This is a genomic window from Bacillus sp. JNUCC-21 (assembly GCF_041222765.1).
Classification (GTDB): domain Bacteria; phylum Bacillota; class Bacilli; order Bacillales; family Bacillaceae; genus Bacillus; species Bacillus velezensis.
Map to the genome: position 1 here is coordinate 403,187 of NZ_CP166019.1, position 56,760 is coordinate 459,946.

Genomic DNA, 56,760 nt, shown 5'->3' on the forward strand with positions numbered 1-56,760 from the left:
GCTTAGAGCTGGTCAAACAATTGGCGGAAACAACAGAAAAAACGTGCGGAACCTGCGCTGATGTCCGGGTCGCTAAATCAACGCTGTCCCATCACTTCAAAGTGCTGCGGGAAGCGGGGGTCGCCCAAGTGCGCATAGACGGGAAGCACCGTTATTATTCCCTGCGCAAAGATGATTTACAAGCGGCGTTTCCCGGCCTGCTGGAGGCGATTTTGCAGACAGAACCGGACCGCTGGTAAATAAGTCCCCGATTCCGGGGGTTTTTTTATGCGCCGAAAACCGCCCGGTAAAGCCTGTGGACGCCTTCTTGAATATCGCTCTCCTTCAGGCGGGCGAACCCCAGAATGAGCTGCGGTTTGTTTGAATCGCCTCCCGCTTTCAGACGGAACCGGCTCATCGCAAACAGATCGAGCTGTTCTGCATCCGCCCGTGCCAATATCTCTTTTTCTGAACGGGCGCAGTCAAACTCAGTGACAAAATGAAGTCCCGCATTGGCGCCCTTTACACTGATTCTTTCTCCGAATGTTTCTTCCAAAGCCGAAATGAGGCGTTCCCGCATGTTCTTATAATGCTGCTTCATCTTTTTAATATGTTTCTGATATTCACCGGATTCGATAAATTCTTTCAGCGCGAGCTGGGCAAGCGTGCTGCACGTATGCAGGTCATACGTTCTCTCTTTGAACGTCCGCAAAAGCCCGGGCGGCAGAACCATATAGCTGATGCGCAGACCTGGGAAAAGGGATTTTGAAAAGGTCCCCATGTAGATGACATTTTGAAACCGGTCAAGGCTTTGAAGCGCCGGTATCGTATCGGCGTCATATTTAAATTCACTGTCATAATCATCTTCAATGATGAAGCGGCCGTTCTGTTCGGCGGCCCAGTTTAAAAGCTGAATCCGCCGGGAAGCCGGCATGATCACGCCTGAGGGGAATTGATGGGAAGGCGTGGTGATCAATACAGAGGGCCGGCGTTTTTCGATTTCGTTCATGGACATGCCTTTTTCATCAAGGCTGATCGTCGCCGTCTTTTTCCCGAGGTTTTGCAGCAGCCGGTACATCCTCATATATCCCGGGTTCTCCATGGCGTAGAGCGCGTCTTTTGGCAGCAGTTCCGTCAGCAGCTGCACCAGCAATTGCGTGCCCGCTCCGAGCACGATTTGTTCCGGGCGGCATGTAACGCCCCTTGTCAGGGAAATAAGCCGCGAAATTGTTTCACGGACTTCATATAAACCTTGCGGATGGACGAGTTCTCCGAGTGTATGAAATGAACGGGCGGCTGCTTTCTGCTCACAGCGGAACCAGCTTTTCAGGGGGAAATGCGCCGTATCCACGCTCATATGAGAAAACGAAATCCAGCCGCTTTTATCCGTCTCCCGCTCTTTCAAATTATCAGGCAATGAGAGCGAAGGCGTTTCTTCATGATAAACCGTATCAATTTCCTCCACGAAAAAACCTTTTCTTTCGACTGCATATAAATAACCTTCTGAAAGCAGCTGCTGATAAGCTGAATTCACTGAATTCACGCTGACCTTGAGTGTCTCGGCAAGCTCCCGTTTAGACGGCACCTTTGTATGAGGCATCAGGCTGCGCTTTAAAACGGCCGCTTTTATGTGCTGATAGATCTGCTGATAGATATAATCCGCCGTTTCCGAGTGATCAATGGAAATCGTCAGCATCCAGACCCTGCCCCTTTCTGATACCATGGATAAATTGATTTTGGTACTTTTCATCATACCAAAAAGAAGTCAGAATGATAAGAAAACAATGCAGGGGGATGGAATCTATGAGTCGAACAGCATCATCGGAAGTGACAACTGCCCAGTGGCAGCAAAAACGGGATCAATTCGTTTCCAAGGGGGTCGGCAACGGAAACCGCAGCATGGCGGTAAAAGGGGAAGGGGCGCTTTTGTACGATTTGGACGGCAGACGATTCATTGATTTTGCCGGAGCGATCGGAACGCTGAATGTCGGCCATTCCCATCCGAAAGTGGTGGAGGCCGTGAAGAAACAGGCGGAGGATCTGATTCACCCGGGATTTAACGTCATGATGTATCCGTCTTATATTGAGCTGGCCGAAAAACTTTGCGCCCTTGCGCCGGGAGATCATGCGAAAAAAGCGATTTTTCTCAATTCGGGGGCGGAAGCGGTGGAAAACGCCGTGAAAATCGCCAGAAAATACACGAAGCGCCAGGCTGTCGTGTCATTTACAAGAGGGTTCCACGGCCGCACGAACATGACGATGAGCATGACGAGCAAGGTGAAGCCTTATAAATTCGGTTTCGGCCCGTTTGCCTCAGAGGTGTATCAGGCGCCGTTTCCTTACTATTATCAAAAGCCGGCCGGCATGAGCGACGAGCAGTATGACGACTTTATCATCAGCGCTTTTGAGGATTTCTTTATCGCCGCAGTTGCACCGGAAACCGTCGCCTGTGTCGTCATGGAGCCGGTTCAGGGAGAAGGAGGCTTCATCATTCCGTCAAAACGTTTCGTCCAGCACGTCGCCGCTTTTTGTCAAAAACACGGCATTGTTTTTGTAGCGGATGAGATTCAGACCGGTTTTGCCAGAACGGGAACGTATTTTGCGATTGAGCATTTCGGAGCCGTTCCGGATTTGATCACCGTATCCAAATCACTTGCGGCCGGATTGCCGCTGAGCGGCGTCATCGGCCGGGCGGAAATGCTTGATGCCGCCGCGCCGGGGGAACTCGGGGGCACATATGCGGGAAGCCCGCTCGGCTGTGCGGCTGCGCTTGCGGTCTTGGATATTATTGAAGAAGAAGGGCTGAATCAGCGTTCCGAGGAGATCGGCCGGATCATCGAGCATCAAGCGCTCGAGTGGAAAAAAGAGCATGCCTGTATCGGAGAAGTGCGCAGACTCGGCGCGATGGCGGCCATCGAAATTGTCAAAGATCCGGACACGCGGGAACCGGACAAAGCAAAAGCCGCGGCGATCGCCAAAACGGCGAACGAGAACGGACTGCTGCTGCTGACGGCCGGCATTAACGGCAACATTATCAGATTCCTGACGCCGCTTGTCGTGACGGATGAGCAGCTCAAAGAAGGCCTTTCCATTATCGAAGCAGCTCTGTGAGTTCAATTATTGGAATGCCGGCGGATGTGTCTGCTATCATGAAAGTGTGAGATACATCAACCAGCATTCAATGGCTTTACTATAGCAGAGAAAGGAATGTTCAATATGCCAGAACAATTAACAGTGTACAACCCGGCAACGGGAGAGGCGATCGAAAGCATCCCCCAGCAGACGGCCGAAGATGTTGAAAAAGCGATTGAACGTTCACATCAAGCGTTTCAATCATGGTCCAAAACATCAGCGGGAGAACGTGCCTCACTTTTGAGAAAATGGTATGAGCTGATTGTTGAAAATAAAGAAGAACTTGCGGAATTAATTACGAAAGAAAACGGCAAACCGTACGAAGAAGCGGTCGGAGAAGTTTTATACGGCGCCGGCTATATTGAATGGTTCGCCGAAGAAGCAAAACGGATTTACGGCAGAACAGTACCTGCGCCGACAACGGGCAAACGGATTGTCGTCACCCGTCAGGCGGTCGGCCCGGTAGCCGCGATCACGCCGTGGAATTTCCCGAATGCGATGATTACAAGAAAAGCCGCGCCCGCTTTGGCGGCAGGCTGTACGTTCATCATCAAACCGGCGGAGGATACGCCGCTTTCCGCTTACGCCCTTGCGCGTCTCGCATATGAAGCGGGAATTCCGAAGGACGTGCTGCAAGTGGTGATCGGTGACGGAGCCGAAATCGGAAACGTCTTCACCAGCAGCCCGAAAATCCGCAAAATTACCTTTACCGGCTCAACGCCTGTCGGCAAAATCCTGATGAAAAACAGCGCCGACACCGTAAAACATATGTCAATGGAGCTTGGCGGACATGCGCCGCTGATCGTGGATGAAGACGCTGATCTTGATCTGGCGGTAGCCCAAACAATGGCCTCTAAATTCAGAAATGCCGGCCAAACCTGCGTCTGTGCGAACCGGCTGATCGTACACGAATCCGTAAAAGACGAGTTTGCGAAAAAACTGAGTGAAGAAGCTGCGAAACTCAAAGTCGGAAACGGTCTTGAAAAAGGCGTAAACGTCGGCCCTGTCATCAACAAAAAAGGCTTCGATAAAATCGTCGGCCAAATTAATGACGCCGTGGAAAAAGGCGCAAAAGTGCTGACGGGCGGAACGTATGACCAAAACGATGAAAAAGGCTGCTATTTCGTGACACCGACCGTGCTGTCAAATGTAGATACATCCATGAACATCATGCATGAAGAAACATTCGGCCCGGTTGCGCCGATCGTTACGTTCTCAGATATTGATGAAGCGATCAAGCTTGCGAACGATACGCCGTTCGGGCTTGCGGCTTATTTCTTCACAGAAAACTACCGCCGCGGCATCTATATTTCTGAACAGCTTGAATACGGCATCATCGGCTGGAATGACGGCGGTCCGTCCGCGGTTCAAGCGCCGTTCGGAGGAATGAAAGAAAGCGGCATCGGCCGTGAAGGCGGTACGGAAGGCATTGAGCCGTACCTGGAAACCAAATACATGTCTATCGGACTTTAATCAGCCGAAAAGAAAGCCCCGCTTCTAAGCGGGGCTGTTAATATTGAGCAGTCTGCCGGTGAATATCGCCGGCAGGCTTTTTTGATCTAGCGGGAATAATCGGTTCGATTCCAGACAAAATAACAGCAAATACGATTGAAAGAAGGTCGCCATCATGGATATATTACTGGCTCTTCTCCCGGCTTTATTTTGGGGGAGCATCGTGTTATTTAACGTCAAATTAGGCGGCGGGCCTTACAGCCAGACGCTGGGAACGACAATCGGGGCGCTCATCGTTTCGTTTGTGCTGTATCTGTTTGTCCACCCGGTGCTGTCTGGGCGCATTTTTATTGTCGGCATCATCTCGGGGCTGTTTTGGTCGCTCGGCCAAAGCAATCAGCTTAAAAGCATACAGCTGATGGGCGTTTCAAAAACGATGCCGATATCAACGGGAATGCAGCTCGTCTCGACTTCTTTGTTCGGTGTGATCGTATTCAAAGAATGGTCAACCCCGATCGCGATTACGCTGGGTATTCTCGCCCTTATTTTTATCATCATCGGGATTGTGCTCACATCTTTAGAAGATAAAAAGGGGCGGGCGGACGGAGAACCGGGAAACTTAAAAAAAGGCATTGTCATCCTGCTGATCTCCACGCTCGGTTATTTGGTCTATGTCGTTGTGGCCCGGCTGTTCGGCGTATCCGGATGGTCAGCGCTCCTGCCGCAGGCGATCGGGATGGTCATCGGCGGACTGCTCCTGACGTACAAGCATAAACCGTTTAATAAGTACGCCCTCAAGAACATTCTGCCGGGAATCATCTGGGCGCTCGGGAATATGTTTCTGTTCATCTCACAGCCGCGCGTCGGGGTTGCGACAAGTTTTTCCCTCTCTCAAATGGGGATCGTCATCAGCACGCTCGGCGGAATCTTCATTCTCCGTGAGAGCAAAACGAAGCGTCAGCTGGTCGCCATTGCCATCGGGATTATCCTGATCATTGTGGCCGCGGTATTCTTAGGCGTTGCGAAATCAAATTCATAACAAATGCAGGAGGTTTGAACATGTACACGGATTTAAAAGGAAAAGTCGTTGCCATTACGGGAGCTTCATCAGGATTAGGAAAAGCGATGGCGATCCGCTTCGGACAGGAGCAGGCGAAAGTCGTGGTTAACTACTATAGTAATGAAAAAGACGCCCAAATCGTTAAAGAAGAGATTCAAAAAGCGGGAGGCGAAGCGGTCATCGTTCAAGGAGACGTCACAAAAGAAGAAGATGTCAAAAACATCGTGCAGACCGCGGTGAAGGAATTCGGGACATTGGATGTCATGATCAATAACGCCGGCATGGAAAATCCGGTTCAGTCACATGAAATGCCGCTTAAAGACTGGAACAAAGTCATCAATACCAATCTGACCGGCGCTTTCTTAGGAAGCCGCGAAGCCATTAAATATTACGTAGAGAATGATATTCAAGGAAACGTCATTAACATGTCAAGCGTACATGAAATGATTCCATGGCCTCTGTTTGTTCACTACGCGGCGAGTAAAGGCGGCATCAAATTGATGACGGAAACGCTGGCGCTTGAGTACGCGCCGAAGCGCATCCGTGTCAACAACATCGGGCCGGGAGCCATCAATACGCCGATCAACGCGGAAAAATTTGCGGATCCCGTTCAGAAAAAAGATGTGGAAAGCATGATTCCGATGGGATATATCGGTGAGCCGGAAGAAATCGCGGCTGTCGCCGTCTGGCTTGCTTCAAAGGAATCAAGCTACGTAACCGGCATTACGCTGTTTGCTGACGGGGGAATGACCAAATATCCGTCATTCCAGGCAGGCCGCGGATAAGAAAAAAAGCGATCGCAGGCTCTTTAGAGCCGGATCGCTTTTTGCTTACGCGCGTTTTTTCTTTACAAGCGCCGTGATGGAAAGGATAATCGCCGCAGCTGACAGAACGATGGCTGCAATATCAAGCGCTGATACGCCGGATTTGCTTTCTTCGTTTGACTGTTCAGCTCCGTGCGCATCCGTCACGCTGGCCGATTTCGTGATTTTCGTAATCGAGTGAGGCGTGTCGGCTTTCTCATCACCCGTCCATTCTACAATGCTGCCGTCTTTGTAATATTGGTAAGCGTCCCAAGCGGCATCTCCGCTCTTTTCAGGATTTTTCGCAACGAACGTGAACTGCTGGAATTGGCCGGGCTGGATGCCGCCGTCCTTTGCTTCCCAAGTGACGGAGACCGCTTTGTCATCATGTTTGGATACGGATGTTTTCCAGCCCGGAATCGGCTGATATTGCTGAAATTCAACGCCGGCGGGCATTTTCAGCACGACTTTCGTTGTCGGCTCATTCTTTTCCACAGGCACTTTCATCGTGTACGTTTCCCAAGAACCGGCCGCGGATTCCGCGGGTTTGACTGAGACGTGGGCGCTTGCTGCCGCCGTAAAACCGACGAGTGACAGGGTCACGGCGGATATGAATAATAAAGCCTTTTTTTTCAACATGAGATACACTCCTTAGTTTGTCGTTGAGAATATTTGGTTGATTTCATTAAAATCGTTTGTCAGCCCGTGGACTTTGATCTTCCAGTTTCCCTTTTCGGTGATGGACAGGTTGGCGGCTTCAAATGTGCCTTCCTTCGTCTTCTTCAAATCAAAGGTGCTTTCATGCTGTTTGCCGCTGAAGCCCGTCTGGTAAACAGTGACCGTAAATTGCTGAATGTCTTTTACCAAGCTGCCGTTGTGATCGGTGACAATGACTTGAAATTCATTTTTGCCCGGCTGGTTCGGCGTAATGTGCAAGGACAGGGTTTCCCCGTTTCCGATCGTTTCTGAGCCGTTAAAAGGCAATGGCGCAGGCGGCGGCGGGCTGGGCAGGCTTGTGAAGACGGCGGTTGTAAATAACACCGCGATGCCTAGTGCCCATTCGGCCTTTATCGTTGCGCTGATGCTCCTTTTTCTGCTGAACTTCGTCATCCATACGTGAACGGCGCCGAGCACAAGCATGATGACAAACAGTCCGATTTTCAAAAGGAGCGTCTTACCGTAAGCGGTGTGAAAGAGTGAATCAAACGTGCGGATAATGAAAAATCCGTTCAGCACACCTGAAAATAACAGCACACCGACAGAGGCGAACGCCCAAGGAGAAAACCGTCTGACCGCCTCCCAAGCGATGGTTTTATCGGGTTTTCTCCACTCTGATGAAAGAAGCAGCACAAGCGCGGCGATACCGCCTATCCATACAGACGCGGCCGATAAATGGAGAAAGTCCATCGCGATGCCGACCGCTTTTTCGTCGATAACCGCCGCATGCCCGGCGAATGCTTTTGCCAAAAGCGAAGCGAAGAAGAACAACAGCGGCGCCGTCCAGTACGCAAATGACCGGAATGCTTTCTTCTTCAACAGCGGGATCATGGACAGGGCGAGCAGGATAAATAAGCTGATCTGGATCATCCAGACGTACCCGCCTGCCGTTTTCAGAAGCGTTTCTTTTACATAGTCCGGCTGGAACGCGGCGCTCCAAGCGCCGCCCGCGTTTTCTTTCGTCTGGATCGGGAGCTGGCAGATAAGCGCGAGCCCCGTTACACATAAAGAAATCACGAGCAGCTTTACAGTTCGTTTTGCTTTTGATGAATCTTTATTATTTCTGTACCAAAACAGATGGAAAAAAGCCGTGCCGATAAACAGGGAGAGAGCGGTGTACAAAATACCGCGGTCGATGGCCGCTTCGGGATGAAGCGCCGCTTGCGATGATGTCTGCTCCTGAAGTTCTCCGCCGGCTTGTCCGACACTGAAAGGGATGACGCCGGATACCGGATGTCCGTCGGCCGATACCGCGTTCCATTCCGCTCTGTAAATATCATGCGGCAGGTTTTTTTTCAATGCCGCGGTCATGATGCGGGTATCATTTTTTTGAATCACCGTTTTGCCCGCGTCGACCCGTTCGCCGGATGAATTATAGACCTTAATGGAGTGGAAGCCTTCTTCAATCTGTTCATTAAACTCAATTTCAATCTGCTTCGGCGCTTGTTTTAATTCGCTGTTCTCACCCGGATTTGAGTTTGTGATGTAGGCGTGGGCGAAGCTTGTTTTCGGAATCAAAACAAGGAACAGCAAAAAGATGAGCCAGCGTTTGTTCTGTCTCATGGATGATGACACCGCCTTCCGGTTGGTTGTTGTTATGTCTTGCTGCAGGTGCATCCCTTCTGCCTGTCGTGTAAGATGATGTCCGCCGCCTCGTCAAAGGTGCAAATGATCCCGCCGAATCCTTTTTGAAACCGTTCTGCGTAATCAAGCGTTGAGAAGGGAATCGCCTGAGGCCGGCAGCAGTGAAGGTCAATATCGGCATGGACTAAAAAGTATGCGGAAGCGGCCGTCAGCGTCGTCTGGAGAAGAAAATCTTTACAAATGACGTGGGACACTTCTTCCTTTTTATCCTCATACCGCAAAATCGCGCAATGAATGCAGCACATCTGCTCAACGGCTTGTGAAACGGTAATAAGCTGAACAGAATACGAATGCTGAATCGGCCGCAGGCAATAGCCGCATTGATTGGCGCTTCGTTCTGAAGCGGGAGGGAGGGTAATGCCGCCGGGTGTCCGGATAATCCGGTTTGCATCCGCCAGCTGATTGACGTCTCTGTACACGGTCATCTCGGAGACGCCGAATCTCTCGCTTATGTCAGAGATTTTCAGCGCGCCCTCTTCTTTCAGCCATTCAAGCAAGGTTTGCTGTCTGTGAATCGGAAGCAATTCTTCATCCTCCTTTTTATGCGAATGAGTGATGAACCTCCCTCTAAGAGTAGATGTTTTCACAAATGCACACAAGAGCCTGATGATAAAATATGTGAAAAAATGTTGAACAATCACAAATGTAAAAGACGTAGTCAGACTCTGTTATAATAGAAGAGTTGAATGGAGGAATAAACATGAAAGAAACGACCTGCCCGAACTGCGGCAAGCCGATTACAGGCGACATGGTCAGATCATCCATGATCCCGTGCCAGTTTCAGTGCGGGCATTGCCATGTGAAATTGCGTGAATATAAAGTATCAGCTCCGATTATGGCTGCGGCCATTGCGATCACGGTGCTTTTGATTTATCTTGTGCAGATGGCCAGAACCGCCGTCATGCCGATGTTTCCGGCAGCGCGGTATGTGCCGGCCGCCATTTTCGCGCTCGTATGTGCGTATCCGGTGTTTATTGTCAGTGAGCGGCTCATTGCCAAACTCGTCGTCACAAAAGGACACATTATATACAGAAAGCGGTAAGACACCTTTGATGAGGTGTCTTTTTTTGTTAAGGAGTTGTCACAGTCTCTGTGCCAAACTCCTCTTTACTTTTCATTGAATGGAGATTGTAAGCGTTTTATGATGAAGACACAGGGGAGAGAGAGAAACCCCGTGTCTTATTTATTTTCATCTGAAGGCAAGCAAACAGGGAGGGAATGAACATGCAGCAAGAACAGCAAGCTGGCATGAAAGTGAAGATACAGCGGTTCGGCAGTTATTTAAGCGGTATGATCATGCCGAATATCGGCGCATTTATCGCATGGGGAATTATCACCGCGCTGTTTATTCCTGCGGGATGGTTTCCGAATCCGCAGCTGAATACATTGGTAAGCCCGATGATTACGTATCTACTGCCGCTTTTAATCGCATATACGGGCGGAAAAATGATTTACGATCACCGCGGGGGAGTCGTCGGAGCGACGGCGGCCATCGGAGTCATTGTCGGAGCGGACATTCCGATGTTCTTAGGGGCAATGATTATGGGGCCTTTGGGCGGTTATCTCATTAAACAATTAGACCGTGTGTTTAAAGATAAAGTCAGACAGGGTTTTGAAATGCTGATCAACAACTTCACGGCGGGAATTATCGGAGCTGTGCTGACGATTATCGCGTTTTATGCGATCGGCCCGGTCGTCCTGTCTCTTAACAAATTGCTGGCGGCGGGTGTGGAAGTCATTGTCCACGCGAATTTGCTGCCGATTGCAAGCGTTTTCGTAGAGCCGGCGAAAGTCCTGTTCCTGAATAACGCGATCAACCACGGCATTTTAAGTCCGATCGGAATCGAGCAGGCCGCCAAAGCGGGTAAATCCATTCTGTTTTTAGTGGAAGCGAACCCCGGGCCGGGACTCGGTATTTTACTGGCATATATGTTCTTTGGGAAAGGCTCTTCAAGATCGACGGCTCCGGGAGCGGCGATCATTCATTTCTTCGGGGGGATTCATGAAATCTATTTCCCTTACATTTTAATGAAACCGATGCTGATTCTCGCGGCGATCGCTGGGGGAGCGAGCGGACTGCTTACATTCTCGATCTTTAACGCAGGTCTTGTCGCGGCATCATCTCCGGGAAGCATCATCGCCATTTTAGCGCTGACGCCGAAAGGAAGCTACCTCGGCGTGCTGGCGGGCGTCATCGTTGCCGCGGCCGTATCGTTTATCGTCTCGGCGCTTATTCTGAAATCGTCTAAAGCGGGCGAAGAAGATTTGACAGCCGCGGCGGAAAAAATGCAGGAAATAAAAGGCAGGAAAAGTGAAGCGGCGGCCGCGTTGGCAGACAAAGAGGAAGAGCCGGAAAACAGCGCCGCTGATATTTCCGCTGACCAAGTCAGCCGCATTATCTTCGCGTGTGACGCGGGTATGGGATCGAGCGCAATGGGCGCCTCCATTTTAAGAAACAAAGTGAAAAAAGCAGACCTGGATATTGATGTGACAAATACGTCGATCAATAATCTGCCGAATGACGCGGATATCGTCATTACGCATAAGGACCTGACTGACCGCGCGAAAGCGAAGCTGCCGCAGGCGGTGCACATTTCGGTTGATAATTTCTTGAACAGCCCGAAATACGATGAACTGATTGAAAAGCTTAAAAACTAATCAAACAGAAAGAGGGATTTTCATCATGGAAGTATTGGCTAAAGCGAACATCAAACTGAACCAGACAGTGAACTCAAAGGAGGATGCCATCCGCCTCGCGGGACAGACATTGATTGATAACGGCTACGTGAAGAACGGCTATGTGGAAAAAATGTTCGAACGTGAAGAAACATCATCCACGTTTATGGGGAATTTCATCGCGATCCCGCACGGCACGGAAGATGCGAAGGATGAGGTGCTTCATTCAGGCATTTCCGTCATCCAGATTCCGGACGGTGTGGAATACGGTGAAGGCAATACGGCAAAGGTCGTTTTCGGTATCGCCGGAAAAAACAATGAACACTTAGACATCCTGTCAAACATCGCCATCATCTGCTCAGAGGAAGAAAACATCGAACGGCTGATCAGTGCAAAGACGGAAGAAGAACTGGCCGCTATTTTCAGCGAGGTGAACTGACATGATTGCCCTTCATTTCGGAGCGGGAAACATCGGGCGGGGCTTTATCGGCGCCCTGCTCCATCATTCCGGCTATGAGGTAGTTTTCGCTGATGTGAATGAAACGATGGTCAGCCTTCTCAATGAAAAGAAGGAATATACCGTGGAGCTTGCCGACGGCGGCCGGCAGACAGAAATCATCGGCCCCGTTTCAGCCATCAACAGCGCGGTGCAAGAACAAGAGCTGTACAGGCTGATCAATGAAGCGGCGATCATTACGACGGCGGTGGGCCCGAACGTTCTCAGACTCATCGCCCCGTCCATCGCGGAAGGGCTGAAGCGCAGAACGTCCTCTGAGCCTCTCAATATCATTGCCTGTGAAAATATGATCGGCGGCAGCAGTTTTCTGAAAAAAGCAGTTTTCGGACATTTGACGGAAGCGGAGCGGGAACTCGTGAACCGGACGGTCGGCTTCCCGGATTCTGCGGTGGATCGGATCGTGCCGATTCAGCACCATGAAGATCCGCTGAAAGTATCTGTAGAACCGTTTTTTGAATGGGTCATAGACAGAACCGGCTTTGCCGGCGGCCAGCCGGTACTGGAAGGCGCGTTGTTTACGGATGATCTTACACCTTTCATCGAGAGAAAGCTGTTTACCGTCAATACCGGTCATGCCGTTACGGCGTACGTCGGCTATCAGCGCGGATTAAAAACCGTCAAAGAGGCCATCGGCCATCCGGAAATCCGGCGTGTCGTGTACGATGCACTTTCAGAAACGGGCGAGTACTTAGTGAAAGCGTACGGCTTTAAGCAAGCCGAACACGAGCAGTACATGAAGAAAATCATCGGCCGCTTTGAAAATGAATACATCACGGATGATGTGACGAGGGTTGCCAGATCACCGCTCAGAAAACTCGGAGCGAATGACAGATTAGTAGGGCCGGCCAAAAAAATAAAAGAACCGAACGCGCTGGCAGAAGGCATCGCCGCCGCCCTGCGCTTTGACTATCAGGATGATCCGGAAGCGGTTGAGCTGCAAAAGCTTATCGCGGAAAAAGGCACGAGCGGCGTTCTTCAAGACATTTGCGGTATTCAGCCGCATGAACCGCTGCACGGCATCGTGCTCAAAAAGCTCAATCAATAAAAATGAACCCGCGTCGGGGGACGCGGGTTTTTTCTTGCGTTATAATGAGAGGGAAGGGAGGCTGCGTGATGAATCAGAAGCTATTGCCCCATCGTTTTCCGTTTCTTTTGATTGACGGCACGACGAACAGTGAAGCCGGAAAATGGGCGGCTGCTTACAAAAACATCAGTGAAAATGACTGGTTTATAACTGAATCCCAAAGAGAGATGCCATTTTCGCTCGTCGTTGAAGCAATGGCCCAAACGGCGGCTTGCGCGGGAATTACCGGCGGTGACGGCCTCGGTCTCTTATCCGCGGTGAAGAAAGCGGAAAGGTTAGGTGCCGCTTTGCCGGGAGACCGTCTGGATCTTTTTTTTGAGGTCACGAGAATCAGACGCGGTTTTGTGTTCGGCCGGGCGAAAGCGTCCGTTGCCGGGAAGCCTGTGGCGGAAGCTGAGCTCAGCATATTTATCCAGCCATCGTAAAAAAAGCCGCCTCCATCGGCGGCTTTCGGACAAGCGTGTTATTTTGTATCATAATCTCTTTCACTTTGTGAATTGTCCCTTTGGTCATGTTTGTGTTTTTCGTCATTGGCGTTTTCCTTCAGCTCTTCCAGCGGAATCGGATCGGTTAAATCATGATGTTCAGGATTTTCATTCGGTTTGTTCTTTTGTTTTCTTTCTTTCATCCTCCATCACCTCAATATTTCTTTTCCTCAACGTTCTCCCCGCCAAACGCAGGAAGCGGTTCTTTGTTCCTGCGGGTCATATGTATTAAAATAGAGACGACTACATTATAAAAAGTGAGGTACATATATGCCGATACAAAGAGAAGACGCAGATATTAAACTGATCGCGATTGATATGGACGGAACCCTGCTCAATGACGAGCAGCTCATCCCGGAGGAAAACCGGCGGGCGATCAAGGAAGCGGAGGCGAAAGGAATTCACGTCGTCATCAGCACAGGACGCACGCTGATGACCTGCCGCGAACTGGCTGAGTCTCTCGAGCTGTCATCCTTTTTAATCACGGCAAACGGCAGCGAAATCTGGGATTCCAACTTTGAGCTGGTTGAGCGCAAGCTTCTTCATACCGATCATATTCAAAAATTATGGGATCTGAGGAATAAGCACAACACGAATTTCTGGGCCTCTACCGTCGATAGAGTGTGGAGAGGGGAATTCCCGGAAACGATTACGGATCATCAGTGGCTCAAGTTCGGATTCGAAATCGAGGATGACGAAGTGCGGAATGAGGTGCTGAAAGAGCTCAAGGAATACAAGGAGCTCGAGATCACAAACTCCAGTCCGATCAACATCGAAGTCAATGCCCTCGGTATCAACAAAGCGGCTGCGCTGGCGAAGGTATCGGAAAAACTCGGCTTCACGATGGAAAATGTGATGGCCATGGGTGACAGTCTGAATGACATTGCCATGATTGAAAAAGCGGGTGTCGGCGTCGCCATGGGGAATGCGCAGGACATTGTGAAAGAAACAGCTGACTGGGTGACTGATGTCAACACGGAAAACGGGGTCGCCAAAGCGATCCGCCACTGGGTGTTATAATAGAAAAAAGAGAGAGTCTCAGTATGAGACTCTCTTTTTTTTGTTTTGTCAGATTTGTGACTAGGTCCATGGTAGGTTTTCTGACAAAAGGATGTTCAAACCTGTCAGAAATAAATATAATGAAGAGAAATCCAACTATTCGGAATAGTCATTCCGAATAGCGGAATGATAATCATATAAAACGTTTACAATACAGGAGGGATCTTATGTTTCAGATTGACATCAATTGTGATTTAGGAGAGAGTTTCGGTGCTTATAAAATCGGACTGGATGAAGAGATTTTGGATTATGTGACATCTGCAAACATCGCCTGCGGCTTTCATGCGGGTGATCCCAGCGTGATGCGCAAAACGGTTGCGCTTGCGGCGGAAAAAGGCGTGAAAATCGGCGCTCATCCCGGGCTGTTCGATCTGCAGGGATTCGGGCGGCGGCAGATCGCGATTACGCCCGAGGAAGCGTATGATCTGACGCTGTATCAAATCGGCGCGCTGTCAGGGTTTTTAAAAGCAGAAGGTGTCGAGATGCAGCATGTGAAGCCGCACGGCGCTTTATATAATATGGCCGCCGTCAATCCCGGCCTGTCAGAAGCCATCGCTCAGGCGGTCTGTCATTTTGATCCCGGGCTTATTCTTTTCGGGCTTTCCGGAAGCGAGCTGATTAAAGCGGGAGATCGAATCGGACTGAGGACGGCAAGCGAAGTGTTTGCGGACCGCACCTATCAGGAAGATGGCACGCTGACGCCGCGTTCAGAGCCGGATGCGCTGATTCAGGATGACAAAAAAGCGGTCGGTCAAGTGATTCAAATGGTGAAAGACAGCACGGTGACATCACGTAAGGGACAAGCTGTAAGCCTGAAAGCGGACACGGTCTGCATTCACGGAGACGGAGCCCACGCCCTCACATTCGCAAAAACAATCAAAAAAGAATTAAAAGCGGCAGACATTCAAATCAGCGCGCTTTCAAAAGACTGAGCAGCAGAGGGAGGAAGACAGCATGGAGCAAAAGAAAAAAACAGCCGGAAAGGCTTCCGGCAAATGGTCGCTTCTTTTAGGCGCGACATTTTTGATGGCGACATCATCAATCGGGCCCGGCTTTCTGACGCAAACGGCCACGTTTACCAATACATTGGCGGCAAGCTTCGGCTTTATCATTTTAATTTCTATTATTTTGGACATTTTCGCGCAAACCAATGTATGGCGGATTATCGCGGTTTCCGGAAAGCGCGGCCAAGAGATTGCCAATATGGTGCTTCCGGGCGCCGGTTATGCCATTGCTTTTCTGGTCGTGCTCGGCGGACTTGCGTTTAATATCGGAAACATCGGCGGCGCGGGTCTCGGTCTTCAAGTATTATTCGGGATCAAACCGGAGATCGGCGCTTTAATCAGCGCAGCGGTCGCGGTGCTGATTTTTGTCATAAAGGAAGCCGGAAAAGTCATGGACCGTTTTATGCAGATCGCCGGAATCGTCATGATCATATTGACTGTGTATGTTGCCGTAACGACGGCTCCGCCGGTCGGACACGCCGTTGTGAAAACTTTTATGCCTGATCATATCAGTGTGCTGGCGATCGTGACGCTTGTCGGCGGCACGGTCGGCGGATACATTACATTTGCCGGCGGCCACCGTTTGCTTGATTCAGGCATCCAAGGGAAGGAAGTCCTCCCTCAGGTTACGAAAAGCTCCATCACAGGCGTTCTGATTACATCGATTATGCGGATTGCCCTGTTTCTCGCCGTGCTCGGCGTCGTCTCAAAGGGCCTGAGCATTGATCCTGATAATCCGGCGGCTTCTGTATTCCGGCTTGCGGCGGGAAATGTAGGCTATAAAATTTTCGGCGTCATCATGTGGTCTGCCGCTATCACGTCTGTCATCGGCGCCGCCTATACATCGGTATCATTTTTCAAATCATTTTCAACAAAAATCGAAAAGCACTCACATGGCGTCATTATCGGTTTTATCATCGTATCCACTCTTATTTTTGTTACGATCGGCCAGCCTGCCAAAATTCTGGTCGCGGTCGGTTCGCTTAACGGCTTAATTCTGCCGCTTGCATTAGCGATGATACTGTTGGGCGCTTATAAGAAAAAAATCGTCGGCGATTACAAGCATCCGATCTGGCTCACGATTGCAGGGGCGATCGTAGTGGTTGTCATGGCGGTTATGGGCATCTATACATTATTCACGCAGATGCCGCAGCTATGGAGCTGATGATATGAAAAACCATATGAGTGACATGAGTCCCGAAGAAGTCAGACAGCTGATCAGGAAGGGGCAGATGACCGGGCCGACGGCGGGGATGGCCGCTTCTTACGCACAAGCCAATCTCGTCGTTTTGCAAAAGGATCTGGCCTTTGATTTTCTCTTATTCTGCCAGCGCAATCAAAAGCCTTGTCCGGTGCTGGATGTGACGGATGCGGGTTCACCCGTTCCGGCAATAGCTGCGCCGGGAGCTGATATCCGGACGGACTTTCCGAAATACAGGATTTATCGGCATGGCGTGCTTACTGAAGAGGTAACGGATATTACGCCGTATTGGAAGGATGATTATGTCGGGTTTTTAATCGGCTGCAGTTTTTCATTCGAGCAAGCCCTTATTAATCAGCACATTCCAATCAGGCACATCGATGAGGATGTGAATGTCCCCATGTATAAAACAGACATTGACTGTGTTCCCGCCGGCCCGTTTTCTGGAAAGATGGTCGTCAGCATGAGACCGATTCCGGAAAGGCTTGCAGTCCGCGCGGCGCAGGTCACGTCACGTTTTCCCGCCGTGCACGGCGCCCCCGTCCGCATCGGAAATCCGCAAAGCATCGGTATCAGCGATTTGCATCAGCCGGATTTCGGAGATGCCGTAACGGTGCGGGAAGGTGAAGTTCCCGTATTCTGGGCTTGCGGCGTTACGCCCCAGGCGGTGATCATGGAAGCAAAGCCTGACATCGTAATAACACATTCACCGGGGCACATGCTGATCACCGATATACGAAATGAATCGCTTGCTGTCCTGTAAGTGAGAAAGAATACAACGAGGTGATGACAATGATGCAGTATAGCGGAAATACAGCGCTTGATATACAGCCGTACGGTGATTCCGCCGTTATCATCCGCTTTGGCGGGGACATCAGCGAAGAGGTCAACAGCCGGGTGCATGCGGCGGCAGCCTGTATGGAAGAACGGCCGTTTCCGGGCTTCGTTGAATGTATTCCGGCATTCACAAGCTTAACGATCTTTTATGATGTGTATGCCGTCTCAAACATAAAAAAAGGCGTCTCTCCTTTTGCCCTGGTCAAGAAAGAAGTGACAGAACGTCTCAGCCATATAATGACCGGCCGCAAAGAAGAGCGCCGGGTGATGGAAATCCCCGTTTGCTACGGCGGTGATTTCGGTCCCGATTTAGAAGAGGTCGCTGAGATGAACGATCTGACCCCGGAAGACGTCATCCGCATTCATACTGAAGGCGAATATCTCGTTTATATGCTCGGATTTGCGCCGGGATTTCCGTTTTTAGGAGGAATGTCTGAGCGGATCAGAGCGCCGAGAAAGGCGTCGCCAAGGCCGTCCATCCCGGCCGGTTCAGTAGGAATCGCGGGAATGCAGACCGGTGTGTATCCGATATCCACTCCCGGCGGCTGGCAGCTGATCGGCAGCACCCCGCTCCGTCTTTTCAGGCCGGAAGAACATCCGCCGAGTCTTTTGAGAGCGGGCGATACGGTGAAATTCGTCCGGATCACGGCAGAGGAGTACAGCCGCATCAAGGAGGGAGCCGAATGAGTATGAAAGTGGTAAAGCCCGGTCTCTTGACGACGGTTCAGGACACGGGGCGGACGGGATATCAGAAATACGGTGTGCTGGGAAGCGGCGCAATGGATACGATCTCACTGCGCATCGCCAATCTTCTTGCCGGAAATCAAGAAAAAGAGGCGGGACTGGAAATTACGCTCATGGGGCCCGGGCCTTCCTTTGAATTTTCAGAACCTGCGGTTATTGCCGTCACGGGAGCTGATTTCGCCCTTCATATTAATGGGGAGCCCGCCCCTCTGTGGAAACCGGTTTTGATAAAGGAAAACAGCGTCGTCTCATTCGGGCCGTGCAAGATGGGGAGCCGCGCTTATCTCGCCGTCGCGGGGGAATTTGACGTGCCCGCCGTCATGGAAAGCAAAAGCACGTATGTCAGAGCGGGGATCGGCGGTTTTTGCGGAAGAGCGCTGCAAAAAGATGATGAGCTGCCGCTCGGCCGTATGACGCCATGTTCGGAATCAATCGCGTACCGTCTGAGCGATTCTTTCGGACAGCATGGTTTCTCAGCGCCTGATTGGTCTGTCAGCAGCAGAGGATTTCTGCCGCTGAAAAAAAATCCGGTCATACGAGTGCTTGAAGGCGCTCAATTTCACGCTTTTACAGAAGAAGCAAAATTGCGTTTTCATCAAGAGTCATATACGGTCACGCCTCAATCCGACCGAATGGGCTACCGGCTGAAGGGCGCTCCGCTTGAATTGCGGGAGCCGCTGGAGATGGTATCTGAGGCCGTGACGTTCGGAACAGTGCAGGTGCCGCCGGACGGCAATCCGATTATTCTGCTGGCTGACAGACAGACGACGGGGGGCTATCCGCGGATGGCGCATATCATATCCGCTGATCTTCCTCTCGTCGCCCAAACGATGCCGGGGGAACATATCACGTTCCGGGCCGTTTCTCTGGAGGAAGCGGAAATGCTGCTTTTAGAGAAGGAACAGCAACTGAAGGAGCTGAAAGCAAGGCTCAAAATGGAATGGCTGATCTGACAAAGGGGCTAAAGATCATGGAAAACAAAAACAAAACCGTCATCAAATCAATGGAACTGCTTCATTTATTTATGACTGAACCGAGCCTGAGCTTAAATGAGCTGGTTTCTCTATCGGAAATGCCGAAGACCTCGGTTCACCGGATGGCAAGCTCGCTGGAGGAAACGGGATTTCTCACCCGGGCAGCGGACGGCCGTTATCAGCTTGGTCTGATCTTTCTACAGTTCGGCCAGCTCGTCTCTGAACGTCTGGACATCAGGAAAATAGCCAAACCGATTATGGAAGAGCTGTGCGGCGAAGTGGATGAGGCCGTTCAGCTGATCATGAGGGACGGAGATGAAGCCATTTACGTCGAAAAAATTGAAGGCACTCAAACCGTCCGCCTGTATACGGCAATCGGCCGCCGGTCGCCGCTGTACGCGGGAGCGTGCGCCAGAAGCATTCTATCGTTTCTGCCAAAAGAGGAGATTGACACATACATTCAGAAGACAAAGCTTGCCGCAATCGCCTCAGGCACGATGACGGATCGGGCTGAACTGCTTCAATCCATTGAAAGATCCTTACAATCAGGTTATACGATCAGCTATTCGGAATTAGAAGATTACACGGCGGCGATCGGGGCGCCGATTTTCAATCACGAAGGTAAGGTGGCTGCCGGAATCAGCATCGCCGGCTTCGAAGCCCGTTTTTCAGAGGATAGGCTGCCGTATTTAACCGAAAAGGTCAAAACCGCCGCACAGCATATTTCTGAGAAATTGGGTTATTGACCGAGCCAATTTTTCTTCACTCGCGTACATTACAATATCGATAGTAACGAGTGGAGGAAAGTAAATGGGACTTGTTTATACGGCGCTGGGGGATTCTTTGACGACGGGGAGGGGATCCGGGCCGTTTTCCGCCGGTTTTGTCCAGCGGTTCGGGCGTATGATGGCAGAAGATTTACAGACAAGAACCGACGTATCCATCTTTGCCAAATCAGGCCTTGAGACGGGAGAAATTCTCGGGCTTATGTCCTTGCCGTACATTCAGAGGCGGATTCAGGCTGCTGATATGATTACGATTACAGGCTGCGGCAACGATTTGATCGATTCGGTTCAGACATATCAGCAAACATCGGACGCTTCGGTGTTCACCGGCGTGTCCAGTCACTGCCATGAGAACTTTGAAAAGATGATTGCCAAGATCGCTGCCTTAAAAGGGCCGCACCCGTCTCCTTATGAGATCCGCGTCTTCAATTTATACAATCCTTTCCCGGGCATCTCCATTGCAGAAAAATGGATATCCTCTTATAATGCGCACCTCAGCACACTCGCATCGGCGCCGCACGTCAAAATTGCCGACGTCCACAGCGCTTTCAAAGGAAAAATGAATGAATATCTCTCTCATGACCGCGTACACCCCAACAGCAAGGGGTATGAAGTCATGGCATGCGTCCTGCGGGGGCTCGGATACGGAAGCCTTGCCCGCTCATAACCGCGCGCTCCTTTTCATCGGGAGCGCGCTTTTCGTGCTCCTTAAAACAAACTTAAAATTGTCCGACTTTCGTTCTATCCGCGCAAAAAATACGCTAGAATAATGGGGGATAAAGACAGAAATAGAATTGTGTTCAAAAAATGATAACAGAAAGGATGGATTGCTTTGCTGCGCGCCTTAAAACTGTCACTCGCGATGCTGATTATTATACTTGCGGCCGCCGCATTTACGTATGCGGAACATACCTCTGTCATACAGCCGGTTATGCTCGTGTTTCTCGGTGCGGTCATGTTCATTCAGGGGCTGGAGGAAAAACGGAAAGAAAACGACGGCTCCGGGAAATTCAATATCTATACCGCCGTTTTTGTATGGTCAATCTCCTTAATCGGTTTTACGCTTCACGCGATCTGAGTCTGATAGATCCTGAAAATGCTCCACAACGGGAAATGGTGAATAAAAACGGTGCAGTAAGGCTTTCCATTCCTGATATTCCGGCGATCCGCGAAAGCCTTTTGTATGATCTTCTAATGTCTCCCATTCCACAAGCAGCAAATATTTATGCGTCTTTTCCATACATTTGGACAAGGAATGGGACAGATAACCTTTCATGCCCGCGATAATCGGCTCCGCCCGGCGGAATGCCTCTTCGAATTCCCCCTCAAGACCTTCTTTTACATACAGCATGGCTGCTTCTCTGATCATCTGAAATTCCCCCTTTTTTTAATAGATACATTGTATAAGAATATGGCCCGTGACGGCAGGAAAAACAAAAAAATTTTAAACAATATGAGAAAAAAATCCTTGCCAGCCTGATTTGGTTTAGGAGAAAATAACAGTTGGAAGGCAGGGGAATAGACAGTGAAAAAAGGGTTATACCTATTACTTTTACTCGCAGGAATCATAGGTTTGATCGGCTGCTCGAAAACGGAATCGGCCGAAGACAGAATGAAAGATTTCGTAAAAGACTGGAACGGCGGTCATTACGATAAGATGTACCAAAGCCTCACCCAGGATGAAAAGAAAAAACGATCCAAAAAGGATTTTATAAAGCGATATGAAACCGTTTATGAACAAGCAGGGGTCAAAAATCTGAAAGTCACTGCCGAAAAACAGGACGAAGACGACAAGAAAAAAGATGACCTCCAGCACATCGATTATAAAGTCAGCATGGATACAAAAGCAGGGAAGGTCGCTTTTGAAAACACGGCCGTCCTGAAAAAAGAAAAAACAGACGATGGAGAATCATGGAACATCGACTGGAATCCTTCTTTTATTTTCAAACAGCTTTCCGATGACAAAACCGTGCAGATCGCAAATGAAGAACCGAAGCGCGGACAAATTTACGACAAAGACGGAAAAGGTCTCGCCGTGAATACCGAGGTGCCGGAAATCGGCATTATCCCTGGAAAACTCGGCAAGGATAAAGACAGCGTGATCAAAAAACTGTCTGAAAAACTGGACCTTTCTGAAGACGATATCAAAAGCAAACTGAACCAGGGCTGGGTAAAAGACGACTCCTATGTCCCGCTTCAAAAAATCAGACCGGATGATGAAAGCAAGGTCAAAAGCCTGCTCGCATTAGACGGCGTGACGAAAACGAAAGTCAGCTCCCGCTACTATCCGTACGGCGAAAAAGCGGCCCATCTGACCGGTTATATTAAAACCATCACAGCGGAGCAGCTGAAAAAAGCGAAAGACGGCCAATACAGCGATACATCCAAAATCGGCATCGCCGGCCTTGAGAATGTATATGAAGACAAGCTGCGCGGCACGACCGGCTGGAAAATTTACGTCCCGCAAACAGGTGAGGTCATTGCTGAAAAGAAAGCCGAAAGCGGGCAGGATATTCATGTAACGATTGATATGAAAACGCAGACGAAGCTGTATGATTCTATGAAAGATGACAGCGGAGCGGCAGTCGCCCTCGAACCGCAAACGGGAGAGACCCTCGCGCTCGTCAGCGCACCGTCTTATGACCCGAACGGCTTTATTTTCGGCTGGGGCGGAAAAGAATGGAAAAAGCTGAATGAAGATAAGAACAATCCGTTTTCAGCGAAATTCAACAAACTTTATGCGCCGGGATCAACGATTAAACCGATTGCCGCGGCAGTCGGCCTGACAAACGGCACATTGAAAGCGTCAGAAAAGAAAAAAATCACTGGAAAAGAGTGGCAGAAAGATTCAAGCTGGGGCGGTTACCATGTCACACGCGTATCAGAGCGCCTGAATGAAGTGGATCTCGAAAATGCGCTGATCACATCGGACAACATCTACTTTGCGCAAAATGCCATAGATGCCGGAGCGGACGCGTTTACAAAAGGATTAAAAACATTTGGGTTTGATGAAGAGATTCCGTACCAATTTCCGATTGAAAAGTCTTCAATCGCTAACGGCAAGCTTGATTCCGAGATCCTTCTCGGAGATACGGGCTACGGCCAGGGGCAGATGCTGATGTCTCCGCTGCACTTAGCTGCTGACTATACCGCATTTGTAACAGACGGAAATCTCGTCAAACCGACATTGATCAAAGACACAGAAAAAACACCGCAAATCTGGCATAAGCAAGTGGTGTCGAAAGCCAATGCCGAAGAAATCACAAAAGGGCTGAGAGGCGTCGTTGAAGATCCGCGCGGCTCTGCATATCAGCCGGCCGTAAGCGGCATTACCGTAGCCGGAAAAACCGGTACAGCCGAGCTGAAAACGTCTAAAGAAGATAAAGACGGCAAAGAAAACGGCTGGTTTGTCGGTTACGATTATAAAAAGAAAGACCTCTTGATCGCGATGATGATTCAAGACGTCAAAAAACGCGGCGGAAGCCATTACGTCGTTGAAAAAGCGAAAAAGCAGTTTCAGAATCATTAAATGACGATTTTTGCGGGCTGAAAGGAAAATCGGCCGCCGAAGCAGAATGAAACAGCATGGGCAATTCCTGAAAACAGAGATACAAGAGGCTCTAAGAAAAAGGGGGATTTCACATGCAGCGCATTCAATTGGCTGAAGACCTGGAATTTTCAAGAGTGATACACGGGCTTTGGCGTCTGAACGAATGGAATGTTTCAGACGGAGAGCTGCTGAATCTGATTGAATGGTGCATCAGCCAAGGCATCACCACCTTCGACCATGCCGATATATACGGCGGTTATACGTGTGAAAAGCTCTTCGGCGGCGCTTTGTCCCTTTCGCCTTCAATAAGGGAGCGAATCGAAATCGTCACAAAATGCGGGATTGTCATTGAATCACCGGAACGGCCCGGAAACAAGTCGCATCATTATAATACGTCGAAGTCTCACATTTTAGCGTCGGCGGAGCAGTCGCTTTTGAATCTGAATACGGATTATCTGGACGTGCTGCTCATTCACAGACCGGACCCGCTTATGGACCCGGAGGCGGTGGCTGAAGCGTTTCATGCGCTGAAAAGCTCGGGAAAGGTCAGATATTTCGGGGTGTCGAACTTTAAAGCGCACCAGTACAGAATGCTCGAATCCTATTTGGATGATCCGCTCATCACAAACCAAATTGAAATCTCGGCGTACGAGCTGGAAAATATTCATGACGGCACGCTGGATTTCTGTCAGGAAAAACGCATTCCGCCGATGGCGTGGTCACCGCTTGCGGGCGGGAGCGTCTTTACCGGACAATCAGATAAGGACGTCCGTATCCGTGCCGCGCTTCGTTCCGTTCAGGAAGAAATCGGCGCCGCTTCCATTGACGAAGTCATGTACGCATGGCTGTTCACCCACCCGGCAGACATCATGCCGATTGTCGGCAGCGGAAAAGAGAACCGCATTTCCGCCGCGGTGCGTGCATCCGCGTACAAACTCAGCCATGATCAGTGGTTCCGGATTTATACCAGTGTCCAAGGCTGCGATATTCCATAAACAGAACAAACGCCCGGAAGCTATCTTCCGGGCGTTTGTTTATGTGGTGTGCAATGTCTAAAAACAAGTAAGGTCACTTTGAAGTATAGCCGTGCGGATCAAGAGTAACAAGCGTCATGGCATATTATCTGACACATTTTTCTTTTTCAATACTGTCACACGGCCCAGTGCCAAATTGCCATTTGAAAATGGTTGAATAATCATTGAAAGCGTTTTATATTATAACTTACACCACTTTCCCCGGCAGCACTCCCCATATGCCATACTTCTCACAACTAGAAAATCTGGAGGCGCGTTTCATGTATATGACAGCGAGAGAACAAAAATTAATGAAACATCTATTACTGCAGAACCGGTACGAGACAGTGCATGAACTGGCGGAAGCTTTACAAGTCAGCACAAGAACCGTTCACCGCGAGTTAAAAACAATCAAACCGATAATGGAATCATTCGGTCTGGCACTTGATAAACAGCCCGGCAAAGGACTGAAAGCGGTAGGAAACCCGGAGGACAAACAAAAACTCCTGTCAGACCTGTCCTATGAACAGCATGAATACAGCGCTGAGGAGCGGAAACTTTTAATTCTATGTTCACTATTAGAGTCTCAAGAGCCGATCAAGCTCTACAGTCTGGCGAACGAACTGCAAGTGACAAACGCGACGATCAGCTATGACCTGGATGAGCTGGAGACTTGGATTGCGCCCTTCGGCTTGACGCTGATCCGAAAAAGGGGCTTCGGCATTCAGCTGACGGGGCCGGAAAATGCGAAACGGAAAATCGTCGGCAATCTCATCGTCAACCGCCTTGATATTCAAAGCTTTTTGGAAGCGGTTGAATTGAATATTAAAGGAAAACCGGACGATGCTGAAAAAATGTTCGGCGTCGTAAATAAAGCGGAACTTTTGAAAATGGACCGGCTCTTAATTCAGCTCAAGGAAAAAATCGCGATCGCCTTATCTGACAGCTCATACATGGCGCTTGCGGTTCATTTAACCTTTGCGATGGACCGGATCAGGCTCGGAGAAACCATCACGATGGAGGCTTCGGAACTAAAAGCGCTGCAGCAGACGAAGGAGTACGGCTCTGCGCTGGAAATGGCAAAAGAGCTTGAAAAAGCGTTCGGCGTTTCAATTCCGGAAGCTGAGATCGGATATATCACCATTCATTTGCGGAGCGCCAACCGCAAATACAAAACGGAATTCAAACCGGAAGACATAGAGGTTGAAACGGCCTTGCAAACGAAGCAGCTGATCGGCTTCATTTCTGAAAAAATTAAAATTGATCTGACGGAAAACGGTTCTTTATACGACGGTTTAATCGCCCATCTGGAGCCTGCGATCAACCGGGTAAAAGAAAATATCGACATGTACAACCCGATGACCGAGCAAATTAAACGCGACTACTTTCTGCTGTACATGGCCGTAGAAGAAGGAATGGAAAAATTCTTTCCGGGGCTTCTTTTCTCTGATAATGAGATCGCTTTCATCGTTCTTCACTTCGGCTCCGCTTTGGAAATCAAACGGGAAGAGGCGAAGATCAAAGCGCTGATCGTCTGTTCAAGCGGCATCGGGTCGTCCAAAATGCTCGCATCCAGGCTGAAAAAAGAGCTTTCGGAAATCCGTTCCTTTGATATGTCTTCCCTCATCGAACTGAAGGATCGAGACATCACCGCGTATGACATGATCGTATCCACCGTTCCGATCCCGTATGAAAATATTGATTACGTCATGGTCAGTCCGCTTTTAAACGAAGAAGACGCTGATCAGGTCAAGCAGTACATCAAAAGAAAAATTCCGCTGATTCTTGACAAAAAAAGAAACGGCAAAAGAGAAGAGAAGCAGCCGGAGACGCCTGATATGCTGGAAGCGGCCGGCCGTATGGCGCATTACGCGGCGGTTATCCAAAGCGTGCTGCGGAACTTTTCGATCAAATCCATTGATTCAAACACGGCGTATGAGCTGTTTTTGAACCGTATGTTTGACATGCTGGAGCAAGAAGGATTGGTTCATAATGCCCAAAAAACCGCACAGCGCCTTGCTGAGCGTGAACGACAGGGCGGACTCGGCATTCCGGGAACGGCGATGGCCCTGTACCATCTCAAAAATGAAGAAATTGTCACGCCTTTTTTCAAAATTTATGATTTGACGGCTCCATGCAGTGTCAAAGGCATGGACGGAAATTCCCTGACCGTCGACCGCGCTTTGGTGATGATGGCGCCGGCTGATATGGCCGCTGAAGGGTCGGAAATACTAAGTGCGGTCAGCTCGGCCATCATCGAGTCCGAAGGCAGTATAAAAGCCTTCCAGACGGAGGATGAGGCCGATTTATACAAACGTTTAAACAAGCTGTTTTATCATTTCATTCAGGAGAAAGGACAGCGGTAAACAGGAAGCGCACACCTCATGTGGGGTGTGTTTTTTTGCGCATGTATGAGGGTAAGGGGAAGGGAAGAAACTAAAAACACGGGACTATTGTATCATTCACTGATGGAATAGTTCTAAAACAAAATAGTTTTACAAGTTATATTTTTTGGTTTAAAATGGGTTGCGTGAGAAAGAAAATCTGACAGAGTTTTTTGTGATTTATCATTATGGGAGATGAAAATATGGAGACATTACAGCATCTGATTCTGCATGACATTTCAAATAGCGAAGAGATCGAAGCTGTAAAAAGCGGTGCGCATACCCTGACCTACGCGGAATATCGAAAACGAATCAACCAGCTTGCACAAGCGCTTCTTGATAAAGGAATAAAAAAAGGCGACAGAGTGGCGATGCTTTGCAAAAACGGCCACGCGGCATCCATTGTCATGTTTGCGGCACTCGAAATCGGCGCGGTGGTTGTGCCGGTCAGCTGGCAATTAACACCTTACGAAATGAAAGGCATTTTAGCAGCCTGTGAACCGAAAGCTGTTTTTTACAGCACTGAATTTAAAGAGATTATGGAAGAAGTGCTTCCTGCGCTGGTATCTTCTCTTAAACTGAAGGTCGAGACCGGAACAGCTGCGGAGACAACGCCTCAGTTTGACGCTTTATTGACAGGCTCCGGTGATACACCGGATGTCGAAACGGTGTCTGAAAACGATACGGCATTGCTGATGTTTACCTCAGGTACAACCGGCAATCCGAAACGCTGCATGATCACTCACGGCGGCATATACAACTACGTAAACGCGACATTGGCATACACGGGGAGAATGCAGCATGTCCGCTTCTTAGCATGCCATCCGAATTACCATACGAGCGCGATTATCTGCCAGATGGTCGGCACGATGAGCGGAACGACATTCATTATGACAGACAATCAGGACCCTGTGGAAAACCTGAAGCTCATCGAAAAAGAAAAAATTCAAACCATCATGGCGCTGCCAGTCTATTTCACATACCTGCTGAAAGCATGGGAAACGCACCAGACTGACATGTCTTCTATCGTTTATATGATGACGGGAGGCACAAAGGTGCCAAGCAGCCTGATCCAGCAGTATCTCGACATCGGCATTCCGCTCATGCACGGATACGGAAGCACGGAAGCGTGGGGCATCAGCTCTTGGAATCCGCAAATGGGAATGGATAAAGCCGCTTCCGCGGGTAAACCGATGGAAGAAGTGGATGTCCGCGTTGTAGATCCGGAAACAGGTGAAGTCCTTCCGCAAGGCTCAATCGGAGAAGTCGTTGTGACAAGTCCGTTTTTATTCAAAGGCTACGAAGGTAACGAAGAAGCGACACGAAAAGTGCTGAAAGACGGTTGGTTCCATACCGGCGATTCCGGATATGTGGATGAAGACGGATTTATCTTTATCACCGGACGTTATAAAGATGTCATCATCTACGGCGGCGACAATATTTATCCCGACCAGATTGAAGAGGTCATTCAGCAAGTGCCGGGCATTCTCGAAACGGCGGTTGTCGGTATCCCTGATCCGCTTTACGGTGAAAAGCCGAAAGCGTTCATCGTGACAAACGGCAGAGAAGACCTGACAGAAGAAGAAGTGACCCGATTCCTTCAAGAACGTCTTGCCGCCTTTAAAATTCCGGAAATTGAGTTCGTCAGCGAACTTCCGAAAAACAACCTTGGAAAAGTGAGAAAAGACGTGCTCCGCAAACAAGCGGTACGTTCATAATTGAAAACAAAAACCCGGCTGCCAGCCGGGTTTTTTTCTTGCGTTCCATGTGAAACATTTTTCTCCGAAAACGTTTTGAACTGTCTCAATCATGTTTATCCGGAGGACTGCCGAGGTAGACAAGAAATATGAGATCGAACAAGAAGGAGGAACTTGACATGGAAAACTATCCGAAGGAATTCCCGGCGGAATCACAAAACCGCCAGCCGGGCATTGAAAGCGAAATGAATCCGGCGCCTGTTTATGAATACAAAGAATATAAAGGCGCTGATAAATTAAAAGGGAAAACCGCACTTATCACAGGGGGCGACAGCGGTATCGGACGCGCCGTAGCGGTTGCTTACGCGAAGGAAGGCGCAAATGTCGCGATCGTCTATTTTGATGAACACGGTGATGCGGAAGATACAAAAAAACGAGTGGAAGAAGAAGGCGTAAAATGTCTGTTAATCCCCGGCGATGTCGGTGAGGAAGACTTTTGCAATGAAGCGGTTGAAAAAACGGTTGAAGAATTCGGGCGTCTTGATATTCTCGTGAATAACGCCGCGGAACAGCATCCGAAAGAAAGCATTAAAGACATCACAAGCGAGCAGCTTCACAGAACCTTTAAAACAAACTTTTACTCACAATTTTATTTGACTAAAAAAGCGATTGATTACATGAAGCCGGGCAGCGCGATCATCAATACGACATCCATTAATCCTTACACAGGCAATCCGCAGCTGATTGACTACACGGCTACAAAAGGCGCGATTAACGGTTTTACGAGATCCATGGCGCAAGCGCTCGTCAACGACGGTATCCGTGTCAACGCCGTGGCACCGGGGCCGATCTGGACACCGCTCATTCCGGCGACATTCTCAGAAGAAACAGTCGCTTCCTTCGGTCAGACTACTCCGATGGGGCGGGCAGGCCAGCCTGTTGAGCATGTCGGCTGCTATGTGCTCTTGGCCTCAGATGAATCATCTTATATGACCGGGCAGACGCTGCATGTCAACGGCGGCAAATTTGTAACCACATAAGGGGGCTGAAGCATGACGATATCGAAACATGATGTGAATGCATACTATCAAAAAGCGGGAATCGTTCTGACTGGTAATGAAGTCGAAGACATTCAAATCATGGATTACGGCTTAGGCAAGCTTGAGGAAACCGGGCTTCAGCTGTTTATTTACGTGAATACCGACCGCTACTGTTCGAAAGAATTGGTGCTCTTCCCGCGCCAGACGTGTCCGGAACACCGCCATCCGCCGGTCGGCGGCGAGAAGGGAAAACAAGAGACATTCCGCTGCCGCTGGGGGAAGGTGTATCTCTATGTGGAAGGCGAAAAGACAGAGAACCCAAGCGTCCTCCCGCCGGAAGATGACAAGGAATACTACACCGTCTGGCATGAGATTGTGCTTGAGCCGGGCGGACAATACACCATTCCGCCGGATACGAAGCATTGGTTTCAAGCGGGAGAAGAAGGGGCGGTCGTCACGGAAATGTCATCGACAAGCACGGATGATCACGACATTTTCACCGACCCGCGCATTTAAGGATGAGGCTGCACGCCTCATCTTTTTTGTATGGAAAAAAATGAATTTACCTGTATAATGGCTAATAAAGGAAAGAAGGTGTGATCGTGTTTTCCTGTCAAATCCGGGAACATCTGACGATCAGATTGCTTGCCAAAGAAGATACGGACGAATTGTATTCTGTTATGAAGCGAAATCAAAACCATCTCAGCGAATGGCTCAGCTGGGCGGAAGACCTGGCTGATATCGATACGTACCGCGATGTGATCATCCCCGAATGGCGCTATAAATACGCGGAAGAAAATGGGTTTGACGCCGGAATTTTTGTGAAGGGCCGGTTTTGCGGCATGATCAGCATCCATAATGTCGATACAGCCAATCAAAAAGCAGAGATCGGCTACTGGCTGGATCGAGAGCATGAAGGATTCGGCATTATCACCGCAAGCTGCCGGGCGGTCATCACCCATGCATTTCAGGATCTCGGCCTGAACCGCATTATGATCAGCGCGGCTGAAAAAAACATGAAAAGCAGGGCAGTGGCGGAGCGGCTCGGATTTCAGAAAGAAGGACTGACGAGAGAAGGCATTTTCGTACAGGGCGCCTATCATGACACGGTGAACTACAGCATGCTGAAGCGGGAATGGAGCGAAGATCGGCAGAAGAGCACATTTCTTGGTTTAAATGTCTCCCCAATGTGGAAAAGTAAAAGCGGAGACGTTAAAAAGGAGTGATTCTTCATGAATCAAAATGAAATCAAAGAAAAAGTGCTTGAAGTACTGGATCATCATAAAGTCGGTTCGCTTGCGACGGTAGAGCAAGGCAAACCGCATTCACGCTACATGACATTTTTCCATGACGGCTTAACGATTTACACGCCGACGAGCAAAGACACTCATAAAGCGGAAGAAATTGAAAACAATCCGAATGTTCATATTCTGTTAGGGTATGACTGTGAAGGATTCGGAGACGCTTATGTGGAAGTGGCCGGAACCGCCAAACTGAACAACTCAGCCGATTTAAAAGAAAAGCTGTGGGATCCGAAACTGGAACGCTGGTTTGACGGAAAAGACGATCCGAACCTGGTGGTTCTTGAAATTGAACCGAAGCAGATCAAGCTCATGAACGCGGGTGAAAAAACGCCGGCCGAGCTGGAACTTTAATAAATCATTTGATCATTCAGGGGCAATCTGTTATACTTAATTGCTAAGTGACAACATGCAAATAAAAAAGAAAGTAAACTTCTTTTTTCTGTTTTGATATAGAAGCTTCAGGCTTCAACGGACAGCTTGAAAAAAAGCTGAGCTTATTCTTTTCCTTCTGACATTCGCCCCTAACGAAGAGATGGAAAAAAGACTTTTTGTTTTACAATTCACACCGGCGCGGCTTCGGAGCCGCAGTGACGATTGAGAGGTAGGGCTTTCGTTGTCTTGTGTTCAAGAACTTCCATGGTGTTTACTTTCGAAGAATGATTCTGTCGGAACTGTTAATACGAATCACCCGCGGGCTAAGGCGGGCAACCATATATTATTTATTTGCGTAAGAAAAGAATAAGACAAAACCGCTCCGGACATCCGGGCGGTTTTTTTATGTAAACGGCCGAAACCTCGCCGCAGTCTGCAGAGTCTAATCAGTAGAAAAGATTTGGAGGAATCATACATTGCACGTTATTACTTCACAAGTACTGTTTATCTTCTGTTTTCTGCTGCTGATACATTCGATTGAAACGCTTGCCTATGCAACACGGCTTTCCGGCGCGAGAGTCGGATTTATCGCGTCCGCGCTGTCATTATTTAATGTCATGGTCATCGTGTCGCGCATGTCAAACATGGTTCAGCAGCCGTTTACCGGACATCTGATTGATGCCGCCGGATCAAACGCCCTGTCTCTTGTGGGCGCCCAGTTTCGATTTTTAATATTCGGCTCCACGGTCGGAACGATGCTCGGCATCTGTCTTTTGCCGACATTCGTCGCGTTATTCTCCAGGGCGATTATACACTTGGCGGACGGAGGAGGCTCCGTCATGCAGGTATTTAAAAAAGGATTTTCACTGAACGGGCTGAAGCATGCGCGTTCTTATATCAGACTGCCGTCAGTCTCCTATTTAAAAGGGCTTCAATTCCGAATGATTCCGAAACGCTTGTTTGTCATTAATATGGTCATTACGTCTATTTACACGATCGGTGTTCTGTCCGCTCTGTACGCCGGCCTTCTGGCGCCTGAGCACAGCACGACCGCCGTGATGGCATCAGGCTTAATCAACGGAGTTGCGACTATGCTGCTGGCTGTGTTTGTTGACCCGAAAGTCTCCGTACTGGCAGACGATGTGGCGAAGGGCAAGCGCAGCTACGTCTCCTTAAAATGGACATCATTGACGATGGTCACATCAAGGGTCGCTGGTACGCTTCTCGCCCAGCTCGTATTCATCCCCGGCGCTTATTATATCGCCTGGGTGACGAAATGGATGTAACGCATGAAAAAAGCTCCTCTGCAGAAGAGGAGCTTTTTTATTGATAATTTCTCAGGCCGCGATCATAAATAAAATTACCGAACGGAATAAAGGCCGCGATAAAACCGGCGGCTGACCATTTCACATGCCATTTGACAGTAAACGCCGCATACGCCAGCACCGCCAGATAAATGATAAACAAACCGCCGTGAATGGAACCGGCAATGGTGACGGCGAGCGGATGATGAGCCCAATACTTCAGCGGCATCGCGATAAACAGCAGCACCAAAAGCGACATTCCTTCAATAAACCCCATCGTGCGAAGTCTGCCGATAGGCGTGTGTAACATACAGCTCCCTCCTGTCGGACATCTTTTTTCCTCTATACTATAAGCAAAGGGCAGTCCTAATATGACCATTTCGCGTCTGTTCCTGAAAAAACCTTCATGATTTCAGCCTGTTGTTCTTGTCATTTTTCGGATTTCTCTTGATAATATAGCCAAAAGGGTAAGGAAGGACTACAGTCATGAAACTAGATAATGTGGATCTGAGCATCATCAAAGAGCTCCAAAGGGACAGCCGCCTGTCCATGCGGGAACTGGGCAGAAAAATCAAATTGTCAGCTCCGTCCGTCACAGAGCGTGTCAGACAGCTTGAATCCTTCGGCGTCATTATGCGCTATACATTGGACATTGATCAAAAAAAGATCGGGCTTCCTGTTTCCTGCATTGTCGAAGCGACAGTGAAAAACGGAAAATACGATCAATTTAAAACCTACATTCAATCCATTCCCAACATTGAATTTTGTTTTCGGGTCGCCGGGGCGGCGTGTTATATGCTGAAGATGAACGCGGACAGCCTGGAAACGATCGAACACTTCATCAACCGCACCTCTCCGTATGCCCAAACCGTGACCCACGTCATTTTCTCAGAAATTGACACAAAAAACGTCCTCGATTAGAGAGAGCGTGAGGAAGTCTGTTATAATAACAGGATGATTGTGAAAGAAAGAGAAGTGAAAAGCATGTCAAAAACAGTTGTATTAGCTGAAAAACCTTCAGTCGGCCGGGACTTGGCCCGCGTTCTGAAGTGTCATAAAAAAGGAAACGGATATCTTGAAGGCGACCGCTACATCGTCACATGGGCGCTCGGGCATCTGGTAACGCTCGCTGACCCTGAAGGATACGGCAAAGAATTTCAATCATGGCGGCTTGAGGATCTGCCGATTATTCCGGAGCCTTTGAAGCTCGTCGTCATTAAAAAAACAGGAAAACAGTTCAATGCGGTCAAAGCTCAGCTTGTCCGGAAAGACGTCACCCAGATCGTAATCGCTACAGACGCAGGACGGGAAGGGGAGCTTGTGGCCCGCTGGATTATCGAAAAGGCAAACGTCCGCAAACCGATTAAGCGGCTGTGGATTTCCTCTGTGACGGATAAGGCGATTAAAGAAGGATTCCAGAAGCTCCGCAGCGGCAAAGAGTACGAAAACCTGTATCATTCCGCCGTTGCCAGAGCGGAAGCGGATTGGATCGTCGGCATCAACGCGACCCGCGCGCTGACGACGAAATTTAACGCACAGCTGTCATGCGGACGCGTCCAGACTCCGACATTGGCGATGATCGCCAAGCGTGAAGCGGACATTCAGGCGTTCAAACCCGTTCCTTATTATGGTCTCCGCGCGGCGGCTGATCAGATGACGCTGACATGGCAGGATAAAAAAACAAAGCAGACAAGAACATTCGATCAGACGGTGACCGGCCGTTTGGCAAAAGATCTCCAAGGAAAGCCGGCGGTCATTTCAGAATTGAAAAAAACGGCGAAGAAAAGCTTCGCTCCCGGTCTTTACGACTTGACGGAATTGCAGCGGGACGCTCATAAGCGCTTCGGTTTTTCCGCAAAAGAGACGCTGTCCGTGCTTCAAAAGCTGTATGAACAGCATAAGCTTGTCACTTACCCGCGGACGGATTCCAGATTCCTTTCCGCAGACATCGTTCCGACTTTAAAAGACCGTTTAAACGGCATGGAAGTTAAGCCGTACGCACAGTACGTCAATCAAATACTGAAGCGGGGCGTCAAAGCGCATAAAGGATTCGTCAATGATGCGAAAGTATCGGATCACCATGCCATCATTCCGACAGAGGAGCCGCTGATCCTTTCAAGCCTCAGCGACAAAGAACGAAAGCTTTACGATCTGATTGCCAAACGTTTTCTCGCCGTGTTAATGCCGGCGTTCGAATACGAAGAAACAAAGGTCACAGCCGATATCGGCGGCGAAACATTTACCGCAAAAGGGAAAACGGTTCAATCGCCTGGCTGGAAAGCCGTGTATGATATGTACGAGGATGACGACGATCATGAGGAAGACAAAGACCAGACGCTCCCGGATCTTCAGCAGGGTCAGCGCCTCACTGTCTCATCACTGAAAGAAACGAGCGGACAGACGAAACCGCCGGCGCGCTTTAATGAAGGCACGCTGTTATCCGCGATGGAGAACCCAAGCGCCTTTATGCAGGGAGAAGAGAAGAACCTTGTGAAAACATTGGGTGAAACCGGCGGACTCGGAACAGTCGCCACCCGCGCTGATATCATTGAAAAACTGTTCAACAGTTTCTTGATCGAGAAAAAAGAAAAAGATATTTTCATTACGTCAAAAGGGAAGCAGCTCTTACAGCTCGTCCCGGAAGATTTAAAATCACCGGCCTTAACCGCTGAGTGGGAGCAAAAGCTCTCCGCCATCGCAGCGGGCAAACTGAAATCCGCCGTGTTCATTAAAGACATGAAAACATATGCGGGCAAAACGGTGAAGGAAATCAAAAACAGCAGCCAGACTTTCAGACATGACAACATTTCAGGCACCGCCTGCCCTGATTGCGGCAAAATGATGCTTAAAGTCAACGGCAAACGCGGCACGATGCTCGTATGTCAGGATCGTGAGTGCGGCAGCCGGAAAACGCTGGCAAGAAAAACAAACGCCCGCTGTCCGAACTGTCATAAGAAAATGGAGCTTCGCGGCCAGGGCGAAGGCCAAACCTTCGCATGTGTATGCGGCCACCGGGAGAAACTGTCCGTCTTTGAAAAGCGCAAGGCGAAAGATAAATCCGGACGCGCATCCAAGCGGGACATCAACTCTTATATGAAAAGCCAAAACAAAGAGGAGCCGATGAACAACGCGCTGGCAGAACAGCTGAAAAAACTCGGCCTGGATAAATAGATCAGAGAAAGGCAGCATTTGTAAAGAAATGCTGCCTTTTGTTGTGTTTTTAACTGTAATGGGAATACGATCCAAACGAAGAGGGAAAAGGTGAGCAGACGGCGCTCCCATTTAAAATTTCCCAATGTGAAAAAATGCTAGTATTCTTTTATCGTTTCCTATATAGTAAAAATACTTTGTGAAAAAATAAGATATGGGTCTAAAAAAGGGTTTATAAAATAGGAGGATAGACTGTGAAGCAATTCGTTTTTCGTCTGATGATCCTTTTGATTTCGATCGTTCTGACGGCGGGGTGCGCGGAGGCCGGCACTGAAAAACAGGCGGCGGCCGAACCGTCCGGACCGCTTCAGCCCGCAGAGCATTTTATTTATCATAAATTGATGAACGGGCGGGGGATGATCCGGACGAACATATCCGGTGAGCCGGAATATTTATCAGAGTCTCTCGGACTATGGATGGCATTTTTGCTGAACAGGAAAGATGAACGGCAGTTTCAAGCGCAATATCAGCTTCTCACCGATTCGTTTCTGACGAAAAACGAGCTCGTGTCGTGGAAGATTGACGGGAATAAAGCGAGCGGCACCAATGCCTTAATTGACGATTTTAGAATCATGAACTGTCTGAATGAGGCCGGAACCCTATGGGGAAACAGTGAATACGGGAAAACAGCGGTGCAGATCGGGAAGGCGCTGGAAAAATACAATACGAATGACGGGTATTTTACGGATTATTATGATGCCGTTTCAAATGCCGCATCAAAGACCGTGACGTTGTCCTATGTCGACCCCGGCGCCTTACAGATGCTCAGAGAACAGGGGATTATCGATGAGAAAACGGAAAACCGGAACCTTGATGTTCTCAATCTTGCGCCCCTGAAAAATGGTTTTCTGCCGAAGTCGTTCAATACCGAAACAAAGGAATACAAATATGACAGCGAAGTGAATGTCATCGACCAGCTGTATGCCGCCGTGAATCTGAAGCGGGGCGATGGCAAAGCCGCTGTGCTGTCGAAATGGATGATAAAGGAATTTAAGTCGCGCGGACAGCTGTACGGACGATACAGCGCAGACACGAAGGAGCCGGCGGTTCAATACGAATCACCGTCCGTTTACGCCCTGGCCGTTCTTTTTTTAGCAGAACAAAAAGCTGATCCGGCTGTCATCAAGCCGCTTTATGAAAGAATGACTTCATTTGAAACACTGGACACGCTGAAACCTGATTACGGCGGCTATATGAGCGGGGGCGATACACATTCTTTCGATAATCTGCTGCCGCTTCTGGCTGAAAGGAAATTGTTTAATGAAAATATCATTCAATGAATCACAAAAACTGTGCAGCTACACAGCAGTTATGCTGGTGCTGCTGTCTTTTTTTATTTACTATGCGTCTCAGCAATCCGCAGGGCTTCTGATAACCTGCATCACATTGCTTGTCACGGGAGCCGGCATATGGTTCGGGGCAATCTATGCGCTCGTCATCACCTTACTCGTCTTATTTGTTCTCGGCAGCCTGCTCCTGTGGTTTCAGACCGGGAGCTTTATGGCGTCTGCCGGTGCCGAAAGTCTGCAGGTGCTGGTCATTTGGGGGATTGCGCTGCTGCTCTTTTCTTACATAGCGGGAAGGATTCATGAGTTAGCGAAGGGGCTTGAGCGCTCAGTGAAACAGCTGCGTGAAGAGATTACGAGCTTTGTCGCCGTCGACAGGGTGACCGGCTTTGACAACCATCTGCGGATGAAGCTGGAGCTTTCTGAGGAGATCAAGCGGGCGGAACGCTACGGCAATTCCTTCGTCTTTTTGCTGCTGCACATGCATTATTTCAAGGAATTCAAATCCCTCTACGGAGAAAAAGAGACCGACCGCCTGCTGGCATTTATCAGCCGCCAAATCCGGTCAAGCGTTCGGGAAACAGACAAAAAATTCAGGCCGTCCGCCGAACGGTTCGGCATCGTGCTGACCCATACGCCAGAAGAACACATGCCGGCCGTTCTGGCGAAGCTGAAAAAGGAATTGGATACGTACCGGCTGCAAAACGGTAAATACGTCTCCATCACCTTCCGTGTATGTTACTTGGCGTACCGAAAGGATTTACAAACGGCTGAGCAATTTTTAAATGAACTGGAAAACGAGATGATGATGAATGAACTCTAAATGGATACGTCTCTTACTCTCGGCGCTCTTCATGATTTCGTCGGTTTATGTTCCCCATACGGCGGAAGCAAAAGACAAAAAGGACGGCATTCTCATTATTTATACAAGCACGGACGGCAAAGAAACCGCTGAGGTCAAAATGCTTGATCTGACCGCGGGCCATTTCTCATCCGCCGTCACCGTGAAAAGCGACGGAGACATCACAGCCGCGGACCTCAAAAAGAATCGGCGCGTCATCTATTACGGCGTCACGAAAAAAAAGCTCAGCACATCATTCGTGTCTCTGATCAGCAGCATGCCGCAGCAGCTTATCAGCATCGGCTATAACGCCGGACAGTTCCGCCAATTTGCGGGTTTGTCCCTGACAGAGAAAGAAACGGTATACCGCATTTACGGCAAAGAAGAAAAAACAGACATGCCGCTTGAAAAAGGGATGTCCGTGCTCGGCGTATCGGGAGTAAAAGGAAAGTCCCTTTATACATACCGGTCCGGTGACGGCAGCACCCGCCCTTTTATGTGGAAAACGGCGCGCTCTGACTATTATTTCGGTGTGACGAGCCTGTTAAATGATTCGTTTCTGACGGCGAAAGCGCTGCGCAGCGCATTCGGAGAATCAGCGGGCGGCACCCTCCTTTATTTACGGCTTGAAGACATCAGTCCGATGTCAGATGAAACATTGCTTTACGAAGCGGGCGCTTACCTGCATAAAAGACACATTCCGTTTATTCTGGCGGTCATTCCGGTCTATCTCAATCCGGAAAACGGAGAAAAAGTATACTTGGCGGACAAGCCGAAAATGGTCAGCGTCCTGAAAAAACTTCAGCAAATGGGCGGCAGCATCATTATTCACGGCTACACGCACGCATACCGATACAGCGAAACGGGAGAAGGCTTTGAATTTTGGGATGCCAAAGCGGATCAGCCGATTACGTCAGAAAATGCGGATGATACTCCGGTCAAGCTTGAAAAGGAACAGGATTTTCCGAATGAAAAAGCGTACCGGGCGTATGTGAAGCCTTTCCGTGAAAAAGAAAACATCTACACGAGAACGAAGCTGGAGCAGGCGATTGACGATCTGACAGAGCTCGGCCTTTACCCGCTGTCATTCGAAGCGCCGCACTATACGATGTCTGAAGAAGGCTACAAAATCGCATCTTCTTATTTCTCCAGCATTTTCGGACAAGTGCAGCTCAGCGGCACGACGTGGAAAACCTCGGGCGCCCCTCCGTTCGTCTCAAAGCCGGCTATGCTGGACGGGATGACGCTGTACCCTGAAACAATCGGTTATGCCGATAACTCAAAGGAAAATCCGCTCGGAGATATGGAGAATCATATTTCGCAGATGATTGATTTCGGCGGCGGAGTGGCGGGCGGTTTCTACCATCCGTATCTCGGCATGAAGTACCTCCCCGAGCTCGTCAATCAGATGGAGCGGATTCCCGGCGGCGAGTGGCTCGATCTGAAGAAAACGAAGCAAACGGTAACGTCGGACAGCGTCAGAATCAAAACGGACGGAGACGGAACCATTCATGTGGAAAACAAGATTCATCCGATAACGGCCTTTTTCAATCACCATCAGCAGACGCCTCTGGAAAAAGCGCTTTGGATTCTCTCCGGCGTGGTGTTATTGTTTATCATCATGTTCGCCTGCTACGTTCTTTATTTGCGCGCCACATTAAAAAAACGAATCTTTAAGGAGAGAAGAAGCCTTGAGTAACATTCTGTTTTTTATCTCATTAAGTTTAATATGGGTGATGCTTCTCTATCACATGTTTCTGATGCAGGGCGGATTCAGGCATTTTATGACCTACGAACGGAACATTCCGAAATGGCGCGCAAAGATGGGGGAGCTCCCGAAGGTCAGCGTGCTCATTCCCGCGCATAATGAGGAGGTCGTCATCAGGCAGACGCTGAAGGCGATGGTGAACCTGTATTATCCGAAAGACAGGCTTGAGATCATCGTCGTTAATGATAATTCCTCCGACCGGACGGGAGACATCGTCAATGAATTTTCCCGTCAGTATGACTTCATTAAAATGGTCATTACAAAGCCCCCGAACGCCGGAAAAGGAAAATCTTCGGCGCTGAACTCAGGGTTCGCGGAATCGAACGGAGACGTGATCTGCGTGTATGATGCGGACAACACGCCGGAAAAAATGGCGGTGTACTACCTGGTTCTTGGTCTGATGAATGATGAGAAAGCGGGAGCGGTTGTCGGGAAATTCCGTGTCATCAACGCGGCCAAAACGATCCTGACGAAGTTTATCAATATTGAAACCATCTGCTTTCAGTGGATGGCGCAGGGCGGCAGATGGAAATGGTTCAAAATCGCCACCATCCCGGGGACGAACTTCGCGATCAGGCGGAGCATTATCGAACAGCTCGGCGGCTGGGATGATAAGGCGCTGGCGGAGGATACCGAGCTGACCATCCGCGTCTATAATCTCGGCTACCATATCCGCTTTTTCCCGGCGGCTGTGACATGGGAGCAGGAGCCTGAGACATGGAAGGTGTGGTGGCGTCAGCGGACAAGATGGGCGCGCGGCAACCAATACGTTGTTCTCAAGTTTTTATCCCAATTTTTCAAGCTGAAACGGAAGCGGATCATCTTCGATCTGTTTTATTTCTTTTTTACGTATTTTTTGTTTTTCTTCGGTGTGATCATGTCAAACACGATTTTTATCATCAATCTTTTTTACGACCTGCATCTGGCTGTCGGGTTTTTGGCGATGATTTTGTGGATACTGGCCTTTTTCCTGTTTATGACTGAGGTCATGATTACTTTAAGCATTGAAAAAACAGAAATGAACAAACAAAACTTCTTTATCGTATTTCTGATGTACTTTACATACTCCCAGGCTTGGATCGTGCTCGTCATCTGGTCATTATTCACAGAGATCAAGCACCGCTTGTTCAAGCAGGAAGTCAAGTGGTACAAAACGGAGCGATACAATCAAAATAAAAGCGGGTGACCTTTTTGAAAAAAGCGATCATATTGATAACTGGCCTTTTGCTATTGATGTATAACGGGCAGGCGGCCGCGGCCCGGGAACTGAAAACGGACGGTTCCGCCCTCGGAACAAGCGCCGGCGCAAAAGAGCAGCAGGCGCTGACTGGCGATCTGATGACACTGTACGGGGCGAAAGACAGCGCAGAGCTGACCTATCAGATTCCTGCGGGAGCTTCGAATGCCGATCAGTCGCTTCTGATTGATTACGAGGCGTCAAACTTATTAATTGCCCCGTCTTCTTTAACCATCGCCATTGATGATGAACCCGTCAAATCCATAAAGCTTGACGGCAGTTCCAAGCGGAAAACGGTGAAGCTCAACCTCAGCAAAAGCCAATCCGCCCAAGGCTATCACAATGTATCATTACGATTTTACGGCGTATTAAAAGAGGGCGTCTGCGTCAGGCAGGATACGTCAGGCAACTGGATAAAAATTTACCCGGACAGCCGCCTTGTGCTTTCAGAAGCAAGCAAGTCAAAGGGAGCGGATCTCGGCCATTTCCCGTATCCGTTTGCCCAATCAGGCAATACGGGTGAAGAAACCGATATTATCCTTCCTGACAAACCGACCTCGGCGGAAGCTGAAGCCGCAGTCAAAACAGAAGCATTTCTGAAAACGGCAGACAGCAGGCTTAAGGTATCCTATGTAAAAGAATCCGACGCCGGCAAAATCAGCAATCCGTCAATTGTCATCGGCGCTGATCAGCATTGGAACGGGAAAATAAAAGAGCTTTTCGAACGCGGGAACATCAAAGCGGAGGACAACAAACTTCTTCTCGCTGAACGGGTTCTGACATCAGGGGACAAACGGCAGCCCGTCCTGTTTGTCACGGCGCAATCAGACAAAACGCTGGCGGATAAAATCCGCGTCATTACAGACAGCGCTTATTCAAGCCAGCTGGGCGGAGATACTTTGACAATCGGCCGCCTTCAGCCTGCTGCGGAAAAGACAGGCAATAAACTGACACTAGAGGACTTCGGCGCGGGAAATGTAACGGTCGGATCAAACAAAACGGCGTCAGAGCACTTCTTTTACCCTGCGGCGGCCGCTGTTGATAAAGACGGTAAGGTCAAGCTTTCACTTACATTAAAAACGTCGGAATCGATCCGGACGAAGGCGGATTCAGCAAATGACGCCGAGAGAGCGGAGCTGAACGTCATGGTCAACGGACAGCCGAATGCGGTGCGTCTTGATGATCTCGGTAATAAAGATAAAGACGGCTTTTACCACGTCTCCATCCCGATTGATCCGAAGCTTTTGCGAAGCAGCAGGTACATTGATCTGCAATTTGTCACATCAGGTTTGAAACATAACAATCCGTGTATCGACCGTGACGAAAACAAATGGGTCTATATTGATAAAAGCAGCACGCTGACGTATCCGGTAAGCGATGCGGCGCAGAAAGCTGATTTCGGGCAATGGCCGCTCCCGTTTGCGGGCGGCGGGAAAGAGAAAACAGTGATCGTCATCCCGGATGGCGTAAACATACAGACACTGAAAGAACTTTCTCTGGTGGCGGATTCATTCGGAAACGGCTTTACCGTAAAGACGGCATCAGACATGAAGGAAGCGGATGCCAAAGGCCGGAATGTTGTGTTTATCGGAGGCCTGCCGCAAATCCCGCTTTTAAAGTCAAACGCCTCTAAGCTTCTCGTGCCGTCAGACCGCAACGGCGCGTACGATGTTTCTTCGTTTCAGATGCTGAATGAGACAACGAAACAAGTCGCGTTTACCCAGGAATCACCTTGGGACTCCGGCCGGAGCATCGCTGTTTTTGCTCCGTTATCAGGAAGCGGCGCGTCTGTCACAAAAGAGCTGATCAGCTTTTTAGACAGCACAAGCGATGCCGCAACCGTCATTAACGAAACAGCCGGCCGGCAGCTGTTTTCGAATCATCAGCAAATCAAGTCCGATGACAGCAGTCCGGCGGCTGATACGAAGAGCCGGTCCGCAGCACTGAACGTTACGTATATTGCTGTTTTCGCGGCGCTTATGATCATTGCAGCCGGTCTGATCTGGCTGATGGCAAGAAGGAAAAAAAGAAAAACGGATCATGAAAAAAGTGAAGAGTAATGAAGGTAAAAGAGGCCGTTAACAGGCCTCTTTTTTTTGTATTTTTATTTCCATTTTTGGCGGTGATTTTTTTATTTTTGAAACAGCATAAAAGCCCCTTTACAATTGAACGGGACGGGAGTATGATCTCTTTTATAATCTATATCGCTTAATCTGTAATCAGAGCGGGGGAACCAATTTGCGGCGCGTGATGCCGCTTGGGGTGAATCCTTTTTCAGGTAGGGCCAACTCTCATCAGCCCGAATCCGACAGCTAACCTCGTAAGCGTTCATGAGAGGAGATGAATGAAACCTGTGCACGATTATGGCGCAGGGGCATCCGTTTGCCTCTGTGTCTTTTTGCTGTGCTGAAATAAGGCATGCAATCAGCATTCGGAGACATCATAGCAGTAAGGGTTTGTAAATCAAACGGAAAATGAAAAAAAGGGGAAGACAACAAATGTACCATTCAATCAAAAGATTTTTGATTGGGAAACCGCTGAAATCACAGGCGGCCGGAGAGCAAAAACTCACGAAACTCAAGGCGCTCGCCATGCTTTCTTCAGACGCGCTGTCATCAGTTGCTTACGGAACGGAACAGATTCTGATCATTTTGGCTGCGGTAAGCGCGGCCGCGTTTTGGTATTCCATTCCGATCGCAGCGGGTGTTCTCATTTTGCTGCTTGCTTTGATTCTGTCCTACAGACAGATTATTTACGCTTATCCGCAAGGCGGAGGCGCTTATATGGTTTCTAAAGAAAATCTTGGTGAGAAGCCCGGCCTGATTGCGGGCGGCTCATTGCTTGTTGATTATATTCTGACGGTGGCGGTAAGCATTTCTGCCGGAACTGACGCCATTACATCGGCATTTCCGGCTTTGCACCCGCATCATTTGCTCATTGCTGTTTTGCTTGTGATTCTGATTATGATTTTAAATTTGAGAGGGCTGTCAGAATCGGCGTCCATTTTGGCGTATCCCGTCTATCTGTTTGTGGCAGCGCTTGTCCTTTTGATCGTCGTCGGGCTGTTTAAGCTCATGACGGGCCAGGTTCATCCGGCCGAGCATACACCAATCGGCACGCCCGTGGCGGGCATCACGCTGTTTTTGCTGCTGAAGGCCTTTTCATCCGGCTGTTCGGCACTGACCGGTGTTGAAGCCATTTCAAACGCGATCCCGGCCTTTAAAAATCCTCCGGCAAAAAACGCGGCCCGCACTTTGGCCATGATGGGGATTCTGCTGGCGATCTTATTTACGGGGATTACGGTGCTGGCGTACGGCTACGGCACGGGTCCGAAGCCTAACGAGACCGTTATTTCACAAATCGCCGCGGAAACCTTCGGACGGCATACGGTGTATTATTTCATTCAAGGCGTTACATCATTGATTCTCGTGCTTGCGGCGAATACGGGCTTTTCCGCATTTCCGCAGCTGGCGTTTAATTTAGCGCGCGATCAGTATATGCCGAGAATGTTTACGGTACGAGGCGACCGGTTAGGCTTTTCAAACGGCATCATCTTTCTCGGTATCGCGTCCATCCTGCTCATTCTTTTATTCGGCGGCCGCACGGAACATTTAATTCCGCTTTATGCCGTCGGCGTGTTCATTCCGTTTACGCTGTCGCAGACGGGAATGTGCATCAAGTGGATCAGGCAGAAGCCGAAGGGCTGGGCGGTAAAAATGCTGATCAACTCATGCGGCGCCGCCATTTCATTTATGGTGCTGTGTATTTTATTCGCGACGAAGTTCAATCTTGTCTGGCCGGTGCTGTTATTCATGCCTGCTGTCGTCATGCTGTTTTTCGTCATTAAAAATCACTACACCGCGGTCGGCGAACAGCTGCGGGTCGTTGATCAGCAGCCTGAGGAAATCAAGGGAACCGTCGTCATCGTGCCTGTCGCCGGTGTCACCACCGTCGTCCAAAAATCGATTCAGTATGCGAAATCATTATCGGATCAGGTCATTGCGGTTCATGTTTCCTTTGACAGAGAACACGAAAAAAAGATGGAAAAGCGCTGGGAAGAACTTCATAACGGCGTCCGCCTCGTCACCCTGCATTCCTCATACCGCAGTCTGGTTCACCCGTTTGATAAATTTTTGGAAACGGTCGAACAGAAAGCGAAAAAAGAACAGTTCTCCGTGATGGTGCTGTTTCCGCAATTTATTACGAAAAAACGCTGGCAGACCATCCTTCACAACCAATCAGCCTTCTTGCTCCGCGTCCGGCTGTTTTGGAAGAAGGACATCATCGTCGCCACCCTGCCGTATCATTTTAAAAAGTAACGGAAAGACCGCAGGCTGAAATGCCGCGGTCTTTTTTGTAAAGGAGGACGACATGGCACAAGGCGCTTTTGTCATCATACAAAATGACGGGCGGGACATATTGCTCGTAAAACGAAAAGACGTTCCACTATGGGATTTGCCCGGGGGCGGGATTGAAGAAGGTGAAACACCTGAAGCCGCAGCCGTCAGAGAGGCCTTTGAAGAAACCGGGTATAACGTGACCATCCTGCAAAAATCCGGTGAGTATGAAAGGCCGGCATTTGAAGATACACAGCACGTTTTCATCGGAGCCATTACCGGAGGAACACCGCTGATGAACGGATCGGAAACCGCCGATTTACGCTGGTTTTCCCCAAACCGGCTGCCGCTGTTCATGGTGCCGAACAGAAAACGGCAAATAAAAGACGGACTCAATGGGGCGGCAAATCGTAAGGCAGTCCTTAAAGACCGAAATCTGTTATCCATCCTTGATCTGCTGAGAAAAAAGCTGAGAGTATAGCCCGTGTTTCAACCCGTATGAAAAAGGGGATGAATACAGGTAAAAGGAGGATGCAGTATGCCAAGTAAAACAGCAGGACACGTAATGACGGAGCTGCTTGAACAATGGGGAGTCGGTCATATATACGGCATTCCCGGAGACAGCATTAATGAATTTATCGAAGAACTGAGACATGAACGAAATAACCTGACATTCATCCAAACCCGGCACGAGGAAGTCGCCGCCCTGGCTGCCGCCGCTGAGGCAAAACTGACCGGACAGATCGGTGTCTGCCTTTCAATCGCAGGACCGGGGGCCGTTCATCTGCTGAACGGTTTATACGACGCCAAAGCGGACGGCGTTCCGGTGCTGGCGATTGCGGGACAGGTGGCTTCCGATGAAATCGGCCGTGACAGCTTTCAGGAAATCAAATTAGAGCAAATGTTTGAGGACGTGGCGGTATTCAACCAGCAAGTACATACGGCAGAAGCGCTGCCCGATCTTCTGAATCAGGCGATCCGCACGGCTTACAGCAAAAAAGGCGTTGCCGTTTTAACCGTTTCTGATGATTTATTCGCGCAAAAAATCAAACGGGAGCCGGTTTACACATCGCCGATATACCTCAAAGCCGATATAGAGCCGAAAAAAGAACATCTCGTGACATGCGCGCAATATATTAACAACGCAAAAAAACCGGTCATTCTCGCCGGCCAAGGGTTAAAATCGGCAAAAGAGGAGCTGCTCGCATTCGCCGATAAAGCGGCCGCCCCGATTGTCATTACCCTTCCGGCAAAAGGCGTCGTGCCTGACAGCCATCCCCACTTTCTCGGGAATCTCGGGCAAATCGGCACAAAGCCCGCCTACGAAGCCATGGAGGAATGCGATCTGCTGATCATGCTCGGCACATCGTTCCCATACAGGGATTATCTCCCGGATGATACGCCTGCCATTCAGCTTGATTCGGATCCGGCGAAAATCGGCAAGCGCTATCCCGTCAATGCGGGAATCGTCAGTGATGCGGCTCTGGGGCTGAAAGAGCTGACGGAATACATTGAATATAAAGAAGACAGAAGATTTTTAGACGCCTGCACCGAGCACATGAAGCATTGGTGGAAGGAAATCGAGAAGGATGAAACCGAAGCGACTCATCCGCTCAAGCCGCAGCAGGTCATTGCCCGGCTTCAGGATGCCGCCGCAGAGGACGCCGTCCTGTCAGTGGATGTCGGAACGGTTACGGTGTGGATGGCCCGCCATTTTAAAATGAAGAAGCAGGACTTTATCGTCTCAAGCTGGCTCGCCACAATGGGATGCGGGCTTCCCGGAGCGATTGCCGCAAGCCTTGCCGAACCTGAGCGGCAGTCCATCGCCATTTGCGGAGACGGCGGATTTTCAATGGTGATGCAGGATCTGCCGACGGCTGTTAAATATAAACTGCCGATTACGGTTGTCATATTAAACAACGAAAATTTAGGCATGATTGAATATGAACAGCGGGTCAAAGGCAACATTGACTACGTCACCCAGCTGCAAAATATGGATTACGCCGCTTTTGCAGAAAGCTGCGGAGCAAAAGGCATCAAAGTGACGAAACACGAGGAATTGGCTCCCGCTTTTCATGAAGCGCTCAACTCAAATGATCCGGTCGTCATCGACGCCGTCATCGGCGACGAGCCGCCGCTTCCGGGAAAAATCACTTATGGCCAAGCAAAGGGCTTCAGCAAATACATGCTGAAAAACTTCTTTGAAAACCAAAAAATCGAAATGCCGTCACTCAAGAAAAGCTTAAAACGGCTGTTTTAAAAAGCCGGCGGTTATAAAAAAATAAACAGGCAGCATGCCTGTTTATTTTTTTGTTGAGCGACTTGGCTTGCATATAGCCGTCCTAAACGGAAACGGAGATTGTGAAAAGCCGCGGCTGGCGAGCGATGGCTGATCAAAAAACTTATGAAGGACCAGTGCAATTCATCTCAAGAACAGCCAGAGAGCGGTCACAACAGCGATCATAAAGTAATCTCCCTCATTCAGTGTAGTTCCATTTTTGACAAACACACGTGCCGTCCGGTTTGTCTTTGTCCCTTTCGGGGTTTTAAGCGCAATGTTCTTCCCTATATTGTAATAAACAATTTTAAACAAATAATATGCCAGCGAACAGAATAAAAAGAGCAACATGAACTTGCCAATAAACAATATCATGTTTCATTACTCCCTTTTGCAGTTTTTTCGTTTGAATATATGACGGAAAAGTCAGGATGTTATATAAAAGGAGAAGTATTTTACAGAGGCTGGTGTTAAAGATTAATGAACGGTTCGCCGCAACATCCCCAGATCCGGAATCATTTCAAAACGAAAGAGAAGCCCGAGGATTATTAAAAAACAGTCGCTAATTTGTCCGCTTTTTTTTGAACATTTGATCTAAGATGAACATAAAGAGGGTGAATAAGAAGGACACCGTAATCATATCTATCAGAAATACATTAGGAGTATCTTTTATTAATAGCAGCCATACCACCTGCAAAACTAAAGAAATAGAAAAATAGGATATATATGTCATGATCCTCATATTTGTTACCCCCTTAGCCTAATTTCTCTTTTGTGATCTTATCCAAATTAGTGAAAAGGATATCCAATCCCGAAAATAAGAAAGTGATGAACAATGAAAGAAGCACTTCTCCACCTTGAAATATAGATATGTTCTCAATGATATGATTGGAAACGTATTGGATTGAGAAGTAAACAGCAGCCCATGCAAAAATGAATTCAAGTATATAGGCTGACCAAGCAGGCAAAGTAAAAACATGAGTCATTCCTTTAACAATTGCCGTAAGGATTAGCATATAAACTAAAGCTAAGATACTGACGACGACAGAAAATATGTATAAGTCTGAAAGTGAACCATAGATGAAATATTCTCCGAAAAAATGATTTACAGTTATAGCTGCAAAATAAATAACTAGGCTGGGTACAGTTATAGCGAAGAACAGGGAGAATCCAATAAGTACGATGAATGCTGCATGAGCTAAGCGGTTTGGCGGTGTATCCACGATCTCTTTCTTTAATAGAATCATAAAAATAAGAGATGAAATCACAAGGCAGCATAAGAAAGTGAGCAAAACAGTAAAAAAGACAGTCATTTTGACATCTCCAATGAAAAAGTGCTATTAGAGTGAATCTAACAGCACTTTGCATTACTTCATACGTATTTTCCTGATGATCATTTATGAATGATTTTAAAATGCTTTCATTGCTAAAGTTGTTAAATGAGCGAGGTTTTTAGCCTGGCTGTCAGAAAGTCCGGACTTTTTAAGTGAAAGATAAAGATTCTTTTCCACGTCAGTCCAGCTTAAGGCGACATACTCGTTCAGCATTTTCTTTAAAACCGGTTCGATGTGTTCATTGAAAACGGATTCGAGTTCATTTCTTATTTTCTTTCCTGCTAATTTTTCAACAAGATTGAATAATTTTGTTTTATTTTTCAGCACTTCTCTGATTACATCTTTGACTGGTTTTGACACAGATGCATCGCTTTGTGCTTTAAGTCCGTAGGAAAATTGCGTATCAGTCTGATAAAAAAATGATTTGGTCGTTCCAGTGGCATTGGCAGTATTATTATGATTTTCTTTAGCTAAGGATGCGGGGACAAAAGCAGTAGTTACAAGGGCTAAAGATGCGGCAAACAGAATGCCTTTAGCTGCGTGTCTAATGGGAAATCCTCCTTTAGAAATGTAGTGTAGAGAGAAATGATAGACTATGTATTTAGGCGGGACCGATATGATCCGCTTTGAACATTTTCCCCTCTCAGATACCATTCTATCAATAGGTATTTTTGGGGTAAATAGGATTTTAATACAGTATTTTTCTTATAATTCAAAATCTTCTTTAGCAGGATTCATTTTGGCTGCAGTTTCGATGAGATGGGACATGGGCTGAAGCCTATATAACACATGTACAGGCTGATTGAGGCGGAATCACATTATCGGAGCGGTTTTATAATTTAGGGTTAATGAATAAAAATAAACAGGCGGCATGCCTGTTTATTTTCGTTTGCGTGAAAGAGCGAAGAAAAACGGGAAGGCGGAGCCGGCCAATAACGTACCGAATAAAAACATGCCCCCGATGAACACATGATAGTTCACCCCGCCGATCCAAAGCCCCGTGATTAAGGAAACGATGCTTAATGCGATCATGAAAAAGCCGGGAATCAGACGTTTCTTACCCGTTGTCCGATAAGCGATAAGAGAACAGAAGATGCCGATGACAATCGGCACAATCCACAGATAAAAAAGGATAAATACTGACATAAGCAAAACTCCGATTTTTCTTCTATCATACCAAAAACGCCCGGAAAAAGATACGAACGGCACCCGGCGTCAAAAGAAAAACCGGCCGCAATGGCCGGTTTTTTCTAACGGAATGAATCGTAGATCACAAACAGATTAAGCGCGATCACCAAAACCGCAATCAGCCAGGCGAGAGCCGTCACCCATTTTCGGTTCGTCAGGGCGCCCATCAGGCGTTTGTTGCTTGTAAACATAATCAGCGGCACGAGCGCAAAGGAGATGCCGAATGAAAGAACGACTTGGCTCCATACGAGCGCTTCTGTGGCGTTGACCCCCGAGATAATGATGATCATCGGCGGAATGATGGTAATGAAACGCCGCAAATAAAGCGGGATACGGTAACGGATGAAGCCCTGCATGATAATATCGCCTGACAATGTGCCGACAGAAGAGCTTGAAAGTCCTGCGGCCAGCAGCCCGATCCCGAAGAGAATGGCTGAAGCCGGTCCGATATAGTGGCCGAATTGCTGATAAGCCACGTCTAAATCTTCTACATACAGCCCGTTCTTGAAGAAAAGCGCGGCAGCGACGATGAGCATGCTTGCGTTAATCGCCCCGGCGATCACCATCGCGATGAGAATGTCAATCGTCTCGAATCTAAAAATCTTTTTCCGCTCACTATCCGTTTTTCCGACGACACGGCGCTGTGTCAGTGCGGAATGTAAGTAAATGGCATGCGGCATCACGGTTGCGCCGAGTATCCCGGTTGCCAGAAGCACACTGTCCATTCCGTCAATTTTCGGGATAAACAGCCCTTCGAGAACGGAAGCGGCGTCAGGTTTGGCAAAGAAGGTTTGCAGAGCGAAGGCGATCACCACGACGAACAGAAGTCCGGCGATGCCCGCTTCCAGCGCCCGGTAACCCCGGCGCTGCAGCTCTAAAATCGCGAATGATCCGATCGCCGCAATAATGGCCGCTTCAACCATCGGTATGCCGAACAGCAGGTTGAGCCCGAGCGCCGCCCCGATAAATTCTGCCAGATCAGTTGCCATAATCACCAGTTCACCCTGTATCCACAGCCCGGCTGATACCCATTTCGGATACCGGTCTCTGGCGATTTCCGGAAGGTTTTTACCCGTGGCAATGCCGAGCTTCGCGGAAAGAACTTGAATTAAAAAAGCCATCAAGTTTGAAAAGAGGATGACCCACAGCAGCATATACCCAAATTTCGAACCAGCTGAGATATTCGTAGCGAAGTTTCCCGGATCAATGTAGGCAATCGCCGCGATAAAGGCTGGGCCTAAGAAAGGCAGAAGCCGCTTGAATCCCTTGCTTTTGCCGTCAAGTGCATCCTGCACGGCTTTTGCTTGCAGTGATTGTGCTGAGATGTCTTTGCTCATTATGTCTCACCTAAATTCCGATAGATTTTTAGCTAAATAACAAAAAGTTTCCTAGATGCAAATTATTTTATCTACATCATAAATCCGCTATTATGAGATGTCAAGTTCTTTATGTTCAATAAACCGGCACATTGATGCCCTGTTTTATCTATGATATGTATCCCGCCGAAGAAAGGTCCGAAAATGAAAACGGCATCGTTCCGGGAAAGAAGCGATGCCGTTCGCAAAGCGTGTTTCCGCCTCCGATCATGCACGGATGCGTGGAGCGTTCTTTTAAAAAGGTGAAAAGAGGACACTTGCCTATATAACTTCACAACTTTCTGTCCGCCCAACTGATTTGAGAAAAAGACGCTGTATTTCCTCCGTTTTCCCGGGTAAATAGAATAATAATGTTTCTTTCCATTGGAAGATAAAACCTTTCTGTACCATTCAAATGACCTCCGGAAAAACTCCGGCCGCTCTGAATAAACGTTTGAATCAACGATATATCAGTGATTCCAGTCCAATAAACCGCTGTTATCTATCAAAAAAAGAATCGGCATGGTCACTTGCGAAGAAAAGAAGTTGGAGCATTAGACTTATTTCAGTCTCCCGGGCAAAAAAGTATAATAACGTCAGGAAAGCTTTCCGGCCATATGATAAAAGAGGGGGAATTTTCTTGGTACGTCGTTTGTCGATCATTTCTTTAGCCATGATTTTTGCTGTTTCTTTATTCGCTTTTGGCGGCTCTGCATCAGCAGCAGCTTTCAAACCTAAAGCTGAACCGGACGTTTCCATTTTAGCCAGCGGGGGCACAGTCGGTATTTACGGTGCTAATATGCGCTCATGCTCTAAGGTCAGCTGTTCAACAATCACAACATTCTCAAGCGGTAAAAAAATTACAGGTTCTTGGGTAACCGGAGAATATGTTCAAGGCCACTACACCAATTCCAATAAATGGCTGAAAGTCACGTATGCAGGAGCGACAGGCTACGTTTCAGTCACCACACTATCTTATTATTACGGTTTATAATCAGAAAAACCTCGTTCTCTTGAGAGCGGGGTTTTTCCTTTATTCCGATTCAATTTCCGCGTTTCGTTTCATCATCGTGTTTCATCAGCTGATCGATTTCTTCCTTAGAAGCGTTTTTTTTCCACTCTTTCGCCTGACTTGTCGCAATGGGAATGGCCCGTCCTTCTTCATAACCCTCATCTACCATCGCATTCGCGATTTCGATCGCTTTTTTCTTCACAGGTTCCTCGAGATTCTTCAATGATTGCGGATAATCCTTCATAGACCAAGGCATGTCTATCACTCCTTTATGAAAAGTGTTTCCCGCCTGAAGAAAAAGAAAACCGCCTCATCAAAAAGAATGACAGCTAGTTTTACGAGAGACCAGCAATTTCTGAATAAAATATAAAGGATAAAGAAGCAAGTACAGATTGAATGCCCACCACATAAGATCAAAATCACCGATAAATACCCAAAAGGCTATCGCTTGCAGGCCTGAACAAAAGGTCAGCACAAGTGATATTAATGCGAAAGAGCGCCATAACGCATGTTTCCGTTTATAAAGAAACAAGCTGTACAGCCCGGTTATCGAAATGAAAATATCTAAGGGAAAGAATGACCAGTTCCAGGCCATGATCATGGCGTTATCATAATCTTTAAACACCATGTTTTTTGGAATCCACTCAAAAAAAGTAACAATCCAATAAATGATAAATCCAATATCTGTAATGAGGAAGAGAACCTTTAACCCTTTCATCATCTGTTTCTGTCCGTATGAACGCTGATGCCGTTTGATGACGTTTCACTTTCAGAAATAAAGTTTAAGGAAACGACACCGATGATGATCAGAAGAACAGAGACGGCTTTTATAACAGAGAACTGTTCATGAAAGAAAAAAATTCCGATCATGGAAATCAGCACGATCCCCATTCCCGACCAGACCGCATACGCGATGGAGACACTTATATATTTCAAAGTCAAAGTAAGAAAACAAAGGCTGCCGATATAAAACAATAATAATAAAATACTTGGGACAAGTTTTGTAAATCCATTTGATAATTTCATGCTGACCGTACCCAATACTTCAAAAATGATCGCTAAACTTAAATAAATCCATTGCATTCAACATTCTCCTTCAATCGTATTATTCAAAATTATACAATATACAGAATTTGAAGAAAATTAAACAATGGAATGTTTTCCGGATAAAAAATCCGTCCGGGTGTTAAAAGAAAACGCCATAAAGGTATACTATGAACAAAGAAATCAGAAAGGACGTGCAGGACGGGTGACAGAAGAGCGGACAGACCTGGAAAGACAACTGAGAGACATTCAAAAATGGGAAAAGGCGCAGCAGAGGGTGATGTTCTGGCAAACATTCACCCGCTTGCCGTTTCAGCTTTTGGACAAGCTGACACCGCAATTTATTCAGAGGAAAATCGGACTCATTCTCGATGAAACGGGAACGTTTATTCAGTCAGGCGGACAGTACCTGACATCTGAAAAGCGCATCACGAAAAAGTTTCAAAAACGGCTGCCGCACGGTACATGTCGAACGCTTCACGACATCCGCATTGCGCCGCTTGCCGTCATGGACGAAATCGCAGAAGCCATAGCGCGTACAAGCGTAAAGGCCGCGACGGTGCAGGGAGCCGCAACGGGAGTCGGCGGCGTATTCACGCTGGCGGCAGACATTCCGGCGATGCTCGGCCTGTCCTTAAAGACGCTGCAGGATATCGCGGTTGCTTACGGCTTTGATCCGAAAGACAAGAAAGAACGCGTGTTTATCGTCAAATTGCTCCAGCTTGCATCCAGTGACGTCATCGGAAAAAAAGCGATCCTGCAAGATTTACGGCAATATGATCAAAACGACCGCGCCTATCAGCGCGTCGCCTCGCAAATCCAAGGCTGGCGGGAAGTCGTTTACAGCTATCGCGATACGTTCGCCGCGAAAAAACTGCTGCAAATGGTTCCGGCCGCAGGCATCATCTTCGGCGCGTCCGCCAACCGTTCAGCTTTAGAAAGCATCGCGGAAACAGGCATCATGCTCTATAAAAAACGCCGGATTCTAAAACGCATGAGGGATACAGAATGATAAAAAACCGCCCGAAAACACATTCAATGTGTTTTCTTTGTTTAGCAGTTCTGAAATCGGGAAACCAACAACCAACACCAATTAAAGGAGGAATTCAAAAATGGCACAAGATAATAACAAAATGAGCAGAGAAGAAGCAGGTAAAAAAGGCGGAGAAGCGACAAGCAATAACCATGACAAAGAATTCTATCAGGAAATTGGTCAAAAAGGCGGAGAAGCCACAAGCAAAAATCACGACAAAGAATTCTATCAGGAAATCGGTGAAAAAGGCGGAGAAGCCACAAGCAAAAATCACGACAAAGAATTCTATCAGGAAATCGGTGAAAAAGGCGGAGAAGCCACTAGCAATAACCATGACAAGGACTTCTATCAAGAAATCGGCCAAAAAGGCGGAGAAGCCACAAGTAAAAATCATGACAAAGATTTTTATAAGGAAATCGGCCAAAAAGGCGGAAACAGACGAAGCAGCTAATAAAAGCATAAAAGGCAGACAACCTGCAGATCAAAAGCGATCCGGCGCATCAGCTGGATCGCTTTTTATTTTGGGAAAATCTTGATCTGAGCCGCCGTTGCGATACAATAAAATGAAAAAGGGGTTTTTCACTCGTGTCTGACATGCTGAATTTGCTCGCTATCGCCAATAAAGTCAAAGAAAAACACGACAATTTTTCAATCGCGGAGATCAATGACCACTGTGTGCGCCTCGCAGTGTTTACGGGAGAATATGACTGGCACCATCACCCTGACTCAGATGAATGGTTCATCGTTCTGGAAGGTGAGCTGCTGATCGATTTTAAGGACAAAGAAACTGCAGTGCTCAAAGCAAATGACAGCCTGCTCATCCCGAAAGGCACGATTCACCGCACCCGCTCTTACGTCAGAACCGTGAATCTGTGTGTTGAGCATACGCGTGCGAAAACAGTCATCACAGAGGAACGTCATGCTGATCAAAAAGATTGTATGTGAAACAGACGCTGCAAACGCTGAAGCATTTGCGCAAGCACAGTCAAGGTGGGGAGCATTATCATGTGTAAATGGCTTCGTCAAACAGGCCGGCGGGTGGCGGAAAAACGCAGACGGCCTGTTCATCGCAGAGATCATCAGCGTTTGGGAGAACAGACAGGCCTATGATGATTTTATGGAGAACGAACATGACCGAATATACGAAGAAAACGGGCAGAAGGCTGCGATTCTTTCAATAGAAGTGATGCTGTATGAAGAGGATGAACATGTCATTCACGAGCTGTTACATCACCCTGACATCCGATACGAACCGGACTGGACGGTTCTGAAGGCATAATGAAAGCCCAAAACAGTTTGTTTTGGGCTTGTGTCTTTACTCGCGTCCGGGAAGCGTGTTGTGGACATACGGCGGGACGGGATCCAGCTTAGCTATTTCGCCGTGCGCTTTCGGTTCCTTTTCGTATTCGAATGGTTCTCCGTCCGGCGCTGTTTCCTTCAGCCAATTTTGTTCAGCGCTTTCTCCGCCATCTGAGAAATGAATAAGCTTATGGGAGAATGACTGTTTTTCCAGCGCCTTCGGGAATGTGGAAGGAACGATCGGGCCTTCCTGTTCTTCTAATTCTTTAATGGCCGCAAGCCATTGGTTTTGATGCATGGTATCGCGGGCCAATAAAAAGCTGAGCATATCTTTCACGCCTTTATCATCGGTCATTTCATACAGGCGTGCGACTTGAAGCCTTCCTTGTGATTCGGCGTTCAGATTGGCGCGGAAGTCTGCCAGAAGGTTTCCGCTTGCGACGATATAGCCTGCGCTCCACGGAACGCCCGTGCTGCTCTCCGGCATTGCGCCGAGTCCTGAGACGATCGCATGATGCGGATTCATGCCGCCTAAAATGGACCCGATGACCGGATCATCAGCCGCTTTTTCCTGCTCTGCCAGCGGGGCGTCTTCTAACAGTCTCGCAATCATCGTCGCGATCATTTCGACATGGCCGATTTCTTCCGTCGCGGTATCCATCAGAAGATCCTTATATTTTTCATTGCCCCGTGTATTCCATCCTTGGAACAAATATTGCAT

Annotated in this window: 58 protein-coding genes, 1 pseudogene and 1 riboswitch (2 of these 60 only partly in view); of the genes and pseudogenes, 43 read left to right on the top strand and 16 right to left on the bottom strand. The window is 48.5% G+C overall.

The genetic code is table 11. The annotated features are described in order from the left end of the window. Positions 1-239, top strand: partial view of a helix-turn-helix transcriptional regulator gene (locus tag JNUCC21_RS02045; RefSeq protein ID WP_032866940.1) — the 3' portion only. The gene continues 76 nt to the left of window position 1, outside the view; 239 of the gene's 315 nt are visible here — the last part of the coding sequence; its start codon lies beyond the left edge, outside the window; the stop codon is at positions 237-239. Between the two features lie 26 nt (positions 240-265). On the opposite strand, the gene JNUCC21_RS02050 is transcribed toward JNUCC21_RS02045, so the two are convergent. After that, complete coding sequence (locus tag JNUCC21_RS02050; RefSeq protein ID WP_043021405.1) at positions 266-1,675, bottom strand: PLP-dependent aminotransferase family protein; 1,410 nt, start codon at positions 1,673-1,675, stop codon at positions 266-268. A 107-nt stretch (positions 1,676-1,782) separates the two neighbouring features. Here JNUCC21_RS02050 and gabT point away from each other — a divergent pair, with 107 nt between their 5' ends. From gabT to gdh, 4 genes are all read left to right on the top strand, one after another. Then, positions 1,783-3,090, top strand: a complete 1,308-nt coding sequence (gene gabT, locus JNUCC21_RS02055) for a 4-aminobutyrate--2-oxoglutarate transaminase (protein ID WP_023356706.1) — start codon at positions 1,783-1,785, stop codon at positions 3,088-3,090. Between the two features lie 105 nt (positions 3,091-3,195). Then, on the top strand, positions 3,196-4,584 hold the full coding sequence (gene gabD / locus JNUCC21_RS02060; RefSeq protein WP_007410282.1) for a succinate-semialdehyde dehydrogenase: 1,389 nt from the start codon (positions 3,196-3,198) through the stop codon (positions 4,582-4,584). A gap of 154 nt (positions 4,585-4,738) precedes the next feature. Then, the gene (locus JNUCC21_RS02065) at positions 4,739-5,602 is read left to right on the top strand and encodes a RhaT/GlcU family sugar-proton symporter (protein ID WP_003156317.1); all 864 of its coding nucleotides are present in this window, start codon (positions 4,739-4,741) and stop codon (positions 5,600-5,602) included. A 20-nt stretch (positions 5,603-5,622) separates the two neighbouring features. After that, positions 5,623-6,408 carry a glucose 1-dehydrogenase gene (gdh, locus tag JNUCC21_RS02070; protein ID WP_076425704.1) on the top strand — a complete coding sequence of 262 codons (786 nt, stop codon included), beginning with the start codon at positions 5,623-5,625 and terminating at the stop codon, positions 6,406-6,408. 45 nt (positions 6,409-6,453) lie between these two features. On the opposite strand, the gene JNUCC21_RS02075 is transcribed toward gdh, so the two are convergent. The 3 genes from JNUCC21_RS02075 to JNUCC21_RS02085 are packed head-to-tail and all read right to left on the bottom strand — an operon-like array spanning position 6,454 to position 9,311. After that, a complete protein-coding gene (locus tag JNUCC21_RS02075) occupies positions 6,454-7,065 on the bottom strand; it encodes a YcnI family protein (RefSeq protein WP_025284236.1) in 612 nt (203 codons plus the stop codon). A 12-nt stretch (positions 7,066-7,077) separates the two neighbouring features. Then, positions 7,078-8,706 carry a copper resistance CopC/CopD family protein gene (locus tag JNUCC21_RS02080; protein WP_369878520.1) on the bottom strand — a complete coding sequence of 543 codons (1,629 nt, stop codon included), beginning with the start codon at positions 8,704-8,706 and terminating at the stop codon, positions 7,078-7,080. Between the two features lie 32 nt (positions 8,707-8,738). Further along, positions 8,739-9,311 (bottom strand): DeoR family transcriptional regulator, encoded by a 573-nt coding sequence (locus tag JNUCC21_RS02085; RefSeq protein ID WP_032870800.1) that lies wholly within the window; start codon positions 9,309-9,311, stop codon positions 8,739-8,741. Positions 9,312-9,487: 176 nt separating this feature from the next. Between JNUCC21_RS02085 and JNUCC21_RS02090 the strand changes: the two genes are divergently transcribed. The 5 genes from JNUCC21_RS02090 to JNUCC21_RS02110 all read left to right on the top strand — a co-directional run bounded on the left by JNUCC21_RS02090 (position 9,488) and on the right by JNUCC21_RS02110 (position 13,489). After that, positions 9,488-9,829 (top strand): hypothetical protein, encoded by a 342-nt coding sequence (locus JNUCC21_RS02090; protein ID WP_003156306.1) that lies wholly within the window; start codon positions 9,488-9,490, stop codon positions 9,827-9,829. Between the two features lie 176 nt (positions 9,830-10,005). After that, positions 10,006-11,445, top strand: a complete 1,440-nt coding sequence (locus JNUCC21_RS02095; protein WP_369878521.1) for a PTS mannitol transporter subunit IICB — start codon at positions 10,006-10,008, stop codon at positions 11,443-11,445. Between the two features lie 25 nt (positions 11,446-11,470). Beyond that, on the top strand, positions 11,471-11,902 hold the full coding sequence (locus JNUCC21_RS02100; RefSeq protein WP_012116817.1) for a PTS sugar transporter subunit IIA: 432 nt from the start codon (positions 11,471-11,473) through the stop codon (positions 11,900-11,902). Position 11,903: 1 nt separating this feature from the next. Next, complete coding sequence (locus JNUCC21_RS02105; protein ID WP_007410292.1) at positions 11,904-13,025, top strand: mannitol-1-phosphate 5-dehydrogenase; 1,122 nt, start codon at positions 11,904-11,906, stop codon at positions 13,023-13,025. Between the two features lie 68 nt (positions 13,026-13,093). Continuing rightward, positions 13,094-13,489 carry a 3-hydroxyacyl-ACP dehydratase FabZ family protein gene (locus JNUCC21_RS02110; RefSeq protein WP_003156298.1) on the top strand — a complete coding sequence of 132 codons (396 nt, stop codon included), beginning with the start codon at positions 13,094-13,096 and terminating at the stop codon, positions 13,487-13,489. 38 nt (positions 13,490-13,527) lie between these two features. On the opposite strand, the gene JNUCC21_RS02115 is transcribed toward JNUCC21_RS02110, so the two are convergent. Continuing rightward, complete coding sequence (locus tag JNUCC21_RS02115) at positions 13,528-13,692, bottom strand: hypothetical protein (protein WP_003156294.1); 165 nt, start codon at positions 13,690-13,692, stop codon at positions 13,528-13,530. A gap of 127 nt (positions 13,693-13,819) precedes the next feature. Between JNUCC21_RS02115 and JNUCC21_RS02120 the strand changes: the two genes are divergently transcribed. The 9 genes from JNUCC21_RS02120 (at position 13,820) to JNUCC21_RS02160 (ending at position 21,231) form a co-directional block, all read left to right on the top strand. Further along, positions 13,820-14,569, top strand: a complete 750-nt coding sequence (locus tag JNUCC21_RS02120) for a Cof-type HAD-IIB family hydrolase (protein ID WP_003156292.1) — start codon at positions 13,820-13,822, stop codon at positions 14,567-14,569. A 206-nt stretch (positions 14,570-14,775) separates the two neighbouring features. Further along, positions 14,776-15,540, top strand: coding sequence for a 5-oxoprolinase subunit PxpA (locus JNUCC21_RS02125; protein ID WP_007410294.1), 765 nt, complete (start codon positions 14,776-14,778; stop codon positions 15,538-15,540). 22 nt (positions 15,541-15,562) lie between these two features. Beyond that, a complete protein-coding gene (locus tag JNUCC21_RS02130; protein WP_059368251.1) occupies positions 15,563-16,777 on the top strand; it encodes an NRAMP family divalent metal transporter in 1,215 nt (404 codons plus the stop codon). A gap of 4 nt (positions 16,778-16,781) precedes the next feature. After that, positions 16,782-17,576 (top strand): putative hydro-lyase, encoded by a 795-nt coding sequence (locus JNUCC21_RS02135; protein WP_025284242.1) that lies wholly within the window; start codon positions 16,782-16,784, stop codon positions 17,574-17,576. 29 nt (positions 17,577-17,605) lie between these two features. After that, a complete protein-coding gene (gene pxpB, locus JNUCC21_RS02140; RefSeq protein WP_052827054.1) occupies positions 17,606-18,337 on the top strand; it encodes a 5-oxoprolinase subunit PxpB in 732 nt (243 codons plus the stop codon). 2 nt (positions 18,338-18,339) lie between these two features. Then, complete coding sequence (locus JNUCC21_RS02145; RefSeq protein ID WP_369878805.1) at positions 18,340-19,347, top strand: biotin-dependent carboxyltransferase family protein; 1,008 nt, start codon at positions 18,340-18,342, stop codon at positions 19,345-19,347. A 17-nt stretch (positions 19,348-19,364) separates the two neighbouring features. Further along, positions 19,365-20,114 carry an IclR family transcriptional regulator gene (locus JNUCC21_RS02150; protein ID WP_369878522.1) on the top strand — a complete coding sequence of 250 codons (750 nt, stop codon included), beginning with the start codon at positions 19,365-19,367 and terminating at the stop codon, positions 20,112-20,114. Between the two features lie 64 nt (positions 20,115-20,178). After that, on the top strand, positions 20,179-20,820 hold the full coding sequence (locus JNUCC21_RS02155; RefSeq protein WP_043021411.1) for a GDSL-type esterase/lipase family protein: 642 nt from the start codon (positions 20,179-20,181) through the stop codon (positions 20,818-20,820). Positions 20,821-21,015: 195 nt separating this feature from the next. Further along, positions 21,016-21,231: a YczI family protein gene (locus JNUCC21_RS02160; RefSeq protein WP_369719110.1), complete on the top strand. Its 216-nt coding sequence runs from the start codon at positions 21,016-21,018 to the stop codon at positions 21,229-21,231. On the opposite strand, the gene JNUCC21_RS02165 is transcribed toward JNUCC21_RS02160, so the two are convergent. Further along, positions 21,202-21,522 (bottom strand): antibiotic biosynthesis monooxygenase, encoded by a 321-nt coding sequence (locus JNUCC21_RS02165; protein ID WP_003156282.1) that lies wholly within the window; start codon positions 21,520-21,522, stop codon positions 21,202-21,204. The genes JNUCC21_RS02160 and JNUCC21_RS02165 overlap by 30 nt on opposite strands. A 156-nt stretch (positions 21,523-21,678) precedes the next feature. On the opposite strand from JNUCC21_RS02165, the gene JNUCC21_RS02170 reads away from it, so the two are divergent. The 9 genes from JNUCC21_RS02170 to JNUCC21_RS02210 all read left to right on the top strand — a co-directional run bounded on the left by JNUCC21_RS02170 (position 21,679) and on the right by JNUCC21_RS02210 (position 32,799). After that, positions 21,679-23,682 (top strand): penicillin-binding transpeptidase domain-containing protein, encoded by a 2,004-nt coding sequence (locus tag JNUCC21_RS02170; protein ID WP_369878523.1) that lies wholly within the window; start codon positions 21,679-21,681, stop codon positions 23,680-23,682. Positions 23,683-23,795: 113 nt separating this feature from the next. Continuing rightward, a complete protein-coding gene (locus tag JNUCC21_RS02175; RefSeq protein ID WP_053104577.1) occupies positions 23,796-24,698 on the top strand; it encodes an aldo/keto reductase family oxidoreductase in 903 nt (300 codons plus the stop codon). 299 nt (positions 24,699-24,997) lie between these two features. After that, positions 24,998-27,082, top strand: a complete 2,085-nt coding sequence (locus JNUCC21_RS02180; protein WP_369878524.1) for a BglG family transcription antiterminator — start codon at positions 24,998-25,000, stop codon at positions 27,080-27,082. 221 nt (positions 27,083-27,303) lie between these two features. Continuing rightward, on the top strand, positions 27,304-28,818 hold the full coding sequence (locus tag JNUCC21_RS02185; RefSeq protein ID WP_369878525.1) for a class I adenylate-forming enzyme family protein: 1,515 nt from the start codon (positions 27,304-27,306) through the stop codon (positions 28,816-28,818). Positions 28,819-28,976: 158 nt separating this feature from the next. Then, positions 28,977-29,837 carry an SDR family oxidoreductase gene (locus tag JNUCC21_RS02190; protein ID WP_007410307.1) on the top strand — a complete coding sequence of 287 codons (861 nt, stop codon included), beginning with the start codon at positions 28,977-28,979 and terminating at the stop codon, positions 29,835-29,837. A 12-nt stretch (positions 29,838-29,849) separates the two neighbouring features. Next, entirely contained in the window at positions 29,850-30,353 is a 504-nt protein-coding gene (locus JNUCC21_RS02195) for a D-lyxose/D-mannose family sugar isomerase (protein WP_060563097.1), read from the top strand. 86 nt (positions 30,354-30,439) lie between these two features. After that, on the top strand, positions 30,440-31,063 hold the full coding sequence (locus JNUCC21_RS02200; protein ID WP_015239168.1) for a GNAT family N-acetyltransferase: 624 nt from the start codon (positions 30,440-30,442) through the stop codon (positions 31,061-31,063). Positions 31,064-31,069: 6 nt separating this feature from the next. Then, entirely contained in the window at positions 31,070-31,492 is a 423-nt protein-coding gene (locus JNUCC21_RS02205) for a pyridoxamine 5'-phosphate oxidase family protein (protein ID WP_369878526.1), read from the top strand. 497 nt (positions 31,493-31,989) lie between these two features. Next, positions 31,990-32,799: a lipid II flippase Amj family protein gene (locus JNUCC21_RS02210; RefSeq protein WP_012116831.1), complete on the top strand. Its 810-nt coding sequence runs from the start codon at positions 31,990-31,992 to the stop codon at positions 32,797-32,799. 37 nt (positions 32,800-32,836) lie between these two features. Here JNUCC21_RS02210 and JNUCC21_RS02215 read toward each other — a convergent pair whose 3' ends face one another. Then, positions 32,837-33,127, bottom strand: coding sequence for a DUF3817 domain-containing protein (locus JNUCC21_RS02215; RefSeq protein WP_003156265.1), 291 nt, complete (start codon positions 33,125-33,127; stop codon positions 32,837-32,839). 176 nt (positions 33,128-33,303) lie between these two features. Between JNUCC21_RS02215 and JNUCC21_RS02220 the strand changes: the two genes are divergently transcribed. The 10 genes from JNUCC21_RS02220 (at position 33,304) to JNUCC21_RS02265 (ending at position 47,756) form a co-directional block, all read left to right on the top strand. After that, on the top strand, positions 33,304-33,738 hold the full coding sequence (locus JNUCC21_RS02220) for an Lrp/AsnC family transcriptional regulator (RefSeq protein WP_369878527.1): 435 nt from the start codon (positions 33,304-33,306) through the stop codon (positions 33,736-33,738). Positions 33,739-33,801: 63 nt separating this feature from the next. After that, positions 33,802-35,988 (top strand): DNA topoisomerase III, encoded by a 2,187-nt coding sequence (locus JNUCC21_RS02225; RefSeq protein WP_012116832.1) that lies wholly within the window; start codon positions 33,802-33,804, stop codon positions 35,986-35,988. A 233-nt stretch (positions 35,989-36,221) separates the two neighbouring features. Then, on the top strand, positions 36,222-37,307 hold the full coding sequence (locus JNUCC21_RS02230; protein ID WP_369878528.1) for a lipoprotein YdaJ: 1,086 nt from the start codon (positions 36,222-36,224) through the stop codon (positions 37,305-37,307). Continuing rightward, positions 37,288-38,136 carry a diguanylate cyclase domain-containing protein gene (locus JNUCC21_RS02235; RefSeq protein ID WP_059368262.1) on the top strand — a complete coding sequence of 283 codons (849 nt, stop codon included), beginning with the start codon at positions 37,288-37,290 and terminating at the stop codon, positions 38,134-38,136. The genes JNUCC21_RS02230 and JNUCC21_RS02235 overlap by 20 nt, the downstream gene beginning before the upstream one ends. Next, positions 38,126-39,853, top strand: a complete 1,728-nt coding sequence (locus tag JNUCC21_RS02240) for a DUF2334 domain-containing protein (RefSeq protein ID WP_369878529.1) — start codon at positions 38,126-38,128, stop codon at positions 39,851-39,853. The genes JNUCC21_RS02235 and JNUCC21_RS02240 overlap by 11 nt, the downstream gene beginning before the upstream one ends. Next, entirely contained in the window at positions 39,846-41,108 is a 1,263-nt protein-coding gene (locus tag JNUCC21_RS02245; RefSeq protein WP_253600761.1) for a glycosyltransferase, read from the top strand. The genes JNUCC21_RS02240 and JNUCC21_RS02245 overlap by 8 nt, the downstream gene beginning before the upstream one ends. A gap of 5 nt (positions 41,109-41,113) precedes the next feature. Then, entirely contained in the window at positions 41,114-43,219 is a 2,106-nt protein-coding gene (locus JNUCC21_RS02250; RefSeq protein WP_369878530.1) for a cellulose biosynthesis cyclic di-GMP-binding regulatory protein BcsB, read from the top strand. Positions 43,220-43,354: 135 nt separating this feature from the next. Continuing rightward, positions 43,355-43,501: riboswitch (cyclic di-AMP (ydaO/yuaA leader) on the top strand. A gap of 156 nt (positions 43,502-43,657) precedes the next feature. Beyond that, complete coding sequence (locus JNUCC21_RS02255; RefSeq protein ID WP_369878531.1) at positions 43,658-45,478, top strand: APC family permease; 1,821 nt, start codon at positions 43,658-43,660, stop codon at positions 45,476-45,478. Positions 45,479-45,530: 52 nt separating this feature from the next. Beyond that, on the top strand, positions 45,531-45,977 hold the full coding sequence (locus JNUCC21_RS02260; RefSeq protein WP_171463435.1) for an NUDIX hydrolase: 447 nt from the start codon (positions 45,531-45,533) through the stop codon (positions 45,975-45,977). Positions 45,978-46,034: 57 nt separating this feature from the next. Further along, positions 46,035-47,756: a pyruvate oxidase gene (locus JNUCC21_RS02265; RefSeq protein WP_369878532.1), complete on the top strand. Its 1,722-nt coding sequence runs from the start codon at positions 46,035-46,037 to the stop codon at positions 47,754-47,756. A 162-nt stretch (positions 47,757-47,918) separates the two neighbouring features. Here the strand turns inward: JNUCC21_RS02265 and JNUCC21_RS02270 are convergent, their stop codons facing one another. From JNUCC21_RS02270 to JNUCC21_RS02290, 5 genes are all read right to left on the bottom strand, one after another. Then, complete coding sequence (locus JNUCC21_RS02270) at positions 47,919-48,149, bottom strand: hypothetical protein (RefSeq protein WP_061581778.1); 231 nt, start codon at positions 48,147-48,149, stop codon at positions 47,919-47,921. A 380-nt stretch (positions 48,150-48,529) separates the two neighbouring features. Then, positions 48,530-49,087, bottom strand: a complete 558-nt coding sequence (locus tag JNUCC21_RS02275; RefSeq protein ID WP_369878533.1) for a hypothetical protein — start codon at positions 49,085-49,087, stop codon at positions 48,530-48,532. A gap of 96 nt (positions 49,088-49,183) precedes the next feature. Next, positions 49,184-49,762, bottom strand: a complete 579-nt coding sequence (locus JNUCC21_RS02280) for a hypothetical protein (RefSeq protein WP_172437934.1) — start codon at positions 49,760-49,762, stop codon at positions 49,184-49,186. 225 nt (positions 49,763-49,987) lie between these two features. After that, on the bottom strand, positions 49,988-50,254 hold the full coding sequence (locus JNUCC21_RS02285; RefSeq protein WP_007609521.1) for a hypothetical protein: 267 nt from the start codon (positions 50,252-50,254) through the stop codon (positions 49,988-49,990). A gap of 104 nt (positions 50,255-50,358) precedes the next feature. Next, positions 50,359-51,636 carry an Nramp family divalent metal transporter gene (locus JNUCC21_RS02290; RefSeq protein ID WP_088005335.1) on the bottom strand — a complete coding sequence of 426 codons (1,278 nt, stop codon included), beginning with the start codon at positions 51,634-51,636 and terminating at the stop codon, positions 50,359-50,361. A gap of 655 nt (positions 51,637-52,291) precedes the next feature. On the opposite strand from JNUCC21_RS02290, the gene JNUCC21_RS02295 reads away from it, so the two are divergent. Continuing rightward, positions 52,292-52,645, top strand: a complete 354-nt coding sequence (locus JNUCC21_RS02295; RefSeq protein ID WP_007410203.1) for a hypothetical protein — start codon at positions 52,292-52,294, stop codon at positions 52,643-52,645. A 58-nt stretch (positions 52,646-52,703) separates the two neighbouring features. On the opposite strand, the pseudogene JNUCC21_RS02300 reads toward JNUCC21_RS02295, so the two are convergent. The 3 genes and pseudogenes from JNUCC21_RS02300 to JNUCC21_RS02310 form a co-directional block, all read right to left on the bottom strand. Then, positions 52,704-52,919: pseudogene (locus tag JNUCC21_RS02300) on the bottom strand (DUF2188 domain-containing protein); the annotation flags it as partial. A 57-nt stretch (positions 52,920-52,976) separates the two neighbouring features. Continuing rightward, on the bottom strand, positions 52,977-53,384 hold the full coding sequence (locus JNUCC21_RS02305; protein WP_031378650.1) for a DUF5360 family protein: 408 nt from the start codon (positions 53,382-53,384) through the stop codon (positions 52,977-52,979). Next, positions 53,381-53,746: a multidrug efflux SMR transporter gene (locus JNUCC21_RS02310; RefSeq protein ID WP_017419236.1), complete on the bottom strand. Its 366-nt coding sequence runs from the start codon at positions 53,744-53,746 to the stop codon at positions 53,381-53,383. Before JNUCC21_RS02310 ends, JNUCC21_RS02305 begins: the two co-directional genes overlap by 4 nt. A 166-nt stretch (positions 53,747-53,912) precedes the next feature. On the opposite strand from JNUCC21_RS02310, the gene JNUCC21_RS02315 reads away from it, so the two are divergent. The 4 genes from JNUCC21_RS02315 (at position 53,913) to JNUCC21_RS02330 (ending at position 56,019) form a co-directional block, all read left to right on the top strand. Beyond that, on the top strand, positions 53,913-54,719 hold the full coding sequence (locus JNUCC21_RS02315; RefSeq protein ID WP_033575054.1) for an EcsC family protein: 807 nt from the start codon (positions 53,913-53,915) through the stop codon (positions 54,717-54,719). 100 nt (positions 54,720-54,819) lie between these two features. Further along, entirely contained in the window at positions 54,820-55,191 is a 372-nt protein-coding gene (gene gsiB, locus JNUCC21_RS02320) for a glucose starvation-inducible protein GsiB (RefSeq protein WP_007609544.1), read from the top strand. A gap of 134 nt (positions 55,192-55,325) precedes the next feature. Further along, positions 55,326-55,685 (top strand): cupin domain-containing protein, encoded by a 360-nt coding sequence (locus JNUCC21_RS02325; protein ID WP_015416860.1) that lies wholly within the window; start codon positions 55,326-55,328, stop codon positions 55,683-55,685. Beyond that, a complete protein-coding gene (locus JNUCC21_RS02330; protein WP_072588806.1) occupies positions 55,660-56,019 on the top strand; it encodes a DUF4937 domain-containing protein in 360 nt (119 codons plus the stop codon). Before JNUCC21_RS02325 ends, JNUCC21_RS02330 begins: the two co-directional genes overlap by 26 nt. Before the next feature lie 36 nt (positions 56,020-56,055). Here JNUCC21_RS02330 and JNUCC21_RS02335 read toward each other — a convergent pair whose 3' ends face one another. Beyond that, positions 56,056-56,760: the 3' portion of a manganese catalase family protein gene (locus JNUCC21_RS02335; protein ID WP_012116856.1), read on the bottom strand. Its footprint extends 117 nt past the window's final position; the window shows 705 of its 822 coding nt (coding positions 118-822); its start codon lies off the right edge, out of view; it ends in the stop codon at positions 56,056-56,058.

What these genes read in the sequence shown, in the direction of transcription:
- JNUCC21_RS02050 (WP_043021405.1), bottom strand. Translation starts at nt 1,675, where the DNA reads ATGCTGACGATTTCCATTGATCACTCGGAAACGGCGGATTATATCTAT.
- gabT (WP_023356706.1), top strand. Translation starts at nt 1,783, where the DNA reads ATGAGTCGAACAGCATCATCGGAAGTGACAACTGCCCAGTGGCAGCAA.
- gabD (WP_007410282.1), top strand. Translation starts at nt 3,196, where the DNA reads ATGCCAGAACAATTAACAGTGTACAACCCGGCAACGGGAGAGGCGATC.
- JNUCC21_RS02065 (WP_003156317.1), top strand. Translation starts at nt 4,739, where the DNA reads ATGGATATATTACTGGCTCTTCTCCCGGCTTTATTTTGGGGGAGCATC.
- gdh (WP_076425704.1), top strand. Translation starts at nt 5,623, where the DNA reads ATGTACACGGATTTAAAAGGAAAAGTCGTTGCCATTACGGGAGCTTCA.
- JNUCC21_RS02075 (WP_025284236.1), bottom strand. Translation starts at nt 7,065, where the DNA reads ATGTTGAAAAAAAAGGCTTTATTATTCATATCCGCCGTGACCCTGTCA.
- JNUCC21_RS02080 (WP_369878520.1), bottom strand. Translation starts at nt 8,706, where the DNA reads ATGAGACAGAACAAACGCTGGCTCATCTTTTTGCTGTTCCTTGTTTTG.
- JNUCC21_RS02090 (WP_003156306.1), top strand. Translation starts at nt 9,488, where the DNA reads ATGAAAGAAACGACCTGCCCGAACTGCGGCAAGCCGATTACAGGCGAC.
- JNUCC21_RS02095 (WP_369878521.1), top strand. Translation starts at nt 10,006, where the DNA reads ATGAACATGCAGCAAGAACAGCAAGCTGGCATGAAAGTGAAGATACAG.
- JNUCC21_RS02100 (WP_012116817.1), top strand. Translation starts at nt 11,471, where the DNA reads ATGGAAGTATTGGCTAAAGCGAACATCAAACTGAACCAGACAGTGAAC.
- JNUCC21_RS02105 (WP_007410292.1), top strand. Translation starts at nt 11,904, where the DNA reads ATGATTGCCCTTCATTTCGGAGCGGGAAACATCGGGCGGGGCTTTATC.
- JNUCC21_RS02110 (WP_003156298.1), top strand. Translation starts at nt 13,094, where the DNA reads ATGAATCAGAAGCTATTGCCCCATCGTTTTCCGTTTCTTTTGATTGAC.
- JNUCC21_RS02115 (WP_003156294.1), bottom strand. Translation starts at nt 13,692, where the DNA reads ATGAAAGAAAGAAAACAAAAGAACAAACCGAATGAAAATCCTGAACAT.
- JNUCC21_RS02120 (WP_003156292.1), top strand. Translation starts at nt 13,820, where the DNA reads ATGCCGATACAAAGAGAAGACGCAGATATTAAACTGATCGCGATTGAT.
- JNUCC21_RS02125 (WP_007410294.1), top strand. Translation starts at nt 14,776, where the DNA reads ATGTTTCAGATTGACATCAATTGTGATTTAGGAGAGAGTTTCGGTGCT.
- JNUCC21_RS02130 (WP_059368251.1), top strand. Translation starts at nt 15,563, where the DNA reads ATGGAGCAAAAGAAAAAAACAGCCGGAAAGGCTTCCGGCAAATGGTCG.
- JNUCC21_RS02135 (WP_025284242.1), top strand. Translation starts at nt 16,782, where the DNA reads ATGAAAAACCATATGAGTGACATGAGTCCCGAAGAAGTCAGACAGCTG.
- pxpB (WP_052827054.1), top strand. Translation starts at nt 17,606, where the DNA reads ATGATGCAGTATAGCGGAAATACAGCGCTTGATATACAGCCGTACGGT.
- JNUCC21_RS02145 (WP_369878805.1), top strand. Translation starts at nt 18,340, where the DNA reads ATGAAAGTGGTAAAGCCCGGTCTCTTGACGACGGTTCAGGACACGGGG.
- JNUCC21_RS02150 (WP_369878522.1), top strand. Translation starts at nt 19,365, where the DNA reads ATGGAAAACAAAAACAAAACCGTCATCAAATCAATGGAACTGCTTCAT.
- JNUCC21_RS02155 (WP_043021411.1), top strand. Translation starts at nt 20,179, where the DNA reads ATGGGACTTGTTTATACGGCGCTGGGGGATTCTTTGACGACGGGGAGG.
- JNUCC21_RS02160 (WP_369719110.1), top strand. Translation starts at nt 21,016, where the DNA reads ATGCTGATTATTATACTTGCGGCCGCCGCATTTACGTATGCGGAACAT.
- JNUCC21_RS02165 (WP_003156282.1), bottom strand. Translation starts at nt 21,522, where the DNA reads ATGATCAGAGAAGCAGCCATGCTGTATGTAAAAGAAGGTCTTGAGGGG.
- JNUCC21_RS02175 (WP_053104577.1), top strand. Translation starts at nt 23,796, where the DNA reads ATGCAGCGCATTCAATTGGCTGAAGACCTGGAATTTTCAAGAGTGATA.
- JNUCC21_RS02180 (WP_369878524.1), top strand. Translation starts at nt 24,998, where the DNA reads ATGTATATGACAGCGAGAGAACAAAAATTAATGAAACATCTATTACTG.
- JNUCC21_RS02185 (WP_369878525.1), top strand. Translation starts at nt 27,304, where the DNA reads ATGGAGACATTACAGCATCTGATTCTGCATGACATTTCAAATAGCGAA.
- JNUCC21_RS02190 (WP_007410307.1), top strand. Translation starts at nt 28,977, where the DNA reads ATGGAAAACTATCCGAAGGAATTCCCGGCGGAATCACAAAACCGCCAG.
- JNUCC21_RS02195 (WP_060563097.1), top strand. Translation starts at nt 29,850, where the DNA reads ATGACGATATCGAAACATGATGTGAATGCATACTATCAAAAAGCGGGA.
- JNUCC21_RS02205 (WP_369878526.1), top strand. Translation starts at nt 31,070, where the DNA reads ATGAATCAAAATGAAATCAAAGAAAAAGTGCTTGAAGTACTGGATCAT.
- JNUCC21_RS02215 (WP_003156265.1), bottom strand. Translation starts at nt 33,127, where the DNA reads ATGTTACACACGCCTATCGGCAGACTTCGCACGATGGGGTTTATTGAA.
- JNUCC21_RS02220 (WP_369878527.1), top strand. Translation starts at nt 33,304, where the DNA reads ATGAAACTAGATAATGTGGATCTGAGCATCATCAAAGAGCTCCAAAGG.
- JNUCC21_RS02225 (WP_012116832.1), top strand. Translation starts at nt 33,802, where the DNA reads ATGTCAAAAACAGTTGTATTAGCTGAAAAACCTTCAGTCGGCCGGGAC.
- JNUCC21_RS02235 (WP_059368262.1), top strand. Translation starts at nt 37,288, where the DNA reads ATGAAAATATCATTCAATGAATCACAAAAACTGTGCAGCTACACAGCA.
- JNUCC21_RS02240 (WP_369878529.1), top strand. Translation starts at nt 38,126, where the DNA reads ATGAACTCTAAATGGATACGTCTCTTACTCTCGGCGCTCTTCATGATT.
- JNUCC21_RS02255 (WP_369878531.1), top strand. Translation starts at nt 43,658, where the DNA reads ATGTACCATTCAATCAAAAGATTTTTGATTGGGAAACCGCTGAAATCA.
- JNUCC21_RS02260 (WP_171463435.1), top strand. Translation starts at nt 45,531, where the DNA reads ATGGCACAAGGCGCTTTTGTCATCATACAAAATGACGGGCGGGACATA.
- JNUCC21_RS02265 (WP_369878532.1), top strand. Translation starts at nt 46,035, where the DNA reads ATGCCAAGTAAAACAGCAGGACACGTAATGACGGAGCTGCTTGAACAA.
- JNUCC21_RS02270 (WP_061581778.1), bottom strand. Translation starts at nt 48,149, where the DNA reads ATGATATTGTTTATTGGCAAGTTCATGTTGCTCTTTTTATTCTGTTCG.
- JNUCC21_RS02275 (WP_369878533.1), bottom strand. Translation starts at nt 49,087, where the DNA reads ATGACTGTCTTTTTTACTGTTTTGCTCACTTTCTTATGCTGCCTTGTG.
- JNUCC21_RS02280 (WP_172437934.1), bottom strand. Translation starts at nt 49,762, where the DNA reads ATGGTATCTGAGAGGGGAAAATGTTCAAAGCGGATCATATCGGTCCCG.
- JNUCC21_RS02285 (WP_007609521.1), bottom strand. Translation starts at nt 50,254, where the DNA reads ATGTCAGTATTTATCCTTTTTTATCTGTGGATTGTGCCGATTGTCATC.
- JNUCC21_RS02305 (WP_031378650.1), bottom strand. Translation starts at nt 53,384, where the DNA reads ATGATGAAAGGGTTAAAGGTTCTCTTCCTCATTACAGATATTGGATTT.
- JNUCC21_RS02310 (WP_017419236.1), bottom strand. Translation starts at nt 53,746, where the DNA reads ATGCAATGGATTTATTTAAGTTTAGCGATCATTTTTGAAGTATTGGGT.
- gsiB (WP_007609544.1), top strand. Translation starts at nt 54,820, where the DNA reads ATGGCACAAGATAATAACAAAATGAGCAGAGAAGAAGCAGGTAAAAAA.
- JNUCC21_RS02330 (WP_072588806.1), top strand. Translation starts at nt 55,660, where the DNA reads ATGCTGATCAAAAAGATTGTATGTGAAACAGACGCTGCAAACGCTGAA.